The sequence below is a fragment of the Flavobacterium celericrescens genome (assembly GCF_011392075.1).
Taxonomy (GTDB): domain Bacteria; phylum Bacteroidota; class Bacteroidia; order Flavobacteriales; family Flavobacteriaceae; genus Flavobacterium; species Flavobacterium celericrescens.
In genome coordinates this window covers 173,014-230,684 of the sequence record NZ_JAAJBV010000005.1, presented here as the reverse complement: position 1 = coordinate 230,684, position 57,671 = coordinate 173,014, and the positions used below count along the sequence as shown (strand labels likewise).

At 31.8% G+C, this 57,671-nt stretch carries 50 protein-coding genes, 1 tRNA gene and 1 pseudogene (2 of these 52 only partly in view); 39 read left to right on the top strand and 13 right to left on the bottom strand.

Features of this window, described 5'->3' with window-relative positions; genetic code table 11:
* The 4 genes from G4L40_RS08845 to G4L40_RS08830 form a co-directional block, all read left to right on the top strand.
* Positions 1–198, top strand: partial view of a M42 family metallopeptidase gene (locus tag G4L40_RS08845; protein ID WP_166236841.1) — the final stretch only. 900 nt of this gene lie to the left of the window's left edge; only the last 198 of its 1,098 coding nucleotides appear in the window; the start codon falls outside the window, past its left edge; its stop codon occupies positions 196–198.
* A 225-nt stretch (positions 199–423) separates the two neighbouring features.
* Positions 424–1,743, top strand: coding sequence for a hypothetical protein (locus tag G4L40_RS08840; RefSeq protein ID WP_166236840.1), 1,320 nt, complete (start codon positions 424–426; stop codon positions 1,741–1,743).
* Positions 1,744–1,901: 158 nt separating this feature from the next.
* Positions 1,902–2,690, top strand: coding sequence for a hypothetical protein (locus tag G4L40_RS08835; RefSeq protein WP_166236839.1), 789 nt, complete (start codon positions 1,902–1,904; stop codon positions 2,688–2,690).
* Between the two features lie 291 nt (positions 2,691–2,981).
* The gene (locus G4L40_RS08830; protein WP_166236838.1) at positions 2,982–3,677 is read left to right on the top strand and encodes a hypothetical protein; all 696 of its coding nucleotides are present in this window, start codon (positions 2,982–2,984) and stop codon (positions 3,675–3,677) included.
* 40 nt (positions 3,678–3,717) lie between these two features.
* Here the strand turns inward: G4L40_RS08830 and G4L40_RS08825 are convergent, their stop codons facing one another.
* The 3 genes from G4L40_RS08825 to G4L40_RS08815 all read right to left on the bottom strand — a co-directional run bounded on the left by G4L40_RS08825 (position 3,718) and on the right by G4L40_RS08815 (position 7,427).
* Positions 3,718–4,668 carry a phosphoribosylaminoimidazolesuccinocarboxamide synthase gene (locus tag G4L40_RS08825; protein WP_166236837.1) on the bottom strand — a complete coding sequence of 317 codons (951 nt, stop codon included), beginning with the start codon at positions 4,666–4,668 and terminating at the stop codon, positions 3,718–3,720.
* Positions 4,669–4,801: 133 nt separating this feature from the next.
* Positions 4,802–6,214 (bottom strand): hypothetical protein, encoded by a 1,413-nt coding sequence (locus G4L40_RS08820; RefSeq protein ID WP_166236836.1) that lies wholly within the window; start codon positions 6,212–6,214, stop codon positions 4,802–4,804.
* Between the two features lie 259 nt (positions 6,215–6,473).
* Complete coding sequence (locus G4L40_RS08815; RefSeq protein ID WP_166236835.1) at positions 6,474–7,427, bottom strand: PhoH family protein; 954 nt, start codon at positions 7,425–7,427, stop codon at positions 6,474–6,476.
* Positions 7,428–7,533: 106 nt separating this feature from the next.
* Between G4L40_RS08815 and G4L40_RS08810 the strand changes: the two genes are divergently transcribed.
* From G4L40_RS08810 to dnaN, 5 genes are all read left to right on the top strand, one after another.
* Positions 7,534–8,364, top strand: a complete 831-nt coding sequence (locus tag G4L40_RS08810; RefSeq protein ID WP_166236834.1) for an SAM hydrolase/SAM-dependent halogenase family protein — start codon at positions 7,534–7,536, stop codon at positions 8,362–8,364.
* A gap of 4 nt (positions 8,365–8,368) precedes the next feature.
* On the top strand, positions 8,369–8,665 hold the full coding sequence (locus G4L40_RS08805; protein WP_166236833.1) for a putative quinol monooxygenase: 297 nt from the start codon (positions 8,369–8,371) through the stop codon (positions 8,663–8,665).
* A gap of 80 nt (positions 8,666–8,745) precedes the next feature.
* Positions 8,746–9,471, top strand: coding sequence for a gliding motility-associated ABC transporter permease subunit GldF (gene gldF / locus G4L40_RS08800; RefSeq protein WP_166236832.1), 726 nt, complete (start codon positions 8,746–8,748; stop codon positions 9,469–9,471).
* Complete coding sequence (gene gldG / locus G4L40_RS08795; RefSeq protein WP_166236831.1) at positions 9,471–11,153, top strand: gliding motility-associated ABC transporter substrate-binding protein GldG; 1,683 nt, start codon at positions 9,471–9,473, stop codon at positions 11,151–11,153. Before gldF ends, gldG begins: the two co-directional genes overlap by 1 nt.
* An 89-nt stretch (positions 11,154–11,242) precedes the next feature.
* Positions 11,243–12,361: a DNA polymerase III subunit beta gene (dnaN, locus tag G4L40_RS08790; protein WP_166236830.1), complete on the top strand. Its 1,119-nt coding sequence runs from the start codon at positions 11,243–11,245 to the stop codon at positions 12,359–12,361.
* A gap of 103 nt (positions 12,362–12,464) precedes the next feature.
* Here dnaN and G4L40_RS08785 read toward each other — a convergent pair whose 3' ends face one another.
* Positions 12,465–13,295 (bottom strand): universal stress protein, encoded by an 831-nt coding sequence (locus G4L40_RS08785; RefSeq protein ID WP_166236829.1) that lies wholly within the window; start codon positions 13,293–13,295, stop codon positions 12,465–12,467.
* Positions 13,296–13,681: 386 nt separating this feature from the next.
* Here G4L40_RS08785 and mnmE point away from each other — a divergent pair, with 386 nt between their 5' ends.
* The 8 genes from mnmE to G4L40_RS08745 all read left to right on the top strand — a co-directional run bounded on the left by mnmE (position 13,682) and on the right by G4L40_RS08745 (position 21,277).
* On the top strand, positions 13,682–15,094 hold the full coding sequence (gene mnmE, locus G4L40_RS08780; protein ID WP_166236828.1) for a tRNA uridine-5-carboxymethylaminomethyl(34) synthesis GTPase MnmE: 1,413 nt from the start codon (positions 13,682–13,684) through the stop codon (positions 15,092–15,094).
* A 148-nt stretch (positions 15,095–15,242) separates the two neighbouring features.
* A complete protein-coding gene (locus G4L40_RS08775; RefSeq protein ID WP_166236827.1) occupies positions 15,243–16,379 on the top strand; it encodes a tyrosine-type recombinase/integrase in 1,137 nt (378 codons plus the stop codon).
* An 85-nt stretch (positions 16,380–16,464) separates the two neighbouring features.
* Complete coding sequence (locus G4L40_RS08770) at positions 16,465–17,496, top strand: hypothetical protein (protein ID WP_166236826.1); 1,032 nt, start codon at positions 16,465–16,467, stop codon at positions 17,494–17,496.
* Between the two features lie 74 nt (positions 17,497–17,570).
* Positions 17,571–17,858 carry a helix-turn-helix transcriptional regulator gene (locus G4L40_RS08765; RefSeq protein ID WP_166236825.1) on the top strand — a complete coding sequence of 96 codons (288 nt, stop codon included), beginning with the start codon at positions 17,571–17,573 and terminating at the stop codon, positions 17,856–17,858.
* Positions 17,859–17,953: 95 nt separating this feature from the next.
* Complete coding sequence (locus G4L40_RS08760) at positions 17,954–19,147, top strand: VapE domain-containing protein (RefSeq protein WP_166236824.1); 1,194 nt, start codon at positions 17,954–17,956, stop codon at positions 19,145–19,147.
* A gap of 434 nt (positions 19,148–19,581) precedes the next feature.
* A complete protein-coding gene (locus tag G4L40_RS08755) occupies positions 19,582–20,370 on the top strand; it encodes a hypothetical protein (RefSeq protein ID WP_166236823.1) in 789 nt (262 codons plus the stop codon).
* A 15-nt stretch (positions 20,371–20,385) separates the two neighbouring features.
* Entirely contained in the window at positions 20,386–20,976 is a 591-nt protein-coding gene (locus G4L40_RS08750; RefSeq protein ID WP_166236822.1) for a ParA family protein, read from the top strand.
* A 76-nt stretch (positions 20,977–21,052) separates the two neighbouring features.
* Positions 21,053–21,277 (top strand): hypothetical protein, encoded by a 225-nt coding sequence (locus tag G4L40_RS08745; RefSeq protein WP_166236821.1) that lies wholly within the window; start codon positions 21,053–21,055, stop codon positions 21,275–21,277.
* 174 nt (positions 21,278–21,451) lie between these two features.
* Here G4L40_RS08745 and G4L40_RS08740 read toward each other — a convergent pair whose 3' ends face one another.
* The gene (locus tag G4L40_RS08740; RefSeq protein WP_166236820.1) at positions 21,452–21,967 is read right to left on the bottom strand and encodes a hypothetical protein; all 516 of its coding nucleotides are present in this window, start codon (positions 21,965–21,967) and stop codon (positions 21,452–21,454) included.
* Between the two features lie 474 nt (positions 21,968–22,441).
* On the opposite strand from G4L40_RS08740, the gene G4L40_RS08735 reads away from it, so the two are divergent.
* The 8 genes from G4L40_RS08735 (at position 22,442) to G4L40_RS08700 (ending at position 38,222) form a co-directional block, all read left to right on the top strand.
* Positions 22,442–25,663 (top strand): type ISP restriction/modification enzyme, encoded by a 3,222-nt coding sequence (locus tag G4L40_RS08735; RefSeq protein ID WP_166236819.1) that lies wholly within the window; start codon positions 22,442–22,444, stop codon positions 25,661–25,663.
* Positions 25,664–25,667: 4 nt separating this feature from the next.
* Complete coding sequence (locus G4L40_RS08730; protein WP_166236818.1) at positions 25,668–26,234, top strand: hypothetical protein; 567 nt, start codon at positions 25,668–25,670, stop codon at positions 26,232–26,234.
* Positions 26,235–26,418: 184 nt separating this feature from the next.
* Positions 26,419–29,592, top strand: coding sequence for a P-loop NTPase fold protein (locus G4L40_RS08725; protein WP_166236817.1), 3,174 nt, complete (start codon positions 26,419–26,421; stop codon positions 29,590–29,592).
* Positions 29,593–29,736: 144 nt separating this feature from the next.
* Complete coding sequence (locus G4L40_RS08720) at positions 29,737–31,776, top strand: ATP-dependent nuclease (protein WP_166236816.1); 2,040 nt, start codon at positions 29,737–29,739, stop codon at positions 31,774–31,776.
* A 3-nt stretch (positions 31,777–31,779) separates the two neighbouring features.
* Entirely contained in the window at positions 31,780–33,543 is a 1,764-nt protein-coding gene (locus tag G4L40_RS08715; protein WP_166236815.1) for a UvrD-helicase domain-containing protein, read from the top strand.
* Positions 33,544–33,591: 48 nt separating this feature from the next.
* Positions 33,592–35,364: a DUF262 domain-containing protein gene (locus G4L40_RS08710; protein ID WP_166236814.1), complete on the top strand. Its 1,773-nt coding sequence runs from the start codon at positions 33,592–33,594 to the stop codon at positions 35,362–35,364.
* Positions 35,365–35,436: 72 nt separating this feature from the next.
* Complete coding sequence (locus G4L40_RS08705) at positions 35,437–36,075, top strand: ribonuclease H1 domain-containing protein (protein WP_166236813.1); 639 nt, start codon at positions 35,437–35,439, stop codon at positions 36,073–36,075.
* A 5-nt stretch (positions 36,076–36,080) separates the two neighbouring features.
* On the top strand, positions 36,081–38,222 hold the full coding sequence (locus tag G4L40_RS08700) for a UvrD-helicase domain-containing protein (protein ID WP_166236812.1): 2,142 nt from the start codon (positions 36,081–36,083) through the stop codon (positions 38,220–38,222).
* Positions 38,223–38,304: 82 nt separating this feature from the next.
* Here G4L40_RS08700 and G4L40_RS08695 read toward each other — a convergent pair whose 3' ends face one another.
* Positions 38,305–38,604 (bottom strand): HipA N-terminal domain-containing protein, encoded by a 300-nt coding sequence (locus tag G4L40_RS08695; protein ID WP_166236811.1) that lies wholly within the window; start codon positions 38,602–38,604, stop codon positions 38,305–38,307.
* 246 nt (positions 38,605–38,850) lie between these two features.
* On the opposite strand from G4L40_RS08695, the gene G4L40_RS08690 reads away from it, so the two are divergent.
* The 7 genes and pseudogenes from G4L40_RS08690 (at position 38,851) to G4L40_RS08660 (ending at position 43,686) form a co-directional block, all read left to right on the top strand.
* Complete coding sequence (locus G4L40_RS08690; protein WP_235922625.1) at positions 38,851–39,087, top strand: helix-turn-helix transcriptional regulator; 237 nt, start codon at positions 38,851–38,853, stop codon at positions 39,085–39,087.
* 157 nt (positions 39,088–39,244) lie between these two features.
* Entirely contained in the window at positions 39,245–39,532 is a 288-nt protein-coding gene (locus tag G4L40_RS08685) for a DUF6922 domain-containing protein (RefSeq protein WP_394367767.1), read from the top strand.
* Entirely contained in the window at positions 39,529–40,299 is a 771-nt protein-coding gene (locus G4L40_RS08680) for a nucleotidyl transferase AbiEii/AbiGii toxin family protein (RefSeq protein WP_166236808.1), read from the top strand. The genes G4L40_RS08685 and G4L40_RS08680 overlap by 4 nt, the downstream gene beginning before the upstream one ends.
* A 1,054-nt stretch (positions 40,300–41,353) precedes the next feature.
* Complete coding sequence (locus G4L40_RS08675) at positions 41,354–41,737, top strand: HU family DNA-binding protein (protein ID WP_166236807.1); 384 nt, start codon at positions 41,354–41,356, stop codon at positions 41,735–41,737.
* A 704-nt stretch (positions 41,738–42,441) separates the two neighbouring features.
* Positions 42,442–42,582, top strand: a pseudogene (locus G4L40_RS08670) (DNA adenine methylase); the annotation flags it as partial.
* A 17-nt stretch (positions 42,583–42,599) separates the two neighbouring features.
* Positions 42,600–43,385 (top strand): DpnI domain-containing protein, encoded by a 786-nt coding sequence (locus G4L40_RS08665; protein ID WP_166236805.1) that lies wholly within the window; start codon positions 42,600–42,602, stop codon positions 43,383–43,385.
* A complete protein-coding gene (locus G4L40_RS08660; RefSeq protein ID WP_166236804.1) occupies positions 43,372–43,686 on the top strand; it encodes a DpnD/PcfM family protein in 315 nt (104 codons plus the stop codon). Before G4L40_RS08665 ends, G4L40_RS08660 begins: the two co-directional genes overlap by 14 nt.
* A gap of 107 nt (positions 43,687–43,793) precedes the next feature.
* Here the strand turns inward: G4L40_RS08660 and G4L40_RS08655 are convergent, their stop codons facing one another.
* Both G4L40_RS08655 and G4L40_RS08650 read right to left on the bottom strand, forming a co-directional pair.
* Positions 43,794–44,282, bottom strand: coding sequence for a hypothetical protein (locus tag G4L40_RS08655; RefSeq protein WP_166236803.1), 489 nt, complete (start codon positions 44,280–44,282; stop codon positions 43,794–43,796).
* 52 nt (positions 44,283–44,334) lie between these two features.
* A complete protein-coding gene (locus G4L40_RS08650) occupies positions 44,335–45,243 on the bottom strand; it encodes a hypothetical protein (RefSeq protein ID WP_166236802.1) in 909 nt (302 codons plus the stop codon).
* A gap of 161 nt (positions 45,244–45,404) precedes the next feature.
* Here G4L40_RS08650 and G4L40_RS08645 point away from each other — a divergent pair, with 161 nt between their 5' ends.
* A complete protein-coding gene (locus G4L40_RS08645) occupies positions 45,405–46,319 on the top strand; it encodes an SIMPL domain-containing protein (RefSeq protein ID WP_166236801.1) in 915 nt (304 codons plus the stop codon).
* 59 nt (positions 46,320–46,378) lie between these two features.
* Here the strand turns inward: G4L40_RS08645 and G4L40_RS08640 are convergent, their stop codons facing one another.
* The 5 genes from G4L40_RS08640 to G4L40_RS08620 form a co-directional block, all read right to left on the bottom strand.
* Positions 46,379–46,918: a hypothetical protein gene (locus G4L40_RS08640; RefSeq protein WP_166236800.1), complete on the bottom strand. Its 540-nt coding sequence runs from the start codon at positions 46,916–46,918 to the stop codon at positions 46,379–46,381.
* 111 nt (positions 46,919–47,029) lie between these two features.
* Positions 47,030–47,105 (bottom strand) — tRNA-His (locus G4L40_RS08635).
* A 98-nt stretch (positions 47,106–47,203) separates the two neighbouring features.
* On the bottom strand, positions 47,204–47,920 hold the full coding sequence (gene bshB1, locus G4L40_RS08630) for a bacillithiol biosynthesis deacetylase BshB1 (RefSeq protein ID WP_166236799.1): 717 nt from the start codon (positions 47,918–47,920) through the stop codon (positions 47,204–47,206).
* Positions 47,921–47,942: 22 nt separating this feature from the next.
* Entirely contained in the window at positions 47,943–48,977 is a 1,035-nt protein-coding gene (locus G4L40_RS08625; protein ID WP_166236798.1) for an isochorismate synthase, read from the bottom strand.
* On the bottom strand, positions 48,977–49,402 hold the full coding sequence (locus tag G4L40_RS08620; protein WP_166236797.1) for a hotdog fold thioesterase: 426 nt from the start codon (positions 49,400–49,402) through the stop codon (positions 48,977–48,979). Before G4L40_RS08620 ends, G4L40_RS08625 begins: the two co-directional genes overlap by 1 nt.
* A gap of 135 nt (positions 49,403–49,537) precedes the next feature.
* On the opposite strand from G4L40_RS08620, the gene G4L40_RS08615 reads away from it, so the two are divergent.
* The 6 genes from G4L40_RS08615 to G4L40_RS08590 all read left to right on the top strand — a co-directional run.
* On the top strand, positions 49,538–51,091 hold the full coding sequence (locus tag G4L40_RS08615) for a right-handed parallel beta-helix repeat-containing protein (RefSeq protein WP_166236796.1): 1,554 nt from the start codon (positions 49,538–49,540) through the stop codon (positions 51,089–51,091).
* 20 nt (positions 51,092–51,111) lie between these two features.
* A complete protein-coding gene (locus G4L40_RS08610) occupies positions 51,112–51,744 on the top strand; it encodes a DUF1579 domain-containing protein (protein WP_166236795.1) in 633 nt (210 codons plus the stop codon).
* 131 nt (positions 51,745–51,875) lie between these two features.
* On the top strand, positions 51,876–55,610 hold the full coding sequence (gene purL / locus G4L40_RS08605; protein WP_166236794.1) for a phosphoribosylformylglycinamidine synthase: 3,735 nt from the start codon (positions 51,876–51,878) through the stop codon (positions 55,608–55,610).
* 64 nt (positions 55,611–55,674) lie between these two features.
* Complete coding sequence (locus tag G4L40_RS08600) at positions 55,675–56,466, top strand: DUF3667 domain-containing protein (RefSeq protein WP_166236793.1); 792 nt, start codon at positions 55,675–55,677, stop codon at positions 56,464–56,466.
* Positions 56,467–56,468: 2 nt separating this feature from the next.
* The gene (locus G4L40_RS08595) at positions 56,469–57,335 is read left to right on the top strand and encodes a DMT family transporter (RefSeq protein WP_166236792.1); all 867 of its coding nucleotides are present in this window, start codon (positions 56,469–56,471) and stop codon (positions 57,333–57,335) included.
* 117 nt (positions 57,336–57,452) lie between these two features.
* Positions 57,453–57,671, top strand: partial view of an AMP-dependent synthetase/ligase gene (locus G4L40_RS08590; RefSeq protein ID WP_166236791.1) — the 5' end (the start) only. It continues 1,563 nt past the right edge of the window; only the first 219 of its 1,782 coding nucleotides appear in the window; it begins with the start codon at positions 57,453–57,455; its stop codon lies beyond the right edge, outside the window.

The window sequence follows — 57,671 nt, the reverse complement described above, 5'->3', positions numbered from 1 at the left end:
GTAACAGGAACCGATACGGATGCGTTTGCTTACAGCAATGGTGGTGTTGCCTCAGCTTTGATTTCGTTACCGTTGCGTTATATGCACACTACGGTAGAAATGGTACACAAAGAAGACGTAGAAAATGTAATTAAATTGATTTACGAAACGTTATTGAAAATTGAAAATAACGAAACGTTTAGTTATTTTAAGAAATAAAAAGCCAGTTCAAGCGAAGACGAGAACCGTTTTTTACACCTAAAACCTAAAATCCTCATTTGTTTGAGGATTTTTTTTGTGCAATACCCCAAAAATTTAACATTTGCTACAGAAAATCTACAGCAATTTATTGGTGGAGAATTTTTAAATTGCGATTTTGAAAATAGTAAGTTATTTATGATATTTACTAGTTGTGTGCAATTACTCAGCAACCATAAATTTAATATGGAATATACTAAAGTAAAAAATATAAGAGGCTATATAGATTTAGAACAATTTGGCCTAAATGTATTGCAAGAATCATTATCTAAGTTTTTATGTTGTAATGTTACAATATTTATAAATCCTTTAAGTGAACTAAAAAAATATAACATCGATATTCTTGCTAATCATAAGAGAGGATTTTATCCAATAGATGATGATAATGTAATCGTTTTAGGGAGAATATTAGAGGAAGATAAAATGATTTCCTCAATTGGTCTTAGAATATCCAAGACAGGAATAAAAAAATCGGCGAGATTTTTAACAATCCTAGAAGGTGCTATAACTCATACTTTGACCGAACAATACCAAGCAAGATTTAATCAATGTAAATTCAAATTAGGAGATGAACTTCTGCTTCATTTCATAGCAAATTACTTATCAAAAGGAGGCTACGATTATAGACATGTTAGACATCTAATAGATTATTTCAGTAAACTCCGAACAACCTCTTTTGAAGGAAACTATTTTAGTACAGGAGTTATAATGACTAAGGCACATTTTGACTATCAGATTGAAGGAAAAAGATTTGGAAAAACTTATGCTCTAAAAAATAATATTTCATTAGCAAATACTGTTGAAATTGACAGACGATTTTGGTACCTAGTAGATGGAAAAAAAACCTTTTTTATTAGTAATAAGTCTTTAGTTTTGACACAACTTTTTGTTGTAGATCATGAATATGAAAATGTAAATTATATAGATAGTCATGTGTTGGCAAGAAGTTTAAAAGGTGCTGACCTCTTATTCAAACTTGAAAATGAAAAACTATTTTCTATTATTAATTCTGATAATATCGAAATAAGTTACAGTGAAAACCATTGGAAATATAGAGATTTCAATTTTATTCGCTCAATTTTTGAACATCATTTTGAAGACAAAGACCTCATTGAAAGCTTTTTGTTTTTTGTAATTTACTGCTCAAAAAATTCAATTAGCTCTCTTATCTGGCTACCAATAAATATTGATAATATTGATGAAATGATTAAACCTACAACCAAGAATAAATTAATTAAAACGCCCATTTCCATAAAAGACAAATCGTTCACTAATCATATTATTCGCTATTTGTCTAGCGATGGAGCAACCATAATCGATAAAAAAGGATTTCTCCAATTTTTTGGTTGCATTGTAGATCTTGGAAAGATAAAAATTCATGGTGTAAAAGGAACTGGTGAAAGTGCTGCTGGAGCATTAGCTTATAATGGAATTTCAATAAAAATATCGCAAGACGGAAGCATAAAAATCTTTAACAAAGCTGATTCAAAACCAATCATTATATAGTAACTGCACACAACAGCGGTTTTGCAAGATTGCGAACTTTTTAGTGAAATCACGTTCTCGTTTCGCAAGAAATTTTATCTTAGTGGAAAATTTAGCGGTTACGAAGTTCGCAACCTCGCAAAGCCGCATCACGTTAGGCACAATTATACTCCAAAATTATGGTAAAAGACTTTTTAATCTCATTTTCAGACAATTTTAAAGAAAAAACAAAAAATCCATTTCTTGGAACTTACTTATTAGTTTGGATAATTAGAAATTGGGAATTAATTTATACTCTTTTTAATTTTGACAGTGATTGTAATTTAAATGATAAAAAAAAATTTATTTTTAATTACTACAAGAACAATGATTTCATAACAAATTTGCTCACGAATATTCTATGGGCTTTTGGTTTATTGATTTTAACCTACTTACTATTAAATTTGTCGAGATTTATTGTTAATCTTTCTGAGAAACAGTTAACTCCATGGATATACAAAATTACTGACTCTAAATCAATTGTACTTAAAACAGAATATGAAAGAATTAGAGCTGAAAGTGATGATTTACAAATAAGACTCGATAAAGAACGTGAATCAAAATCAAGATTAGAAGCTAGAATCAAAGGTCTAGAAGAAGAAATAATTGAAATAAGTAAAGCGAAGTTAGAAAATATTACTACTAATACTTCAGAAAAGAAAACGACCAGAAGTGTAAAAAAAGTTGATCCTGATTCAACAACAATATTGTTAGACAAATTAAACCAAAAAGAACTCTTACAAGAATTCTTGGATACTTGTACCAAAATAAACAAAGGAAATTCAATTCCAAATAATTACAAACACTCGGACTATTTTATAGAACTTGGTTTAATAAAGTTTCTTAGAAATGCAATTAATGATTCAAAAATATATTCAATAACTCAAGAGGGAGAAACTTTACTCAAAAAAATAAGATTAACAAAATAACTGTGCCTAACAGCCCCTGCTCCCGCGCGAATCCCTTCGCGTGGCAAAACAAAAAACAAAAAACCGTTCATCCACTCACACCCTATTCAACAGCCAATTTAGTATTGGCTGTTTTTTTTAACTTCTATTTTCCTACAATTGGCAAAGTCAACAGATTTTATGGTATTTCATCGATTTGTTTTTGTTACTCTGTTAAAAGTTCTAAAATTCGTGCTGTAAATAACCCCTACCTACCTGAATTTAACGCTAAGATTTTGTTTTAATCCATTCAAAAAAATCTTAATGTTAGTTATGAGAACAAGTTGTCTTTTTATTGTATTCTTCTTTTCAATTTTTTTACATGCGCAAGTAGGAATTGGAACTACCTCACCAACCGAAGAATTAGACGTTAACGGTGATTTAAGAGTAAGAGGCTTGTCCAATGGTTCAGGAATGACCACACCTGTTTCGGTTTTACCTGACGGAACGTTAGTTACCACTTTTACAAGTAACACAGCACCTGGCACAAAATTCGTAGGCTTTTTAGCTTCTGATATTGCACTTGACACTGATTTTGGCTTCAAAGATATTGTGTTATCAACAGAGCTTATTGATGTGTTGGGCGAATACAACAACACTACTGGAAGGTATTCTCCTATAGTTACGGGTTATTATAAAATTTCCATGGATTTTGATATTGGCGATTATTCTAGCGATACAGATGATTTGGATATTTTGATAGGTTTGTGGGATTTCACAGCAAATCAATGGGTGTTAAGAAGAACCTTCAAACACCGCGACAATAACAATTCGGGAATGACGGCTGGAAGAAATGAAAGTTATGGTATTTCAAATTATTTGCAATTGCAAGTGGGACATTCCTACGGCTTTAGAATTTTCTCCGATTATGCGTCATTTGTAACTAGAGATGCCAAATTAAAATTTCAAAATAGCGGCTCTACTGGAACATCATTATCCACAAGTTTTTCGGTAGAGAAAGTACTTTAATAAAAAAATCCCAAATGAATCATTTGGGATTTTATATATCTTATCTATTCTGTAAATAATTCAAAACGTTTTGCTCGATTCTTTCGTTGATGTTTGAAATATCCGCTTTTACGAATTTCTCTCCAATGATGTTTTCGAATAACTCAATGTAACGTTCTGAAACTGTTTCGATGTATTCGTCTGACATAAACGGAATTTGTTGGCCTTCTTTTCCTTGGAACCCGTTTTCAATTAACCAACGACGTACGAATTCTTTTGACAATTGTTTTTGCTCTTCGTTTTTGTCTTGTCTTTCTTGATACCCTTCAGCATAGAAATAACGCGAAGAATCAGGTGTGTGGATTTCATCGATTAATACGATTTGTCCGTCTTTTGTTTTCCCGAATTCGTATTTCGTATCTACTAAGATTAAACCGCGAGAGGCTGCAATTTCAGTTCCTCTTTGGTATAAGGCTCTAGTGTATTTTTCTAAAATTAGGTAATCTGCTTCGGTAACAATTCCGTTGGCTAAAATAGCTTCGCGCGAAATATCTTCGTCGTGAGAACCGTTATCCGCTTTAGTTGTTGGCGTGATGATTGGGGTTGGGAATTTATCGTTTTCTTTTAAGCCTTCTGGCATTTCCACACCGCAAAGGATTCTTCTTCCTGCAGCATATTCACGTGCTGCATGTCCTGATAAATAACCACGAATTACCATTTCTACTTTAAACGGCTCACATAAATGTCCTACCGCTACGTTTGGATCTGGTGTAGCTACTAACCAATTCGGAACAATATCAGCAGTTAATTCCATGAACTTCGTTGCAATTTGATTCAAGATTTGACCTTTGTAAGGAATTCCTTTAGGCAAAACCACATCAAATGCTGAAAGACGGTCGGTAGCGACCATCACTAATAAGTCATCGTTGATATTGTAAACTTCTCTAACTTTTCCACGGTACACCGATTTTTGACCTGGAAAATTGAAATGGGTAGTCGTAATTGTATTCATTATGTTGTGTTGTTGTTTGTGTGGTGCAAAAGTAATTTGTTATGAAGAGATAAACAAGAAAATTAGAAAATATAAAACCCATTGATTCAAACTAGTAATCAATGGGTTTTACGTTAAAAATGTTTTCATATTATTATTTTGGTGCAACTATATTTTTTTCATTGCTTTTGGTTGCTAATTGAGTTTCTTTTGCTGCCACAGGACCATAAGGCAAGCGAAGTCCTACGTGTTCTGATGTGATATTTCCTTGTGCATCTTTGTCGTCAGCACGGTTGGCAACAATGTGCCATGAGAATTTGGTGTTGCTTGTACCGCCAGCCAATTCTTTTACTTTGAAGCCATTTCTTGATTTTTCGGTAACAAAAACACCGTTGCAATCGCCTTCTAATTGGATAAACACTTTCAAAGGATGGTTGTCATCAATAAATAAAGCTTCTTTTAAAACCTCATCAATTGGAACATAAACTTCCCCATTGACTAATGCGGCAGTTCCGTAATCTTCAAATAAAATTTCTGGAGCTTCTGGCGAAAATAGTACGCGTGGTTTGTTTTCTTTGTCCATTATCATGGTAGAATTGGTTCCGTTTCCAATGATTTTATAATTGGTTCCACCGCCACCAGCAGCCGTTGCATTGTATTTTATTCCGACATAAGCATACGATTGACCAGCTCCAACACCGCCATTAAAATAACCGCCATACAAACTTCTACGATTGGCCAAAACACCATCAGGAGAAATATTATCGATTCCAGCTATTTTAGCAAAGGCACTTGAATTTAAAGTCGCAACGTTATTATCAGAATCTAGTCCAAAACCTCCTGCACAATTGGTATAATGTGCGGCATTATTAGGATTTCCAAACCCATTTGAGCCATAAACCCCAACAAAAGGTCCCGAACCTGCAACTCCAGCACCTGTACTTGGGAAAATACTTGCGCCTGGACCCGCACCACCTAAAATAGCTGTTCCACCATTATTAACATTGGTACCCCAAAAGGCATTACCTATATTGTCATTATTGGCACCATGAACGGCATCATTTCCAGCTCCAGTAGTTGAAACATAAAGTTTTGTAAATGCGTCACCTGCAGAATTGATGGCAACATTTCCATCTGAGCGAACAACAGCTCGTTGAAGATTATTTGTTCTAAGAATTAAATTTTGATTGTCTGTAGTTCCTAAGAAATTTGTAGCAGGATTGGTACCTGAATTTCCTAATAAAGACCAATCGCGTCCTCCAGTACCATCTAATGCAACCCATTGTGTTCCATCCCAGAAGTAAAAACCTGGAGATACATTTAGCGGAGCAACTCCACTTGTATTCATATTAAAAACCAGCGTTCCGTTTGCAAGAGCACCTCCTTGCGGATTTACAACAGGCAAAGCTACATTTCGAGCTGTTAGCGCTACTCTGGAAACTAAAACACCTTGTGTATTTGAATTAATGTCTAAAAAAGCTTGTGGGGTAACTGTGCCAATGCCCACCTGAGCGTTAATCGTATAGCAACATAGTAACGCTATTAGTGTTAAGTAATTTTTCTTCATAAAAAAGGGGAATTAGGTTCATTTTTAGTTTATTTAAGATTTAATATTTCAAATTTAACATTTATTTATATTTTTTATCGATATTGAAAACATTTTTTATCAAATATTATTTATTTTTTAATATTATTCATTTATTTAACATTTTAGTTAAATATAAACTAAAAACAAATAACTAAAAGACCCAACTTTTAAAGAATTGTTATAAAAACAAAAAAACAGCCTTAAATAGCTGTTTTTCAATTGTATAATTATTTTATTTCTAATCATTATTCTCAATACTCTTGTAAGCATCGATGATTTTCTTCACTAATCTGTGACGGACAATATCTTTATCATCTAAATAGATAATTCCCACGCCTTCTACATCTTTTAGAATTAGGATGGCTTCTTTTAATCCAGAAATTGTTCTTCGTGGCAAATCTACCTGCCCTGGGTCGCCTGTAATCATGAATTTGGCATTTTTTCCCATACGCGTTAAGAACATTTTCATTTGCGAATGGGTGGTATTTTGCGCTTCATCTAAAATTACAAAGGCATTATCTAACGTACGACCACGCATAAAAGCCAGCGGAGCAATTTGGATAATTCCTTTTAAAATATAATCTTCCAAAGTTTGTGGTGGCAACATATCGCGCAACGCATCATATAACGGTTGCATATATGGATCTAGCTTTTCTTTCATATCCCCTGGAAGAAAGCCTAAATTTTCTCCTGCTTCTACTGCTGGACGCGTTAAAATAATTCGTTTGACTTGTTTTTCTTTTAATGCTTTTACAGCCATAGCAACACCTGTATAGGTTTTTCCTGTTCCGGCGGGACCAATAGCAAATACCATGTCGTTTTTGTGAATGGTGTCTACTAGTTTTTGCTGGTTAGGCGTCATTGCTTTAATAAGCTTACCTCCTATTCCATGCACCAAGATTTTATCTCTATCGTGCATGTGGTGTACATCATGTTGATGACTTGTTTCAAGCACTCTTAGAATAACATTATCATCTATACTGTTGTATCTAGAAAAGTGATGCATCAATCTCCTGAAACGCGTTTCAAATTCATCCAAAATCTCTGCTTCACCAAAAGCTTTTAAAGTAGTGCCTCTAGCTACAATTTTTAATTTTGGATAATACTTTTTAATGGTCTCAAGATGAGTGTCTTGCGCACCCCAAAATTCTTTTGGAGCGATGTCGATTAATTCAATGACTCTTTCGTTCAAGGGCTTTCTTTTTTTAATTATTTTTGAAACGCTAAAATTATAGTAGCTTTGCAATCAAATTTAGTAAAAACTACTGTTGCTTTTCAAATAAGTTATAAACAAAAAAATGTCAATAATTACGCTAACAACCGATTTTGGACACAAAGACTACTTTGTAGGAGCTTTGAAAGGAAAAATTATATCGGAATTAAAAGAAGCTGTTATTGTTGATATTTCGCACGATATTGATCTATTCAACACATTAGAAGCTAGTTACTGCATTGAAGCGGCTTATTCTAATTTTCCAAAAGGTACCATTCATATTATAGGTGTTGACAGCGAAAGAGTTGCTGACACCCAACATATCGCCTTGCAATGGGATGATCATTTCTTTATTTGTGCCGATAACGGAATTTTGAATGCCTTACTACAGAAAAAAGTAGCACAAAAAATAGTTGCCATCAACATTCACGATAGGTTGCACAACAATGCTAGCGATATGGATGTTTTTGTAGCGGTTGCTTGCCATATTGCGCGCGGTGGTTTATTGAATGTCATTGGAAAAGAAATAACCGAGTTGAAAAACGTGAATGCTGCAAGCACAATTGTTTCGAATGATTTAACCACTTTAAAAGGACAAATTATTTATATTGACTCGTTTGGAAATTGTGTAACCAATATTTCGCAAAAACAATTTATTGATGTAGCCCGAAATAGAGCCTATGAAATTCAGGTGAAGAATAAAAAAATCACTAGAATACATAAAAACTATTCCGATTTTCCAATAGTAGAAAACAAGCAATTGAAAGATTTTGAAGGTGATTTTTTAGCGTTGTTCAACGAAAATGGTTTCCTTGAAATCGCAATTTATAAAAGCAATCCTAAAACCGTAGGTTCAGCCTCTACCCTATTAGGCTTGAAATTTAGAGACATGATTACTATCGAATTTAAAAATTAGAAAAATGTTTATAAGAATTGTAAAAATGCGCTTCCACGAAGATAAGATTGAAGCTTTTTTAAATAATTTTGAAGAAGTGAAACAGCATATTCGAAATTTTGAAGGCAATCAGTTTTTAGAATTGTATCAAGACAAGAACGACAACCGCATTTTCTTTACTTACAGCTATTGGGAAAACGAAGCTGCATTAGAAAAATATAGAAACTCTACACTATTTAACGAAGTTTGGAGTTATACTAAAACACTATTCAGCGACAAACCCGAAGCGTGGAGTGTAGACAGATTGGTTACATTAAATTAGAATTTAGAATTCAGAAATTAGAAGTTGGTGTTGAGAGTTAAAAAAACTTGAAACTTGAAACCTGAAACAAACAATAAAAAATGAAAGCATTATTATTACGAGAAATTAAATCCTTTTTTGGTTCGCCGATAGGTTATTTAGTTATCGCTATTTTTCTTTTACTCAACGGATTATTTCTTTGGGTTTTTGAAGGCGAATTCAATATATTAAACTCGGGTTTTGCCGATATGAGTCCGTTTTTCAAATTAGCGCCTTGGATTTTAATTTTCTTAATTCCAGCCGTAACCATGCGCAGTTTTTCGGATGAAAAAAAACAAGGAACGATTGAATTGTTGTTTACCAAACCGCTTTCCAATTGGGATATCGTCAACGGAAAATTCTTTGGTGCCTTTATTTTAATTGTTTTGGCTATTGTTCCTACTATAATTTATGTGTTAACGATTTCACATTTTGGAAACCCACAAGGCAATATTGACATGGGTAGTACTTTGGGTTCTTATTTTGGCTTATTGTTCTTAATTGCGGCTTACACAGCGATTGGAATTTTTACCTCAACCTTATCAGACAATCAAATTGTGGCTTTTATAATTGCTGTTTTTTGTTGTTTCTTTTTCTATTTTGGGTTTGATGGTTTGGGTTCATTCTTTGGAAGCTATAATTCAGTTTTTGCGAGTTTAGGGATGGATTTTCACTTTAAGAGTATGAGTCGCGGTGTGTTAGATACACGTGATATTATTTATTTCATAAGTGTAACATTTCTTTTTTTATCCGCAACGGTTTATCAACTTAAATCTTTGAAATGGTAATGGCAGCAAACAAATCAAAAGCTTTAAAGCAATTCGGAATTGTATTTTTAGCAGTTATCGTTATCAATTTAATCAGCAACTTCTTTTTCAAGCGTTTTGACTTAACGCAAGACAAACGTTATACTTTATCCGAAACGACTTTAAACATTATCAAAACAGTGGATAGTCCGTTGTATATTGATGTGTATTTAGAAGGGAATTTTCCGCCAGAGTTCAAGCGTTTGCAAAATGAAACCAAACAATTGTTAGAGGAATTTTCGGCCTATAATTCAAACATAGTTTTCCAATTCAAAAATCCAATTGAGAAGGAAGAAATGCGTGTGGAAGTTATGAAGCAATTCTATGAAAGAGGCATGCAACCGTTGAGCATCACTGTGGAAGACAAAGGAAAGCAATCGCAAGAAGTAGTATTCCCATGGGCGCAAGCGACTTATGGTGAAAAATTCTCCAAAGTAAGTTTGTTGAAAAACCTTATGGGCGCTTCTACTGAAGAAAAAGTAATCAGTTCGGTACAACATTTAGAATTTGGTTTTGCAGAAGCTATCAATAAAATCTCAAAAGACAAGCAAAAGAAAATTGCCGTTATCAAAGGAAATGGGGAATTGCATGATGCCTTTATCGCTGATTTTGTGAAGTCGGTTCGTGAGAGTTATTACATTGGTACATTTACGTTAGATTCTGTAGCCAAACAGCCTAATCAAAGTTTAGAAGCTTTAAAAAAATATGATTTAGCGATAATAGCAAAACCAACCGAGGCATTCACAGAAGCTGAAAAGCAAGTACTGGATCAATTTGTTATTAATGGCGGCAAAACACTTTGGTTAGTTGATGCGGTTTCGGCAGATATGGACAGCATGTACAACGAAACCGGTACTATTTTAGCACACCAACGCGAATTGAATTTAACCGATATGTTCTTCAAATATGGTATTCGTATGAATCCGTTATTGATTAAAGACGAGCAAGCAACACCTATCAAAATTGCTTCTGGAAATCAAGGAAGCGAAACCCAATTGCAAGAATATTTTTGGAAATTTTCGCCATTTATTTATCCTTCTTCTACTAATCCTATTGTTAAAAATATGGAAGGGATTAAGTATGAATTTGCTTCCCCGATTGAATTACTAAAAAACGACTTAAAGAAAACAGTACTTTTGAGTTCGTCTGAATATTCAAAACCAATAGGTACGCCTACACCAATTTCATTAGACATGGTAACCGAAGAAACCACACCTGAAGAATATGAAGGCAAAGGATTACTTCCTGTAGCTGTGTTGTTAGAAGGTAAATTCAAATCGGCTTATCAAAACAGAGTTTTGCCTTTTAGCGACAATACTTTTCAAGCGGTTGGTAAAGACAATAAAATGATTGTGATTTCTGATGGTGACGTTATTAAAAACCAATTGGATAAAGGAACGCCACTAGAATTAGGTTTTGACAAATGGACCAACCAACTCTATGGAAACAAAGAGTTTTTAATGAACTGTGTAAATTATCTTTTAGATGACAATGGACTTATTAACATCCGAAGTAAAGATGTTGATTTACCCTTATTAAACAAAGAAGAAGTTTATAAAAATTATACCCTAGCACAAATGGTAACTGTCGGATTACCAGTAGTTATTTTAGCTATCTTTGGTTTTTTATTTACATTCTTACGCAAAAGAAAATACAGTCGTTAGTTGTTAATAAAAATGTTTTTGCATTTGAGCAGAATTAGAATATATTTGTGAAATATAAAATCTAACTAACGATTTTAAAATACAAGATGATGAAGTTTATAGTATCGAGTTCGTATTTATTAAAACAATTACAAGTTTTAGGTAGTGTTATCAATAGTAGCAACACTTTGCCTATTCTTGACAATTTCCTTTTTGAATTAGACAATAATTTATTAAAAGTTTCGGCTTCTGATTTAGAAACCACCATGACAGCAACCTTAGAAATTGATTCTACAAGTCAAGGTAGTGTGGCTATTCCTGCAAAACTTTTGTTAGATATCTTAAAAACGTTCCCTGAACAACCGTTAACGTTCACAGTAGAAGATAATTCTACCGTAGAAATTAGCTCTAACTCGGGTAAATATGCCATTGCTTACGCTCCAGGAGAAGAATTCCCTAAAGCAGTTGTTTTAGACGATCCTTCAAAAACTTTAGTTCCTGCTGAAGTATTAGCAACAGCAGTAAGCAAAACAATCTTTGCTGCTGGAAACGATGATTTACGTCCTGTGATGAGTGGTGTGTTTTTCCAATTTTCACCAGAAGGTTTAATCTTTGTTGCAACAGATGCGCACAAATTAGTAAAATATGCACGCACTGATGTAAAAGCCTCTCAAGTAGCCGATTTTATTATGCCTAAAAAACCTTTAAACATTTTAAAAGGGATTTTAGCTGCATCAGACGCTGAAGTTTCAATCGAGTATAACGATTCTAATGCTACGTTCTCTTTTGAGAATTATGTATTGACTTGTCGTTTAATTGATGGGAAATATCCTAACTATGAAGCGGTTATTCCAAAAGAAAATCCAAACAAATTATTAATCAATAGAGTTCAGTTTTTAAACTCGGTGCGTCGTGTGGCTATCTTTGCTAACAAGACTACGCACCAAATCCGTTTAAAAATTGCTGGTACCGAATTGAATATTTCTGCAGAGGATATTGATTATTCAAACAAAGCAGACGAACGTTTGACTTGTGACTACCAAGGAGACGATATGCAAATTGGTTTCAACTCACGTTTCTTAAACGAAATGTTGAATAACTTATCAAGTGATGAAATCCAATTAGAAATGTCAATGCCAAACCGTGCTGGAATTTTAACTCCAGTAGATGGCTTAGACGATGGCGAAACAGTAACAATGCTTGTAATGCCTGTAATGTTAAGTAATTAAAAGCCGTATCAAATACAAGTTATTAAGGCTTTCAAAATAACTATACCAACCCTTAACTTAAAAACCACTTAGCTAATTTGCGAAAGTGGTTTTTTAATTTTTATTATTCATGCAATACTAGTACGGGTATTGCTGTACTATAGGACATTTTCTTGGCAAAACCTGTAGTAAACAAATCGGTAAAGAAGCTTTTTTTATACGTTAGCATTGCCAGAACATCTATATTTTGATTGTCAATGAAATCTAGAATTGTTTCTTCAATATCTTCACTTGGAATAATAAAAAACTGTACCGGTTCATTTATAAATTCATTTTTCCACTCGGTCATAGTGGCTTCTTTTACGTCTGAAGTGTTTGTTTTTACATATAGACATTTCACTTTTGCTTTTGTTTTTTTAGCAATCCCAATCACTTTCTTTAAAGCGTCTTTGTCTTTCTCTCTAAATCGGGTGGTAAAACCAATGGTTTCGATTTGGGCATAATTTGCGCCAAATGGTACACTTAATACGGGAACATTGATTGCTGCTAACACATCGCCAGTTTTAGACCCTAAGAAGAGTTCTTTCCAGCCTGTTGCGCCAGAAGTTCCCATGACTACAAAATCAATCGCATCTTCTGCAACGGCTTGTTTAATACAATCGATTACGTCGCCTTGGATTAATCGGTGTGATAGTTTGATGTTTTCCAAATTTCTTTCCGCTGCAATGGCTCTCAGTTTTGGAACTTCGTCTTTAAACATTCCATATTCTGAAAGAGTTACAGACTCAAAAACAGCTTCATAATTTTGAGGAAAAAACTGATTATCAAGTGTGGGTAGTTCAAATGAATGCAAAAGAATAATCTCTCCATTTACAATTTTAGCCAATTCTAAAGCATGCACAAATACACTATTTGCTGCTTCAGAAAAATCAGTTGGGAAAAGAATTTTTTTCATGACTATAACTATTAATTTAGTTCTATAAAGTTAACTCTTTAAAACCACAAAAAGAATGATAACTATCATATTTACAATAATTTAACACAGATTTATCACTTAGAAAGTATTTGATAATCCAAGTGTAAATTGAAGTCCTAAAAAGCGAGAAGATTCTTTGGAACACTGATTAAAGAAATTTAAGTAATCAGCATAAACTTTTATAGATAATTGCTGCTGTGACTTTGTGCAAAAATTAGCACGCGGATGAATCGGATTTGACTGATGTTCGCGGATTTTTATTTAAAAGAAAAACTTCTTGAGACTTTGTGCTACTAAAAAAAACTTCTAACTTCTAACTTCTAACTTCTGACTTTGATTTATCTTTGCAGGATTAAAATTAGAACATGATTCCACAAGAAACTATAGTTGCGTTGGCGACCCCGTCTGGAGCGGGTGCGATTGCTATTATTCGATTATCTGGTAAAGATGCTATTGCGATAGCGGCTGAAGTATTTCAATCGGTTTCTGGGAAGGATATTACGAAACAGAAGACACATACGATTCATTTGGGACATATTGTAGACCCTTCGACAAGCTCAGGACAGGTTGGCAAAGTATATGATCAAGTGTTGCTTTCTATTTTCAAAGGGCCGAATTCGTACACAGGTGAAAACGTGATTGAGATTTCGTGTCATGGTTCTACTTTTATTCAACAACAAATTATTCAATTATTGCTTCGTAGAGGCGCGAAAATGGCTCAGGCAGGTGAATTTACCTTACGCGCTTTTTTAAACGGGAAATTGGATTTATCGCAAGCAGAAGCGGTGGCTGACTTAATTGCTTCGGATAATGAAGCGAGTCACCAAATTGCGATGCAACAAATGCGTGGTGGTTTTAGTAATGAGATTGCTAAACTGCGTGAAGAGTTACTGAATTTTGCTTCTTTAATTGAATTGGAATTAGACTTTGCGGAAGAAGATGTGGAATTTGCTGATAGAACGCAATTTCATGAATTGTTAGAGCGCATTGAATTTGTTTTAAAACGTTTGATTGATTCGTTTGCGGTAGGAAATGTAATTAAAAACGGTATTCCAGTAGCCATTGTGGGCGAACCTAATGTTGGAAAATCGACGTTATTGAATGCGTTATTGAATGAAGAACGTGCGATTGTTTCTGACATTGCCGGCACTACGCGTGATACGATTGAAGATGAATTGGTCATTGATGGTATTGGTTTTCGATTTATTGATACGGCTGGGATTCGCGAGACGAAAGATGTGGTGGAGAGTATTGGGATTCAGAAGACGTTTGAGAAGATTGAGCAGGCGCAGGTGGTTTTATATTTAGTTGACAGTGTTCAGTGTTCAGAAAGCAGTTTGAACCGTTTAAAAATAGAAATTGAGAAAATTAAAAACAAATTTCCTTTAAAGCCTTTAGTTGTTGTGGCTAATAAATCTGATTTACTTTTGGCTGAACAAAAAAACAATATTCAAGCTACCATTGACAATATACTTTTCCTAAGTGCTAAACAGAAAGAAGGTATCGACGAACTTAAAAATACGTTGCTTTCTTTTGTGAATACGGGTGCTTTACGAAACAACGAAACTATTGTAACCAATACGCGTCATTATGATTCGTTATTGAAAGCTTTGGAAGAGGTTCAGAAGGTGAAATGGGGCTTGGACTCGGGGCTTTCTTCTGACTTGATGGCGATTGATATTCGCTCTGCCCTACACTACTTTGGGGAGATTACTGGGGAGGTTACGAATGATGAACTCTTGGGTAATATTTTTGCTAATTTCTGTATCGGGAAATAAAACCGCTTTCCTTTGATTTACTTTTTGTTCTTTTACTTGACTAGCAAGTATTTACAAGTCTTTCGACTTGTTTATGATTTACCTTATTAGTACATTTGTTTCATCTCATGTACACCTTCATACTAAAAAGGTGTAAAAATGTACACCTATGAAAATCACTTTAAAGAAGAAAAAACTTAAGAATGACAAGTACAGTCTTTACCTAGAATATTATAAAGGCTCACAATTAGATAAAGACGGTAAAAGAATTCACATAAGAGACTTTGAGTATTTAAAACTGTATCTTCATCAAAATCCACTTACTGCTGCTGAAAAGAAAGAAAACAAAGAAACTGAACTTTTAGCGGAGCAAATCCTATCTATTAGAAAAGCTGAATTCTTTCAGGGTAAGTTTGATATTAAAAATACTTCAAAATCAAAAAGACGTTTCCTGGATTTTTTTATTGAAAAAACTGAAGAGAAAAGTGATTCCCCTAAAAACTATGGAAACTGGACCGCTACATTTCTACATTTAAAAAGATGTATCAATCCTAATTTACTATTTGAAGAGATTGATGAAGAATTTGTGAAAATGGTTCGCAACTACTTTGACAAGGAAGCAAAAACTAAAAGTAATTTACCTCTTTCCCTTAATTCAAAATACTCCTATCTGAATAAATTTAAAGCATGTTTGAGAGCTGCTTTTGATGAAGGCTATCTATCTATCAATTATGCTTCAAAAATCAAATCTTTTGAGCAAGCTGAAAGTCAAAGAGAATATTTAACCTATCAAGAATTACAAGCTCTCGCTAGCACAAATTGTAAATACCAGGTACTTAAAAATGCTTTTATTTTTTCCTGTTTAACCGGATTGCGTTGGTCTGACATCAATACTTTAACCTGGAGTGAAGTTAGAGATGAAGACAATGGAATTAGTAGAATAAATTTTCGCCAAGAAAAAACAGATGGTGTTGAATATTTATACATCTCAAATCAGTCAAGAGAATTACTAGGTGAAAGACAACACCCTTCAGAAAGGGTTTTTAAAGGTTTAAAATATGGAGCGGTTTACAATAATGAGATTGTACGTTGGTGTAACAGAGCAGGTATTTCAAAACACATTACTTTCCACAGTGCCAGACATACTAATGCTGTGCTATTACTCGAAAATGGAGCTGATATTTATACAGTTTCAAAACGTCTTGGGCATCGGGAGATCCGAACTACAACGATTTACGCTAAAATTGTAGATAAAAAAATGAAAGAAGCAGCTAACTTAATTCCTATTATAAATCTCACCTTTTAATGTCATGATAAATAAATATTTTAAATACAATCGTAAATTACAAAAGTTGAGCGATTCACTTCTTTCTTTTGACAATTCAAGCAAAATGAAAAAAAAATTAATTAAAAAGATATCTAAATTAAATGAGTTTCAATTTATAATGCTTTTTAATGGATTTATTATTGAAAAAGGAATTGATGAAGTAACTGAGAATGAACTAATGTTATTTATTTTAACTGATAAAATCCATTATCCAAATAATCCTCATTCAGGAATAGATATTTATGAAAATAAATATCTTAGTAATGATGAATTAAAAGAAATTATAAACTCTGGAATTACATTAACACACGAAAGATTAAACTGCAAAAGTAAAATTGAAAAATTAGTTAAAAATCTATTTATTGTACCATACCAAATAGATAATTATAGTGATGAGACTCTTTTAGATGTTCAACTAAAAAAATATAGTGAAAATTCAATGGAATTCTTAAAAGAGTTCCCAAAAACTACTCAAATCACAAAACTTAATTATTTAAGAGACAAAATAATCGATACCTTTTTAGTTGAAATATCAATTTTAAGTGACTTCATTACAAAAAACATTAGCCTTAAAAATACTGAAACGAATAAAAAAAATCAACTTATTTTCATTTTAGAAGAAGTATTAAAACTTGAAGAAAAATTAATTGAATTAGATAAAGTTATCGTAAATAAAATAGATAGCTATAATATAAAAAAAGAGGGAAATTATTTTATTGATTCTGATACTGAATTATTAAAAAAACTTTACTCAGAATTAGAAAAAAATGATTTCATAGATATACACAAAACTTCTCAAGAAGAATTCATAGAAGTATTAAAATCTGATTGGGATGAACACAATTCTATAATACACATAAAAATGGATAGTATACAATTTGGCTATTTTATTGAACGCTTATTTGTAGAACTAAAAATTAAAATCCATATGTCAAGTATAGAATATGCTGGTAATATCATAACCAAAAACGGCAAAATAAATGCACGCTCAGCATCTTCTTCATATTCAAATTCCAAAAAAAAGGGAACATTACCCAAAAGACATAAAAATATAGAATCGATATTTGAAAAATTAAAAATGAATAAAAAAGATTAACATATTAATCTTTTAATTTTTTTCTATTTTCCTATACTGACATTTGCTCATATAAACTTAAAAAAAGTAAAAATATGGACGCAAATGAAGTAATTATCGAGAAGCTTAACAAGCTTGAAACATTATTAGTAAGTAGTGTAAAACAAATTTTAACTGTTGAAGATCTAATTAATTACACTGGGTTTTCAAGAAGTTATATTTACAAACTGGTTCATAAGAATATCCTACCCTATTCTAAACCAAATGGAAAAACTTTGTTCTTCCAAAAAAATGAGATTGATTCTTTTCTTTTACAAAACAAATCTGTTTCAAATGCTCAATTGACTCAAAAAGCATTTGATTATGTGGCAAAATCAAAATAAAAAAAAGCACAATTGAACTGCGAATTCACTTGTGCTTATGTTTTTTAATCTCTTTGTATATGTGCACTGCAAATATACAATAATTCCGTTATTGTATGAAAGATAAAGATAAAAAACTGTTGTATCAAACTGATACAGCATCAAATACGATATTTGATAGAATTATCAAATACATTAATACTAAATATAGAATCCGCTTCAATACTATTTCATTAGATTACGAAATAAATATTATTGGGGATGATTATTGGGAGCCTCTAAATTTATATTCTTTACTAATTGAATTAAATCGAAATAATATTGAAACTAACTACAATAAGTTAGAAACTCTTATAAAATCTAACTTAATTGAAAGATATGATCCGATTAAGGAATATTTTTTAGAACTGCCGAAGTGGAATAAAGATGTTGATTATATCAAAAAATTAGCTTCCTATGTAAAAACTGATGATGATGAAGCTTTTATCTATCATTTAAAAAAATGGTTTGCTAGAGCTGTAAAATGTGCTTTTGAAAAAGAAAAAATCAACAAACACTGTATCGTTCTAGCCAATGGTGATCAGCATGCCGGAAAATCTACTTATCTAAACAGTTTTATCCCAAAGAAACTTGAAAATTATATGGGTGTAAATATTGGAACTGATAAGGATTCCAGGATTAAAATGTGTAAAAACTTCTTAATCAATTTAGAAGAATTGTCTGTAATCGGAAAAGCTGAAGTTAACTACATAAAATCATTAATTAGTATGTTTTATATCAACGAGCGTTTACCATATGAAAGAAAAGCTGAAAATTTACCTCGTATTTGCTCATTTATTGGTTCAACAAATATGGTCGATTTTCTTACAGATGAAACGGGTTCTGTTCGATGGATAATTTTTGATGTCATTGGAAGAATTGACTTTAATTATTCTAAAGAAATTGATATGGATGATGTGTGGTCACAAGCTTATTATCTAGCCTATTATGACAATAGTTTTGAAGCAGAATTAACCCATCAAGATGTCATTGAAAATGAGTTGAGAAATGAAAAATATACCAATTACACCATCGAACAGGAAACAGTATTAAAATACTTCGAAAAGACAGATAATATCATCTATTTCAATACAGCAACAGAAATAATGACAAAACTAATCCCGTTGGGTTTGAAACTTAACCGAGAAAGAATTGGTAAGGCTTTAAGCGGTTTTAAATTCAGCAGAATAAAACATCCAAAAAAACAAGTTTATGGTTATTTAGCAAAACCTAAATTCAATATTAGTCCGGTTGAAATAATGAATAATTAAAATATTAGTTACCTAACTTACCTAGTTACCTAAACCCTTATATAATAGGACTTTTTAATAGGTAACTAAAGAAAAAAGAGTCTACCTATACTTACCTTAAAAACTCAGGTAACAAGGTAACCTTTAGGTAATATAAAAAAACTGCGTAAACAATTGAGTTTACTGGCTTAGGTAACTAGGTAGCCAAAATCGGCAAATAATTAGATAACGAAAATCAGAAATTGAACTTAAAGGAAATAAATGAGAAATTTTATTTTCTCTTTTTCCCTTAAGTTAACTTTTTTTGAAGTTGTCAGGAGTTAAAAATTAATTTAAAAAAATCAATCCGTCGAGTTAACCATACGGAGTAGTTATAGCCCACTATAACTAGAATAGAAAAAATTCTAGTTGTGGGCTCTCCCGAGGGGGTCTGCGACGCTTTAAATTCGTTAAATATGGAAAAATCCTCAATACATTTTGAAAACGTTAAACCTACTAGTCAGTCTCATAATTTAAGACAAAGAACTTTTGATTATGTTAGAAAGGATTTAACAAAATTCAATAAATCATATGGTAATATGAAACCACATCCAGAAGTGATTGAAGAATTAAAAAAAATAATAAAAGAGAAAACTGGAAGATCAGCTCAAGCAAAAGCTAAGTTTCTAATTGAAGGGGTTTTCCTTTTTAAAAAAGATCACACAAACGCCGAGTTAGTTGAAGTAGTTAATAATTTCGGAAAGAAATTTAATGTCAGTCTAAAAGAACTTCATATCCATAGAGATGAAGGACATTATGACAAAACCACTAATGAGTGGAAGCCAAACTATCATGCCCATTTAGTTGTGGAAAATATAAATCGAGAAACAGGAAAGTCTGTAAAATGGGACAAAGAAGATTTGTCAAGAATTCAAGACTATTTTGCTGAAGCATTAAACATGCAAAGAGGTATTAAATCCGATAGAAAGCATTTAGGAGCCTTAGAATACAAAGTCAAAAAAGAACAAGAGCAATTAGATAAAATACAAAATGAGAAATTAGCAGTACACAACAAAAGAACATTTGAAATACAAGGCAAAGTATTTACTGAATATTTTCTTAAAACATTAAATTCAGATGAACAAAAGAAATATTTAGAACATCTTAAAAAGCATCCATTAGGAGATGAATACTTTAAAATTTTAAATAAACAAGAACAAGAGCACGAAAAACAAAAATCTAAAACTCTTAAATACAAACGTTAACCAAGTAACCAAAATATGGCAAAAATAATCCTAATTACCCATCAAAAAGGAGGAGTTGGCAAAAGTACACTCACCTTTAACCTAGCACAAAACTTTTCCAGTAGTTCTAAAGTTGCTATTCTCGACTTTGACTTACAAGGTAGTTTGAGTCAATTGAAAGAAATTGTTACTGATTTCGATGTGATTCCATTTGTTGAAGAAATAAATAGTATTTCAAACTTAAACTATGATTTCATATTTATTGATACGCCACCTTATTTATCAAATCATTTATCAAAATTGATTCAAATTGCAGATTTAATCCTGGTCCCAACCAAAGCTGGAATTTTAGACATATTGGCTATTAAAAGTACATTGAAACTTATTGAACATGAACACAAATCAAATTCAACTCTCATCGTATTTAATATGATTAAACCAAACACGACATTAACGCAAGATATATTAATTAGTTTGGAAGAATATAATGTACCAATTGCTAAAACATACATCAGTGATTTAGTTGCTTTCACAAGGTCTGTAATTTTGAAAGGAGTTACAAATGACCGTAATGCAAAATTCCAATTAGATCAACTAACAAAAGAGGTTTTATTTTTGTTGTTATAATTCTATGAATATATAAATCTATAATTATATAAAACTATAATCATATAATTCTATAAATCTATAAATGTATATAAATATGAAATCAGATAATATAAATGACCTAATAAACAAGGTTAAGTCTAATAATGAACAAAGTAAAATTCAAAAAATTGTACCTGTTTCTATTAAAGAAATTGAAGAAATACAATTTTCATTCTATATTGAAAAAGAGTTATACAAAAAATTGAAATTGAAATCGATTAATGAAGAAATGAGTATGAAAGAAATCATGAATGAAGCTCTTAGAAAATTCATTTGTTAACTAATCTCGGAATTTAGAAGAAAAGAAAAACAAATCTTACACCATCAAAAACAAAAAAAGACTTGATTAACTCAAGTCTTTTTTCTGTCTGATCTCACTTTTTGGTCGGTTTCACCTAAGTTACTCTCTCCGCCAAGACTATACCCAGCTCCAGTGAAACAAATTTAATGAAATTTAATTTTCCAAAAAATATTTTTCCATATTATTTGAAAGCAATTGAGTAGAAATTTTCATGTACTCAGATTTATTAATCATTCCAGGTTTATTGAAATCAAATAAAATCAATCTATCTAACATGACTCTAAAATAAGCTAGAACTGAATCTGTGATTAAACCATTATTTTTATATTCCATTAAGTCTTCACAAATTTTAATTTTTATACCCCCTTCAGTTTGTTTTTTATCTTTATTGGTAAGCATATAAATTACAAATAAGGATTGATTATAAGTTTCATTGGCACTTAAAATATCAATTAAATTAATTCGCTCCATTACATTTAATTGGAACAAAAATTCAATTGAAATCTTACGAAAAAAAGTATCTTTTTCAATGCCATCGTCCATATTTAAGAGATTGATAAATTCATCTGAAGTGCATGAATCAATTAAAAGTTCAGGAGTTGTTTTAGCTCCAAATAAAACCATATTTAAAAATACGGTTCTAACATCAAGTAAAGTTGAGTTTTCCATAAGCATAAAAAAATGCGTGAGACATTAGCCAACCGAAATAGAGGTACTAGGAGACCCAACAAACAGAGGACTACGCCCACGCAAGTATTATGCACGGGCGTAAGCCTATTAATTCATTGGTTTGTTTAGAAGATTCCTAGTTTTCTATTCCCAAGATTAATAGCTTACGCGATTAAATATATTTTCTGATGTAAAAATAGAAATTCTAATCCAATTCTTTTTAGTCTTTTCTCTTTCTTTTTTCTAATGTCAAAAAAAGAAAATAAAGGCAAACAAAAGCAACTACCTAGCGGAAACAATTTTTACCATTTCATTTACGGTTTTCCTCATTTATTTTGTTTTCCCTTTGTTTACCTTTGTTTCCAATGGTACCCCCGTAAAAATACCTGGTTTGAAAATCAGGTATTTTTACGGGTTGTAAATACCCTTTTTTTTCCTTATGTTTGAAAAAGTCAGAATTTAATTACTAGTCTAATGACACTTACCCAATATATCGATAAAATTAACACGCTTTACAAAACGGGAAATGCCCGTGAACATTCGTATCGAGGTGATTTACAAAATCTTTTAATGTATTTATTACCAGATATTTTGGTAACTAACGAGCCCGCTCGTGTTAATTGTGGTGCTCCTGATTATGTATTAACTCGTAAAGATGTTCCAGTAGGATATATAGAGGCAAAAGATGTAACTCAAGACTTGAATGATAAAAAGTTAAAAGAACAATTTGATCGATACAAAGCGGGATTATCAAATTTGATTTTTACCGATTATATGGATTTCCATTTTTATAAAGATGGCGAATTCACTACTAAAATTGCTATTGCTTCCATTGAAAATGGTGTCATTGTTGCCAAACCTGAAAACTTTGAGCAGTTTACTAATCTTATTCAAAACTTTGCTGTTACGGTAAGTCAAACGATTAAGTCGCCTACAAAATTGGCACAAATGATGGCAGGAAAAGCTCGTTTGATGGCTGATGTAATTGAAAAATCGTTAAACAATGACGACCAAGATGGCAATCGTTCTCAATTAAAGTCTCAAATGTTAGCATTTCAAAGCATGCTAATTCATGATATTGACAACAAAGCTTTCTCTGATATATACGCTCAAACTATTGCTTACGGAATGTTTGCAGCTCGTTATCATGACCCTACGTTGCCAACTTTTTCAAGAGAAGAAGCTGCGACTTTGATTCCAAAAAGTAATCCGTTTTTACGCAAGTTATTTCAAGATATTGCAGGCTATGATTTAGATAACCGATTGGTTTGGATTGTAGACGAATTGGTAAACATTTTCTTGGCTTCAGATGTTGCCTTGATTATGAAAAACTTTGGTAAAAGCACCAAACAGGAAGACCCTGTTGTACACTTTTATGAAACGTTTTTGGGTGAATACAATCCTGCATTACGAAAAGCACGAGGTGTTTGGTATACACCACAACCAGTTGTAAACTTCATTGTACGTGCTGTAGATGATATTTTAAAAACCGAGTTTGGCTTAAAAGAAGGTTTAGCAGATACCAGTAAAATAAAAGTAAAAAAGACGATTCCTAAATTTGATGAACGTTCTAAAACAAAATCAAAAGTTATTGGAGAACAAACGACTGAACAAGAAATACACAAAGTGCAAATCTTAGACCCAGCTACTGGAACTGGAACATTTTTGGCTGAAGTAGTTAAACACATTTATAAAAAATTTGAAGGTCAACAAGGTATATGGAGTAAGTATGTGACAAAGGATTTAATACCTCGCTTAAATGGTTTTGAGTTGTTAATGGCGAGTTATGCTATGGCACATTTGAAAATGGATATGCTATTAACCGAAACAGGTTATAAATCTACCGACGACCAACGTTTTAAAATATTTTTGACCAACAGTTTAGAAGAAGCCCATCCTGATACGCAAACCCTTTTTAGTAGTTGGTTAAGTGATGAAGCCGACCAAGCCAACGCTATTAAACGTGAAGCTCCAGTAATGGTGGTTATGGGAAATCCTCCATATAGCGGTGAAAGTGCTAATAAAGGTGAATGGATTATGAACCTCATGGAAGATTATAAAAAAGAACCAGGAGGTAAAGAAAAATTAAAAGAACGAAATCCAAAATGGATAAATGATGACTATGTGAAGTTTATGCGTTTTGGGCAACATTTTATAGATAAAAACGGAAGTGGAATTTTAGCATTCATAAATCCTCATGGCTTTTTAGATAATCCAACATTTAGAGGAATGCGTTGGAATTTATTGAAAACGTATGATAAAATTTATACTATAGATTTACATGGCAACAGTAAGAAAAAAGAAACTGCACCCGATGGTTCTATTGACCAAAATGTATTTGACATTATGCAAGGTGTCTCAATCAATTTATTTGTAAAAACAGGAAAGAAAAAAGAAAATGACTTGGCAGATGTTTTTCATTATGATTTATTTGGAAAAAGAGAATTGAAATATGATTTTTTATCAAAAAATTCTATAAAAACAATTGAATATAAAAAATTACCGAATGTTTCTCCTAATTATTTTTTTCAAGATAAAGATTTTGGTGTACAAGGTGTTTATGATGGTGGAATAAGTATAGACAAGTTATTTCAAACTAATTCTGTAGGAGTAGTAACTGCAAGAGAAGATATCACAATTACTTTTGACAAAAGTTATCTAGAAAATATAATTCATGATTTTAAAAATCTTGAAGCCGAAACTATAAGAAAAAAATATAATATTTCTGAAGACACGAGAGATTGGAAAGTTTCATTTGCAATTGAAGATTTAAAAAAGAATGAGGGAAGTTTTGTTAAAATAGCTTGTAAACCATTTGATTTAAGAACAACTTTTTATACTGGAACAACAAAAGGTTTTTATTCTTATCCGAGAAAAGAAGTAATGAGAAATTTTATCAATAAAGATAATATTGGATTAGTTGTTTCAAAACAAGCTTCTCAAGGATTCAAACATGTTTTTTTAACAAATACTATTTGTAATCTAAATTTAACCGGAACTGCTGGTAAGTTTGGTGCTGGTTATACATTCCCACTCTATCTCTACCGAGAATCCACAACCCAACAAAGTTTATTAAACGAAACAACACGCACACCTAATCTCAACATGGAAATAGTAAGCGAGATAGCTAAAGGTTTAGGTTTACAGTTTGTTCTTGAAAAAGAAGAAGGCAATGTATGCATGGCTAACAACTCCGAAGTTCGAGATGAATTTAGAACCACGTTTGCACCAATAGATATTTTAGACTATATCTATGCTGTTTTACATAGTCCAAATTACAGAGAAAAATATAAAGAGTTTTTAAAAATTGATTTTCCACGAGTGCCCTATCCAAAAGACAGAGCAACATTTTGTAATTTGGTAGAACTAGGTAGTGAGTTAAGACAAATTCATTTATTGGAAAGCGACGTTGTAGAAAAGTACATTACAAAATATCCTGAAGATGGCGATAATGTTGTTACAAAGCCAATTTACAAAGAAGGTAACGTTTATATCAACTCAACACAATACTTCGCCAATGTTCCAGAAGTTGCATGGAACTTCTACATTGGTGGCTACCAACCAGCTCAAAAATGGCTTAAAGACCGCAAAGATCGTGAATTAAGCTATGAGGATATTCTGCATTATCAAAAAATAATTGTAGCGTTAAGTGAGACGGATAGGATTATGAATGGGATTGATAAAATTGAAATATAAAAATATGAATATAGTTCAAAATCAAGCAAAAGAGTTTTTAGAATATTCATTATTTGAAGGCTATTCATATAAAACTTTTGTAGATAAAGTGAGAAGCCAAATTTATGATTATAGAAAAGTAAGTCATAAAATTATTTTTATTGAAACATTACTTGTTAGTATAAAAGTTGAATATGACAATCACTACAAAGTTTGTTCAGATAAAGAAAATTGTTCGCAAAATAAGTTTTATGAAAATACACTTTTCTTCTTACAAGAGGACTTAGAAGATTTAGAAGAAAGAATTAGTCCAGAAGATTTTACTTCATTTGAAAAGAAGGGTATAAATGAAAACTTAGAAAAAATTCTCAACGAATTAAATCAAATTAAATTAGGGCAAGAATTAACTTATGAAGACTTATCCAAAGAGTTTGAAGATTTAAAAGATTTGTATTTTTTAAATAAAAAGCATTGGTCACAAATTTTCACAGGAAAGCTAACTGAAATGGTTGCAAGTGGAGTTATTAGTGAAGCTTACAGTAAAAAAATTATTGATTTGATTAGTGAGAACTATGATAAATTGTTGAGTTAATAACATAAATTAGAATAATTATACAACAAATAATGCCAATATTAATTTCATGGTGTATGAGTTTTATGAGTTAAGTGAGGAGTAAATAGGGATTATTGAAAATAGCTAAGAAAAGATGAATAAAAAGATTTGAAGTTTTGTTGTTTAAAAAATACGACGATGATTTAGAATATAAGAAGAAATTATGAAAGAAATAGAATATCCAAAATTTTTACCAAACACTCCAATTGGAGCAGACCTATTTGAAGGTAAATCTCAAGATAAAATTGCTGAAGTTATTAGTGAAGTAATAACAAATAATAATTTTCAAGTTGTAGGTATTGATGGTGCTTGGGGAACTGGCAAAAGTAATTTGGTTGAAATTATTAAGACAAAACTTAATAATCATAATTTCTTCATGTATGATGTTTGGGGGCATCAAGAAGACGATCAACGTAAAGCAATATTAGTTGAACTAACAGAATTTATTTCGTGTGAAAAGAGAAATTTAGTTGCTAATAAAAGTAAATGGGAAGAGAAATTAAAAAAATTATTATCAAAAGAAAAAGAGGTTACAACAATTAATCGACCTTATTTAAGTGTTGGCTTTATATTTTCTTTATTTTCAATAGTTTATATTCCAACAGTGAATGTGTTTAAGGATTCTATGGTGGATTTTTTTGGAATTGAAAAAATATTATGGAAACTTTTACTTGTAGCATTTCCAATATTCATTGTTTTAGGCATCTATGTTTATAATTTTTTTAGTTGTTGGTGTTATTATAAAAATGGCTTTTTAGATTCTTTTAAACTAGCTTCTCAAAAAACATTTCAAGTCTACACCAACAAACAAGAAGAAGAAACAAAAATTGAAACAATTTCTGAAAACGAACCTTCAGTAAGAGACTTTAGAAATTGGTTAAAAGAAATTGACTCAGATTTAAAAGATAAAAAAGTAATATTAGTATTTGATAATTTTGATAGACTACCAAAGAAGCATATTTTAAGCATTTGGTCTTCAATACATATCTTTTTTGCTGAAGAAAAATATAAAAACATTAAAGTAATAATACCTTTTGACAGACTACACATCAAGAATGCATTTAAAGAATTAAATTCTGATAATTCAGATACTGATTATGCAAACGATTATATAAATAAAACATTTGACCTTGTTTATAGGGTTTCACAGCCTATTTTATCTGATTGGAAAGACTTTTTTAAAACCAAATGGCTTGATGCATTTGGTGAAGTAGACGAAGAAGAATACTTAAAAGTTCTTCAAATTTATGAAACATTTAGAGAAAAAATAACTCCCCGTGAGATAATAGTCTGTATAAATGAAATAGTGTCAATAAAATTACTTGATGACTCCATTCCTGATAGATACATAGCGATTTTTGTTTTAAATAAAGATGAAATTTTAGAATCACCTTTAAAAGCAATAAGTATTGCTAAGTTTTTAAAAGGGCTAGATTACTTGTATATGGAAGATGAAGATTTTCAAAAACACATCACTGCACTTGCTTATCAAATTAAGCCAGACAATGCACTTGAAGTTGTATATACAAAACAATTAAAAGATTGTATCATTAATTCTAAAAACGATATTTTTAAAGAGATCTCAAAGACAATGATTTTTGATAAAATTATAGATTCTGTTATACATGAATTAAGTAATAATAATAACCTGATTTTAGTTTTAGATAAAATTGAAGAAGATGCTAAAATCTCAAAAATTCATTTAAAAAGTATATGGAATGGTATCTATCTCAAAATGGTTAACTCATTTCATGACGGGTTTGATATTGTTGAATATCAGAAGACATTAATTAAAAATATCGAAAAAGAGAAAGCAGAAGTCTTTATTTCAAAAATCCTTGATAAACTTTTGAATCATGATAATTTCGCTTCAGATAAGTTTTCAAAAATGATTGACGAGTTACAGGATTACATAGTAAATCAAAATATTGAAATTAATGTTTTTGATATACTAAATGAAAAGCCTGTTAAAAAAATTGACGCATTATCTTTTATCAATTTTGTTAAGCAAAAAGAAGATAAATATCCGGATTATAAATTATCAACTGACGAGAGTAAACTAAACGAGTACTTGATTAATTTAGATGCTGAAGAATTGAGAGCTACTGAATATTTGAAAATAATAAATCAAGATTTTGTTTTAAATGATTTTCAAAAAGAAGTGAGAAACAAAATTGAACAGTATAAAAACGACTCAGATTCAGTTGCATTTTTAGTGAATACCTTAAAATATATTTCAGACAAACCACTCGAATTAGTTTTTGGTGATGATGAAATTTATTCTTTATTTTCTCAAACTAAAAGTAGTAATCCTTTCTATTACGATATAATTTGTTTGCGTTTAGCAAGATCTAATGAATACAATAATTCATATGTTAGTTATTTTCAAAATGTTTTAGATGATAATAGCGAAGCTTTAGCTAAAGAGATAGCAGAACGCATTGAATTTTATATAGATTTTGATGATTTCTTAATTAATGGTAAACATTTTTTAAATTCATTACTTTATAAAAATGTAGCTAATCATTTGGTAGGTAATCTATCTGAAAATAACAATAGATATATACTAAAAAGTTTATTGATACATTTTGAAGATATCTCTGATTATTTAGAAATTGAACCTAGCAGTTTAATTTTAAAGCTTAATACGTTTAATTTAAAAAAATTAAAACCTGAAGATGTTTTAGAGTTTCCAATTTACTTATTTGAACAGATTACAACACATGATAATGAGCTAAAAAAATACCTATATGATTTGTCTAATAATTATTTTGATGAACTTTCTTCTGAAGGATGGATTCAATTACTAAGTGATTTTGAAAATAAAAATTATGCTTTACTCAAGAAAATAAATTATAAAAACTGGAATAGTAATTCGCTAGAAGCATTCAAATCTGTTTTATCTGAGAATATAATAAACAATGTTTTTCAAAACCGTGTTGAGTGGGAATTTATTCTGGATAGTTTCAAAGGGTCTGGTATTAGTATAGTTAATACTCTTAAAGATATTAGGGATGTTTTATACGATAATCCGTCATACACATCAAGTGAGATCTTTAAACTATTATTTAATCCTTTCATTGAGTATTCAATTATACATGATAAGCCTAAAGAAGCATTTAGAACGTTTTTTAAAGTTCAATTTTTAAATGACATTTCGATTTTAAAATTATTGATTGATAATTCTGAAAAAATCAAAGAATTGTTAAATATGTCTGAGAGTTCAACAACTGCTGACTTCAAGCATGCAATTAGAGATAAAAAAGAAGAGAACGATAATATTAAAATTTTAGCAAGTAAATTAGATATTAGATCTTTAAAAAAAACAAATGAATAGACAATTCTTATACCAATACATCAGCTTTAGAGCGTGAGCTAGATTTTATGGCTTATTAGTTGAATGGATTGAGAGAGAAGGAGAATGAGATTTTTGAAAATAGTTAATAAATCTGAAATGTAAAAGTTAAACCACCATAAGAGTATGAAAATAAAAACAATAGAAATAAAAAATTTTAGATTACTTAAAGATGTATCACTATCTCTAGAAGATAACACAACTGTAATTGTGGGAAGAAACAATTCAGGAAAAACATCTTTAACTGAAATTTTCCGTCGTTTAACCACTGATAAAATACCATCTTTTTCTCTCCATGACTTTAGTATTCCTGCTGTAGCTAGTTTCACAAATGCACTTAACAAAAAACTTAGCGGTTTTGATGATAATAAAATTCGCGAGGAACTACCGGTAATTGAAATAAAAATAACGATAGAGTATCCTAAAGGAGCTGACGATTTAGGTGTCCTAGGAGATTTTATAATTGATCTTGACCCAGATACAAATACTGTAGCAATCATTATTCAATATTTACTAAAAGATGGGAAAATAAATGCACTTTTTGATGGTATAGTAGATACAGGCCCAGAAAACATTAATCTACTACATAAATTATTAAAAGAGAGAATTCCAAATCTATATGAAACACGTATTATTTCGATAGATCCAAATGATCATGAAAATGCAATCTTAATGGACTTTTCAAGATTTAAACTGCTGTTAGGTTCTGGTTTTATAAATGCTCAACGAGGCCTCGATGATGTGACCCATGCTGAGAAAGATGTGTTGGGTAAGGTTTTGGCAAAGTTATTTAAAACTTCCACATCTAAAACAGCTCCAGCTGAAATGCAAGTTCAATCAGATGCTTTAAAAAAAGTTGTAAGTGGTATACAAGAAACAATTGATACGGACTTTAAAACCCAATTGGATCGTTTAATACCTGCTTTAGGTTTGTTTGGTTATCCTGGTCTATCAGATCCAAATTTAACAACAGAGACAACTATAGATATCTCTAATATTTTAGAAAGTCATACAAAAATAAGGTATGCACAAGGAAATAATCTCTTTTTACCTGAAACATATAATGGGTTAGGCTCAAGAAATTTGATTTATATATTATTTCAGCTTTTTGAATTTTTTCGAGAATATCAAAGTAGGCAAATTTCAAATAGTTTAGATATTATTTTTATCGAAGAGCCAGAAGCACACTTGCATCCTCAAATGCAACAAATATTTATTCGAAAATTAGATGAGATTGTAATAGAATTCTCTAAAACTTTAAATGGTGGAGTTCCTTGGCCTGTACAGTTTGTAGTAACAACGCATTCAACACATATTGCCAATGAAGCTCCGTTTGAATCAATTCGTTATTTTTTAACCTCTACAGGTATTCAACGAAAAACAACAATAAAAGATTTAAGAAAAGAATTTACCAATCCCGCAATTAGAGTTGATAAAGAATTTTTACATAAATATTTAACGCTAACGAAATGCGATCTGTATTTTGCAGATAAAGCTATACTTATTGAAGGTCCTGTTGAAAGAATATTGATGCCTCTACTTATTACAAAAAGTGATAATGCTGATTTATCAAAGCCTCCGTTAGCGACACAATATGTTACAACAATCGAAGTTGGTGGTGCTTATGCACACCATTTTTATAAATTTTTAGATTTTCTAGAACTAAAAAGTTTGGTAATAACAGACTTAGATTCTGTATACCAAGCTCCTGGCAGTACAGCTTATAGTGCTTGCTTAGCCCATGAGGGTACTCATACAACAAATACAGGAATTAAGAACTGGTTTGATCCTAGTTACCAAGGGTATTATCCACTTGAATCCTGTAAAGCTAAAACAACAGAGGAAAAAATTGTAGGATCAAGAAGAATTACTTATCAAATCCCTGAAAATGGCACGATAGCAATTGGTAGAAGTTTTGAAGAAGCACTAATATTGGCAAATTGTAGAAAGTTTGGTGTAACTGGTGATACAGTTCCTTTGAGAGAGCAAAGCTCCAAAGACTTGGCTCCTGATAACAAAGAAAAAACAACCTTTGCTTTAAAATATGCATTGGAAGATAACAATTGGCAAGCACCAGCATATATTGTAGAGGGTCTTCAATGGTTGGCCACAAATCCGATAACAACTGCTACGGAATTAGTTGTAGTTAATGAACCAGGAGAATAAAATATGAGTATAGAAGTAAATATTAGTCCCGCGGAAAAAGCATCGATTGAATGCATAGAAAAGGTGTATAAAGCAATTGATGAGCGAAAAAACTTTCTTGTTGAAGCAGGTGCTGGTGCAGGAAAAACATATACATTGGTTAAGGCACTAAAGTATTTAATTAATAAAAATGCAGATACGTATTTAAAAGCAAATAAAAGAATAGCTTGTATAACATATACTAACGTAGCCAGAGACGAAATTCGTTCGAGAACAGATAACCACCCAGTAATATTTGCAGATACTATTCACGCATTTGCTTGGGGAGTAATACAAGACTTTCAGAACGCATTACGTGAGAAAATAGCAGGTTTAAGTGAAAAATGGCAGGCTCGTATTGATGAGGCTGGAGGTCTCAATAATCAACAAGTTATATACAACCTTGGATACCCCAAAATTACAAATGAAGAAATTTTTCTTCATCATGATGATGTTATTAAACTTCTGACATTATTTTTGAATGACCTGAAGTTTAAAAGAATTTTGACAAGTAAATTTCCAATTATTTTAATTGATGAATATCAAGATACCAATAAAGATTTAGCAGATGCTTTAGTGTCTAATTTCATAGAGTCGGAAAGCGGTCCTATAATAGGTTTTTTTGGAGACCATTGGCAGAAAATATATGGTAGTACTTCCTGTGGTTTAATAGAAGCGAGTTCAAATAAATTGGAAGTTATCGGTAAACAAGCAAACTTTCGTTCAGAAAAAAATATTGTAGATGCACTCAATAAAATGAGACCTGAATTAAAACAGTTTGAATATAACCCAGATTCCGTTGGTGATATTATCGTATTTCATTCTAATAATTGGGTTGGCGAAAGAAGAACAGATGGTCATTCTGCGGGTGATCTTCCTGCTGAAGTAGCGCATGATTTTTTAGAGTGGACTAAAAACACATTGAATAAACAAGAGTGGAATATTTCTCCGGAGAACACGAAGATACTGATGCTTACAAACAATGTATTAGCCTCTGAACAAAACTACCAAAATGTTTTCACCACATTTAGTGATACGGACGATTTTCTGAAAAAAAATGATCCCTACATCAGTTTCTTGGCAGATGTGGTTGAAGTTGGGGCAACTTCTTTCGAGAAAAAAAAATACGGGGAAATGATTGAAGCATTTAAGATGAATACTCCTCGAATTAGAAAACACACTGACAAAAAGATTTGGTTTGAAGACATGACTTCCTTAATTAATCTACAAAAAAATGGCACAGTTGGTGAAGTTATAGATTTACTCAAAATCACTAATAAACCAAGATTATCAAATAAAGTAGCTGAACGAGAGCAACGATTTGCTGAATTATCGACACTAAATCAGGATAGTATAAGTGAGGAGGATAAAAAGTTTTTCAGTAAAATAAGTAAAATTCGTTCAATACCTTATACAGAAATTAAAAATGTTGTTAAATACATTGATGATAAAACTCTATATTCTACAAAACACGGTGTTAAAGGGGCGCAATTTGAAAATGTTATTGTTGTTCTTGGTCGTGGATGGAATCATTACAACTGGAATCAACTTTTAGAATGGATTCACATTGGTGTACCAAAAGGAAAGCAAGATACTTTTGAACGTAACAGAAATTTATTTTATGTAGCATGCTCAAGACCTCAGAAGAGATTATGTTTGCTATTCACCCAAGGATTATCAGAAAACGCAATTCTAGGAGTGCAGTCATTGTTTGGCGATGTAATTTTTCCAGCTACACCCAAATATTAATAGTTTTCGTAAAAATAATTTTAAAAAAAATATACAAATTAAATAACTATGGAAGATATTTTCAAGCCCCAGAGCTTAACCATTGGAGAATTATTTGGTAATAAAGATGCATTATATCAAATACCCCGATACCAACGTCCATACTCTTGGGGAGATGATCAACTTGAAAAATTATGGGACGATTTAATTGAAGCACAAATTACTGGAGAGCCTAATTATTTTTTGGGGTCAGTAATAACTGCAAAACCTGAAGAAACATCCAATTATTTGGATGTAGTAGATGGTCAACAAAGATTAACAACTCTATTAATTTTATTATGTGTTTGTAGAGATTTATATCCCAATCTAAATAATAATATACTTGATATAGACCCTTTTGCTGTGGATGCAAAAATGGTAAAATCTTCAATACGTTTTAATGATCGCTTTGAACGATTAAGACTACGAACACATTCTAATCATGAAAGTGACTTCCAAGAGTTGGTATTACAAGATGGTAAGGCCATTTTAAACAAGAAACCTTACAAAAAAGAATTAAGAGTAGAAGTAGCACCAAAATTCAAATTCATGAATACTTCTTTGTTTTTTAAAGAAAAACTAAATGAGTTAGGCGAGGAAAAATCTGGTGAGTTTATAAACTATTTATTTAATAAAGTAAAAATTATTCGAATTGATTGCCAATCCGTAAGTTTTGCCATTAAATTATTTCAGGTACTTAATGATAGAGGGCTTGATTTATCTAATGCTGATTTAATTAAAAGTTTCCTCATTGGTAAAATTCATAAAATATATGAAGGCGATAATGAATTAAAAAAACAAAAAGAAGATCAATTTATGGATGATTGGAAAATTTGTGAAAATATCGCAATAGATACTTATGAAAATATGAATAATCTTTTTGTAATGTATGAATACTCATTACTAGCTAAAAATCCTGAAAAATCCTTATATGATGAATTAAAGAGACTTTTTGAAGAAAAAGATCCTAATAATGTTATTAGTAATTTTAAAAAATTTGTTACTCATTACAAGAATGATGTCTACTATAGAGAGGATGCATTAATGTATAGTTTCTTTTATATCAGGTGGACAATGTATTGGAAAAGTATAGTATTGACAGCTTTGCATACGGAATATCCAGAATATGAAAGTTTTTTAAAAGTTTTTAAACGCTATTACTATATTAATTGGATTGCAGGAAATACATTAACAAAGATTAAACAAACCTCATTTAATATTATCGGTTGGATAAGGGACAAAAAGCCTTTAATCTTCATTCAAGAAGAGTTAGAAAAAGGATTAAAAAATGATACTATAAAAAGAGCTATTGAAAATCTTAATGGAGACATTTATTATGAGCCTTGGTGTAAACCACTATTGTTTTTATTAGAATATAAGCAGCAAGATAGTCCTAATTATCTTTCTATGGACAATAGAAATATTCATATAGAACATATCTTGCCAAGAGCATATGAAAAGAATATAGATTGGGAATATTTTAAGGGTGTAGATGGAATTGATACATGGGTTAACACTGGCGGAAACTTAACTTTATTGAGTGGTTCCAAAAATATTGTAGCTAGTAACAATAGCTTTGATAAAAAAATAATTGCCTATGACGGTACTGGATATCATGAAGGTAATGATGATAAAGTAACTTCATTCAATATAACTCAGAAAATTGTTAATGATTATAATTCTAATAAATTTGAAAAATCATGGAATTCAGATTCGATAAATGATAGATGGGTTTGGTTTTGTAATCAAGTAGAAAGTGAACTAGAAATTGATTTAACTGAAATCAAAGAAGTTTTATTATAAGTTTTAAACTCAGCTATTTCTAAAAAGAAAGTTGATGGCTCAAAAGATTAAGGATTATTATTTTTCATTGTAATGGCAAAGAAGCCCAAATTTTATGTCGTTTGGAAAGGAAGAGAAACAGGTGTTTTTTCTTCATGGGAAGACTGTAAAGCGCAAACTAATGGTTTTGATGGTGCAGTTTTTAAATCGTTTGAATCTAAAGCCTTGGCAGAACAAGCTTTTCATGATTCAAGTTCACACTACATAGGAAAAAATAAAAAAGTAGTGAGCTCACTTTCAAAAGAAGCCTTAGCGCTTATAGGTGAACCTATTGAAGATGCTATTGCTGTTGACGGAGCTTGGAATACAAATACAGGTGTAGTTGAATATCAAGGAGTTTATCTAAAAACATATGAAGTATTATTTCATGTTGGTCCTTTAGATGATGGTACTAACAATATTGTTGAATTTTTAGCTATAGTACATGCATTAGCATTATCAAAACAATGGCATTGGAAAATTCCTATTTACTCAGACAGTAGAATAGCATTAGGCTGGGTAAATGAAAAAAAAGCAAGAACGAATCATCCACCAAGTGAGAAAAACAAAAAACTATTTGAATTGATAGCAAGAGCTGAAAAATGGTTGGAAAATAACACCTATGAAAACGAATTATTAAAATGGGAAACCAAAGCATGGGGTGAAAATCCTGCTGATTTTGGTAGAAAATAAATTTTATGTTAGACAATAACAACATATTAGATGGTTTAAACGACAAACAACAAGAAGCTGTAGTTAGTGATAACAAGCGTCTTTTAGTTTTGGCCGGTGCAGGTTCAGGAAAAACAAAAACCTTATTGCAAAAAATCATTTATTTAATCGAAGAAAAGAAAGTACATCCATCAAGTATTTTAGCAATTACATTTACTAAAAATGCTACTAATGAAATGATGGATCGTCTAATTGTAGCTGCTGATACAACGGGTTTATATGAGCGTATTATTTTTAGTAAAGTATTAACTAAGAAAGAAAAAGACGCCGAACGTAGAAATTGGCAGCGTAAATACAAATGGATTGAAGGATTAACGGTTCGTACTTTTCATAGTTTTTGTTATAGTGTCTTGCGTTCAGATGGAGTAAAAGAATTTGATAATAAATTTAAGATTATAGGTGATGAAAAATCAACAGACATTGAAGATATTTCTAACAGAATAGCTGATGAAACTGTTTTTGAAGTATTCCACAAAATCTTCATTGAAAAATGTGATGATAATGCTTTCTTGTTAAAAACAAAGCGTTATGTTTTGGATTATTTAGTTGATAAAATTCATATTTCAAAAGAATACGAGAATACTAAAGTTACCGATGGCAAGTTTTACACCACTTTGAATGGTACAAAAGTAAAGTCTAAATCCGAACAATACATTGCAGATTGGCTTTACAGACATAGTATTTCTTTTGAATATGAACCTTTGCTAAATGTAAAAGACTTTGATTTTCATCCTGATTTTTATATTCCAGATGCTAATTTGTATCTAGAGCACGTTAGTGATTTGAGTTATCCAATGGAAGCTAAAGAAAAACAGTTTGCCAAAGGAAATATTTTGTATGCCAAAACTTTTGAAAAAGACACTCAAGATTCAGCTGTATTCAATCACACCTTAGATAAAATTGTAAAAAGTAGATTACCATACGATTTTCATGAAAAGAAACAATTGAGCTTTTTAGAAGAGTTCAAAGGATATTTTGAAGAAGTAAAAGACTTTGTTCGTCAAATCATTCGAATTTGTGATATGATAAAAGTAGAGAATATCTCTCTTGATGAAGTAATTAAAAGAGCTTCAGAAGATAAACATGAACGTATCAGAGTGTTTTATGAATTAGCGATTCCAATTATTTCAGAATATATAGCTTACACCACCAATAAATCATATCTTGACTTTAATGACTTAATATCTAAGACAACTTCTTTATTTACAAACCATGAAGATGTAAGACAGCGTTATCTAGATAAATTTCAATATGTATTAGTTGATGAATTTCAAGATGTAAATAATTTACAAGTTGAACTTATAAGATTACTTATAAAGCCAGAAACTCAATTATTTTGTGTTGGTGATGATTGGCAAAGTATTTACGGTTTTAGAGGATCCAATGTAGAATATATTATCAATTTTGAAAAGTATTTCTCAAATGCACAAGTAATTAAACTCAATCAAAACTATAGAAGTGAGAGAAATATTGTAGAAGCAAGTAATGAAGTTATTAAATACAACAAACACAAAATTGATAAAGACATTGCAGCTGTAAAAGATTCTCAGCAAAAAATCATTATTCAAAAAGGGAATAATTTAGATGATAATATAAGATATTGTATTGAAAAAGTACAAGAGCTATTAGAAGATGGATATGCTAAAGATGATATTTTATTCTTATACAGAAGGAATAATATGTTTTCAAGCTACCGAAATGAGTTCAAACAAAACAAATTCTTTGTTAATGGTAAAACAATTCATGCTTCAAAAGGACTTGAAGCAAAGGTAGTTTTCATTATTGGCCTTACAGAAGGAAAAGGAGGTTTTCCAGATGTTTGGCTCGAAGATAGACTATTTCAAATTATTAAAAAGGCTGATTACAATTTGCTTTTAGAAGAAGAAAGAAGGTTGTTTTATGTAGCTATTACGAGAGCAAAAGACAAATTATATTTAGTTACAGAAAAAGGAAATGAATCAAGTTTTTTGAATGAAATTCCGGATGAATATACTTCAAAAAGTAATCAATTAGGAAAAATAAATCATAGACAAAATGAATGTGTAAAATGTCATGCTCCCATGAAAGAAGATTGGATTGTTTGTCCAAAGTGTGGTAATAAAAAATGACACTTATAATTACCTCTATTTAAAATAATAAAATGATGTGGTGAATAAGTTATTTATTCACCGCATTTTATTTAGAATCCATCTACTCAACCGTCACAGCACCTACTAAATTACCTCCAACTGCTACTAATTGAGAGAAATAATCATCAGGGTTAATATTTGTATTTTTCAATAAGCCCTCTAACATGAATCCTTCAGGAAGTAACCCATCAAAAAAAGGCGGAAATGAATTATAACAATACTTTCTTTGACTTGTGGGCATCGTTAGTGAAACTGAATCTCCTTTGTAGTTATCATCATATTCAAAATAATATTCAGTTGAAGAAATTTCAGTTAACACTCCTGCTCTATTGTTGTGAACATAAACAATTGCTTTTCTCATAATTACTTTTTTCTCAAAAATAATGAAATTATGCGGTGAATAATTTACCATTTCATTTTAAAAAAGACTCTAGACAACTTTTAAACTTACTTTTTTACAAGTAAAATTACATAAACCCAATATTAAACTTGCAAAAATGATTGTTATTTAAAACAAAAAGGGGAATTTTGTGTATAATAACATTCATTTTATATGAACACTAAAAAGCAAGTTATTTTTCCTAAGTACAATTTACTTCTTGAAAAAATGGGTGAAAATATAAAATTGGCTCGCAAAAGAAGAAAATTAACTACAGTACAAGTTGCTGAGCGTGCTAATATTTCTCGTTCGACATTATACTTAATCGAATCTGGGAATCCTAGTGTAGCAATGGGTGGTTACTTTAATGTTTTGAGAGTATTAGGCCTTCAAGATGATTTTTTAAAGTTAGCTGATGATGACACTTTAGGTAGAAAACTTCAAGATATTGAACTTTTAAAGTAAAAAAACAATATTTCGTACAATGAAAACCTGAATCTATCAAGTTAAATATCTAATTTTAAATATTTTATTTGGTATACTTTTTGAAATTCCAAATTCGTAGTTTACTAGAAAATAAGAAGAAATCGTTTATTTAGAATAATTTTCATAACTTTGTATTGTGAAACAAACAGTTAACATAGCAACCATCTTTCCTAAACATTTATTTTGGGACATGGATTATAGTAAGTTAAATCCTGCTAAGGATAAAGATATTATAATCCCAAGAGCTATGTATGCCACAACTCCTGCAACTTTTGAAAAGGATATTCAAAAATTAGAAAGCCTTTATTCAAAAAAAGATATTATTAAATATCTTAAAAGCACTAAAGAACGTATTACTAATACGGTATGTGAAATGGTAGCTGAAAGATATAATGTAGAAGCATTTTATCGTTTCAAAATATGAGTGCAGTCTCTGCCGAATTAATCCAAATTATCAAAGAACTTCAAAGCTTAACTAGTTTAGAAGGTTTTTCTTTAGCTGGAGGAACTAATTTAGCTTTACGCTATAATCATAGAGTTTCTATTGATATTGATTTAATAGTCCCTAAAATTATTGGTAAAAATGGTTATGAAGCCATAATAAGTGAAGTAGAAAGTTATTATGGAAAGGATAACACAACTATTCAGCTTATTAATGAAGAATTTGGAGATCAATTTCTTTTTTTAAGAGTTTTTATCACAAAAGGTGATTTAACTGTCAAAGTAGAATTTCTTCAAAATATGATTACACTATCTGAAACAGAAATTCATGAGGATATTAGAGTGGTTTCTAAATTAGATATTGGATTGTTCAAATTAATGAGTGCTTCAAATAGATTGGCCAAAAAAGATATTTACGATTTAGCTTATATCACAGAAGAAATATCAATTATTGAATTATATAATAATCTAAAGGATAAAAAAGAGAGATATTGCGAACCAATCCACAGAACTATCTTCGATTTAGATGATGAAGTTAGTCCCATTGATAACCCTGAATTACTTTTAGAATTTGATTCAGTTGCATCAAATTCCAATTCAAGACCATTTCACTCACACGACAGAATTGATTTAGTAGAAGGAAGCAAATCTTGGATTTTAGCAAGAACGGAATGGAGAAGCAACGTACGTAAGCTTTTTAATCATTTAGAAAAAGACTTTCCTAGTCCAAAAGGAATTGATATTAGATAAAGAATAAAATATTTTTTTTATGTTTTTTTCCTTTAATAATTAATTTTTGTAACACCCCGAGTACACCTCCACCCTCTTTAACCCTTATGAATAAAGAGAAAAAAGATATTGTATTGGGAAATAATTTTAAGTTTTATTGGCACGCGGGTGGAACGGATTTGCTGCGCAAACGCTGATGTGGCGGATTTTTGATGTGGATGGTGGTGAGGCATTGCTCTTGAATTGGTAGGCGGATGATGTGGGTTTGCTTATGCAAAGTACTGATGTTGGCGGATTTTTTGAAACACGGATTGGAGAAATTTTAGTAATTTTTAAAATCTTAAATGGTTGTAAATCTTGAGAAATTTCTTGACGGGATGGTTAATTTTTAGCACGCGGATGGAACGGATTTGCTGCGCAAAGTGCTGATGTGGCGGATTTTTGATGTGGATGGTGGTGAGGCATTGCACTTGAATTGGTAGGCGGGTGGAACGGGTTTGCTGGCGCAAAGTGCTGATTTTTGTTTCAGGTTACGGGTTGTGGGTTGCGGGTTTTTGGAACACGGATTGGAGAAATTTTGGTAATTTTTAAAATCTTAAAGGGTTGTAAATCTTGAGAAATTTCTTGACGGGATGGTTATATTGTGGGTAGTCGTAGGTTAGTGGAAAAATAGTACTACATTTTTTTTATTTTCTTTCAATACTTTATAAAGCACTTGTCTATACTTATGTAAGACTTATATGGTTTTTAATAAAAAAAAGAATGCAGAAAAGTTGAAAAAAGACTAACAATACTTATACTACAAAGCAATGGTGACTATCTTGATTTTCAGGTGCTTATAATCAAAAAAGAATGTTATTCTATTTTACAACTTATTGATTTTCAAATCATTAAAAACACATCCTAATTTACTGACAAACATCATCTTTGTTAAAAAAAGACCCTAATTGTGAATAAGTTTGCCTTTCTTTTTTCCTTTTAAATGATAAACTTTGTAAACGTCGGTTAGGCATGAAATCCGAAGCTAGTGCACTATGACAAAATTTATTTTATTCACTTTTAACACTAAAAAAAGATGAGTGTGAAGTACAAAGTTCTTCCAAGAAAGAACCCTCAGGACCTATTAGCGCCTGAAAAATTTTATGCCGCTGCCATTGCAGATGGGGAAACTGATTTAGACAAATTAGCGGAGCAAATTTCGTATCAATGTACGGTAACCGAATCCGATTGCTATGCCGTATTGTTGTCGTTAGAACGCAACATTATTAGCGAATTAGAGCAAGGCAGAATTGTCAAATTAGGACGTTTAGGTAATTTTCAAATTGGGGTAAGCTCTGAAGGTAGAGATACGGCTGAAGAAGTAACTTCAGGTGCGATTACCAAAACTAGAATTTTATTCCGTCCTGGAAAAAGATTGCGTTCATTATTGAATGACTTGTCATTCAGAAAAGCGAGCTAGAACCCCGATTTTTGAGCGTAATTGTGTAATAAGACCTCGAGTATTCCAGTGCTCGGGGTCTTTTTTTTGTTATAATTATAACAATTTCATGCGGACGAAATGTTTGCCTCGTCCTGACGAAACATTTTCTTCGTCCTGATGTTTTGTTTCTTTGATGCGGACAAACCTAAAAATTATATCTTGGAATTATTTTTTCAAAAAATGCAATTGAAATTCTTTTTTTGGCTCTTTTGAAAAAAAATACAACGACTTTTTCCACCTTTTATCGATTATTTTTTACCAAAAAGACATAAAAAAAGCTCAAAAAAACTGGCTAGAACCCCGATTTTTGAGCGTAATTTTGTAATAAGACCTCGAGTAGTTCCAGCTACTCTAACGAAATTATAGTGTAAATATAGTACTATATTTTATTTCACAAGCACGTTCTTTAAAAATTTAACATTGAAAAAGACAACCTTTTTGTTCCCCTTTTTTAATTATTTTTTTAGTATGACTTTTACATACAATTTTAGCTTTTACGCGTTTTTAATTTTAACACTTTGGTTTACGGATTCCCGTAAAATTCATAAAATCCCTTTGTTTACTTTAGCTCCCGAAGTTTGTATACATTTTTACTTGGTTTGAAAAACAGGTATTTTTACGGGTTGTTTCCCACCTTTTTTTTTCTTATGTTTGGGGGAATAGAATTAAGCAAATAAAATTATATGCAAGCAAAACCATTTTTAAAATGGGCTGGAGGCAAAACCCAGTTAATCACCGATATAGAAAAAGCGTTACCCAAAGAGTTCATTTCGCAAAAGTTTACCTATGTGGAGCCTTTTGTGGGGAGTGGAGCAGTTTTGTTTAATATAAACAAATAAATATGAATCTTCAATTTGATATTAAATTAGCTAATAATTACACGAGTAATTCTCAAATTGCAAGAGTCCTAACCGAAAGTTGGGTTAAAAATAATAGCTATTGTCCTTGTTGTGGTAATATTGTATTATCTGAGTTTGAAAATAATAAACCTGTAGCGGATTTTTACTGTAATGAATGTTTAGAACAATATGAATTAAAGAGTAAGGATGGCAATAAAGTAGGAAATAAAATTATTGATGGTGCTTATTCAACAATGATTGACAGAATAAACTCAGATGATAATCCAAATTTTTTCTTTTTAAACTACGACAAAAAAAAACTTCTTGTCAATAATTTTCTAATTATTCCAAAGCACTTTTTTGTAACTGAAATTATTGAGAAAAGAAAACCTTTGAGTGAAACTGCAAAAAGAGCTGGTTGGATTGGTTGTAATATTGATATTTCAAAAGTTCCTGAAAGCGGAAGAATTTTCTTGGTTAAAAATTCAGAAATAATTTCAAAAGAGTCTGTTCAACAAAAATGGATGAGCACAGAATTTTTAAAATCAAAAAATAAAGAAACTAGAGGATGGATTTTAGATATTATGAATTGTATAGATTCCATTAATACTGAAAAGTTCACATTAGAAGATGTTTATAAATTTGAAGAAAAACTCAAGTTAAAATATCCTAACAATAATTTTATTAAGGACAAAATAAGACAGCAGTTACAATTATTGCGTGACAAAGGAATTATTGAATTTTCTAGTCGTGGTAATTATAAAAAAATATCATATGGAAACATTTAAAATTGAAATTCAAGAATTCTTAGCTAGAGTTATCGAAGTAGAGGCTAATAACATTCAAGAAGCTTTTTCAAAAGTAAATAAGCAATATAAAAAAGAGGAAATTGTATTAGATTATAATGATTTTGTAGATGTCAACTTTATTGATATTAATAGCCAAAGTAAAGACGAAGAAATAAATATGTTAATAAAAGATATCCTTGAATATCTTTATGTTGACGAGCAAAAACATTTTGAAGAATCAAAAAATCCTAAGGACCATATTTTTACAAAACTTGAAAGATTAAAATTTCTAATTGATTAATTAGAATTGTATTTAGTTAATGAGCCAAAAACAGAATACTCTTTAGATTTAGAATTATAACTATAATTTATAAATCCTCATCATAGCAACATCTCTATTGTACAACCTTAGAATGTAATTTCTCCTAAGAATAGCGTCCAGATTTCTTTTTTGGTGGTGCCAAAGGTTTTGGTGGTGGGTTTGAACAGCACTCTTTGGAAGCAAATTTGTTCGGTTTGCGTTTCTTTTTGGTGGATGGTTAATTGGTATTTGGTGGTCCAATAATCGGCTGCCACAATAGAGTTTTCAAAGTTGGAAAGCGTAAAACTGTAGTCTTGGTTTTCAATTTTTGCCAGTAAATCGGTTAAATTAATCGTGGTGGGTGTGGTTGTTGTAACGTCTAATACCTTTGCGTTTTTGTCTTCAAACAATGAAAACAAGGTTGTTTTAACTTCTGCTTTGAGGTCTTCGGCGGTAGTGGTACTGGATACTAAATTTAGGTAATAATAATAATCTTCTACTTTTAAGGTGGCGCTTTCTTGGTAAGCTTTGATGGAAGCTATGGTGAAGTTTGCCTTAATTGCCGTTGCAGCAGGAAGGTTTGCATTTTGTCCCATGAGGCAAAACGAAGTTAATAGTGTGCTAATGATAAAAAAAGACCTCAACATATTATTCCTGGATTATGCGTATGAAATTGATTTTATTGTCTTTATTGCTTTGTATGTCTACCACTTTCATCTTTTTGATTGCCTTGCTAGGAATAATCAAACGTTCTGAAAATTCTTGTTTGTTAAAATATTCGGCTCCTAAATTGTCTTTTAACAGCACCATTACTTCAAGCTCATCGGCTAGTATCATTTGCAACTGCTCTTTTCGGGTTTGCCAATCTTTGATGTCTGACTTCATGAAGCCTTTCAACATCATGGGATAATCGTCGGGTTGCAACACTATCGGCGTGTTTGTTTCTTTGTGTACTACAATGGTTTTGTCTTTGTAATACGGGCTTTTTAAAACTATTGTAGCACTGTCTTTTTCTGATGGCAGCTGCAACTTGGAATCAACAATGGTTACTGGTGTTTCTACTTGGTTTTCTACTACAACCGCTTTTATTTCTTCGCTGTCAATTGGTGCGTTTGTAAAAGCATTTTTTACTTCAATGGTTTGTGTTGTCTTTGAAAACTTTACCACATAAACCACTATTGCTGCTCCTAGTATGACTGCCCCTCCTATCCAAAACCTCCTTTTTTTAGTATTGGTCTTGGCAATTGGTGTTGCGGTTATTTCTATTGCTTTGTGCTTAAAAACATACTCATCCCAACCAGAATACCCTACTAATTGCGACAAAATATCTAACATGTCTTTTCGAGGCAATTTCTCGTTGGTTTCAGGTTTTAAGTGGGTATAAATCCACTTTTCGCTCACCGTTTGCTTTACCCCTGTTTCAATTAACTGAATCAGGTTTTGAATGTCTTGTGAACTGAATGTTTTCCAATTGCCTTCAAAGTAAGGATAGTGCTTCTGATAGGTCAAAAGCACCTCTTGTTTCAGGTGGTGGAATAATTCTATTGGTTGCCTCATTAATTCAGTTTCAAAAGTAGTTTTTTAGTTGGTTTTATTTACTGTAAAACCACTGTAAAAGTAGCGAAAAATCTTTACAGTGAAAGGAAAGTTGTTTTGCTATCTCAAATTTTAGATAAGCTTGTAGTATTGCCCCATATTCATTTAAAAAAACAAAACATATGAAAACAAGTGTAGTACCCATTAAATTGATTCTTGGGTTAGTATTCCTTACTCTTTCGAATCTTTCAGCACAAATTAGCGGCAATCAGGTGTATGGTAACTCCAATTACAATGCCCACAACTACAATGCTGAAGCCTTACCTAACAATAGTGTAGTTGCTATTAACGATAATGTATTGACTGTATCTGTAAAAATTTTATGCAACAAAAAAGCGGATGGTTTTGTAATGACGCTTGGCTTGAATGAAGAAGATGCAACCGTGGCTGGGTGTAGTAAAAAAATAAATGCACGGATTGCGGGTTTCATCGAAAAAATTAAGTCGGAAGGCGTAAAGAAAGAAAACGTGTATATTGATTTTATTTCGCAGACCAAAATTTATGATTTTGAAGTGAATGGTGTCAATTCTGAACAGGTTGAGAAAGGCTTTGAAATTAAAAAGAACATCATCATTACGACCTCAAACGTAACTAGTTTGGAAAAAATAATTGCATTGGCAGCTGCATTTGAGATTCATGACGTGATTAAAGTGGACTATTTTAACAATGATACCGAATCGATTCACACTTCGCTTTTTGAGGAAGCGTTGGTTTTAGCTGAGGCGAAAAAAGTAAGGTATCTGAAAGCTTTTGGAAAGCGAATCGTAGGTACGCCCACGGCTACAGAAGAGTTTGCTACCGTTTTTCCAAAAACACAATACAAAATGTATCAAGCTTTTGAATCGGCTGAACTAGAAGTGAATAACTACAATCGTACGCCGTATTTAAAGAAAATTGCCCGAAAAAATAAGACTTTCTATTATGATGGTCTTTCGAGTGCTGGTTTTGACAAAGTCATTCATCCGAATCAAACCGAAGTGGGTATGCAATATGTAATGACCATTACAATGCATTATAAAATTGATACTTCTATTTAAAGGTAAGTTTATTCCATAAAAAAAGCCCTGAAAATTCAGGGCTTTTTTAAGCTTATTTTTTATTCAAGAAATTTTACATTAAACAAGCCTAATTTATATTCAACATTTAGAGTATCTCCATTTTTAAATTTATATAAAGAAGGATATTTCTTTAAAATTCTCAATGAATCAATTTTATTCAAATGTTCAGGTGAAGTTATAAATTCATTTTTGTTTTCATAAATATGAAATACTTTATTTGAACTATCTGTAACAACATGGTAGCCTTTTGTGTGATTTTCTAAATTGATTTTTGAGTTTAAAAATAAAAGAAAATCATCCGTTATACTCTTGAATAAAAATCCAAATAACGCAACTACAAGTAACATTGTAAAGGTGTATCCTACAGAAATAATCTTTTTTCTGTATCCATAAATAAGAAAAGAAATAAGTAAAACAGAAAGGAATAGAAGTGAATATTTCCATGATATTTCCTTAAAATTACGAATATCTATATCAAAATATTTTTCCTTTATATAGGGCCTCAGTATAAATATATGAGTACAAAATATTGCAATTAAAACTATATATGCAACAATTCTATTTTTTGAAATTTTCATTTGTTTTTTATATCTCTTTCAAAAATAATAAATGGTTTTTAATAAAAATACAGAAATAGAGAAATAATTCCATAAAAAAAGCCCTGAAAATTCAGGGCTTTCTAATTTAAAGGGTGAAAGACGGGTCTCGAACCCGCGACCTTCGGAACCACAATCCGACGCTCTAACCAACTGAGCTACAATCACCATTTGTTTTGTACAAAAGAACCTTAATTCTTTTGCGAGTGCAAATATAGGTGTTTCCTACAATCTTGCAAAGATTTTTTTTACTTTTTTACTACAATTTTATTTCAAATCTGCTAAGCTATTGACAGCCACATATCTCTCGGTAGTAAAACCTTCGGCATACTCCACTCCTACTAGTCTTCCCAAGTCTTGCGCACGGTATTTTATACTGTCTAAAAAGTTCTTAGAAGCTATGGGTGTTACAGGTTCTTTAGAGTTTGGGTCATAAAATTGAGATCCATACGCTTGTACTGATTCCATTTTGGCAACCATAAAACCCGAAACATCTACCACAAAATCAGGCTCAATAGTTTGCCACTGGATGTAATGATACACCACTTTTGGTCGCCAAGCCTGTTGTTTTTCTCCGTTTAATTCGGTTTCAATTTTTACCAATCCTGATAAAAAGCAAGCGTCGCTTACTAGTTTGCTGCCTTTTCCGTGGTCGATGTGTCTGTCGGTAATGGCATTGCACAATACAATTTCTGGACGGTATTTGCGGATCATTTGAATTACTTTCAATTGGTGCGCTTCATCGTTTTTGAAAAACCCATCGCGCATGTCCAAGTTTTCTCGTATTGAAACCCCTAAGATTTCAGAAGCTTTAGCCGATTCTGCATTACGAATTTCAACCGAACCGCGTGTACCTAATTCGCCACGGGTTAAATCGATAATCCCGACTTTCTTTCCAAGGCTAACTTCTTTGGCGATTGTGCCGCTACAACCTAATTCTACATCGTCTGGATGTGCTCCAAAAGCTAATATATCTAATTTCATTTTCAGTTTATAAGTTTATTGTTTAAAAGGTTTTTGAAACTAAAACATTTCGCATGGTCATGGATTTATTTTCTGTTTCAATGTATTCTTTTTCTGGATTGCTGTCTTTTGTGATGCCACAACCTACATAAATGGTTACAACGTCATTATCAATCTCTAAACAGCGTAAATTTACAAATAAATCAGTTTGCTTGTCATTATTGTATTCCCCTAAAAAACCTGCGTAATATTTTCGGTTATAGCCTTCGTTTTTTAGGATAAAATCGATAGCATTTTCTTTAGGCAAACCACAAACCGCAGGTGTTGGATGTAACGTTTTTATCAAATCGATAGCTTGAAAATCAGCTGTTAATTCTCCAGAAATAAACGATTTTAAATGGACTAAATTTCCAGCTTTAACAGTATTCGCATCGGTAACAATCAGTTGATTTACTTTATTTTTTATATTGGCTACTATATAATCGGTTACAAATTGTTGTTCTTCGATTTCTTTGGATTCCCAAATTACCTTTTCAGCAAACAATTGCGTTCCAGCCAAAGCCACCGTTTCGAACTGATTCTGGTTGATTTTCACCAATTGCTCTGGGGTAGCTCCCATCCATAGCCCTACTTTGGGATGAAAAAACAAATAGCGAAAAGCGGTAGGATATGTTGCTATTATGTTTTCAAACGAAGCTACAATAGCGATTTGTTCTTTTAAAACAATCTTTCGGGATAAGACCACTTTGTCAAATTCCCCGCTTTGGATTGCTGCAACTCCATTGGCAACTAAATTTTCAAAACTTTGTTTTTGGTTGTTTTCAGCCGTAAAACTTTCAGCTGTTTTTTTGATTTGGTTTTCAAAATTGCCTTGCAAAAACAGATTGCCTTCAAACGGAATTACGACTTGTTTTCCTTCTTGAAAGGGTATAAATACAAATCCGGCTTGATGGGTAAACTCAACCCATTCCTCGTTTTGTTGTAGGAGTAAATTCCAAACAGATTCATTTGGTTTTACATAGCAAACAAAAGGTTTTTGCTCTAATAAAAGTGTACTTATTTCTTTAAAAACTTGCATTATTGTCTTCTTGATAAGACCATATTAGTTAATTTGCAAAGTGAAATTAGCTTTCCTTCTTCGTCTACAATTCTAATTTCCCATAAGTGCAAACTTGCGCCTTTGTGAATGATTTTTGCTGTTGCCGTTACCATTCCTTCGCGTTTGCTTTTTAGGTGATTGGCTGAAATTTCGATACCGCGCACTTCTTGTTTTTCTGGATTTACAAACATTAACGAAGCGGCACTTCCAACACTTTCTGCTAGCGCTACAGAAGCCCCACCGTGTAATAATCCCATTGGTTGGTGTACTCTTGGGTTTACAGGCATGGTTGCGGTTAAGAAATCTTCACCCGCATCGGTGTAAACAATATCTAAGGTATTCATTAAAGTGTTTTTACTCCAATCGTTGCACAATTGCAGCATTTTTTCTCTATCAAACATCATAACTTTATTTTTTGTAAAATTAAGCATTCCGAACAGAATATTTCAACTGATTTAACGTTTTAGTAAGTATTTTAAACACATTTTGTTTTTATAGATTTAAAATTAATAATTACTTTTACAAAAAATCAACTATACATGCGTCGTTATATACTTTTATTATTAATAGGATTTGCCGTTTCATTAACTTCGTGCCGAAACGATTTTGATTTTGAATCGAGTACGGGAGGCTTGCGTTTTTCTAAAGACACGGTTTATTTGGACACTGTTTTTACCAATATTGGTTCGAGTACCTACACCCTAAAAGTGTATAACAAGAGTGATAAAAACATTTCGATTCCCAAAGTACAATTGGCAAAAGGAGCAGCATCTAAATACCGCATGATGGTAGATGGTATGCCTGGAAAAGTATTTGATAATGTGGAGTTATTGGCAAAAGACAGCATGTTTATTTTTATTGAAGTGACCGCTGATGTAGCCGATGCCAATCCGACCGATTTTTTATATACCGATCAAATTTTGTTTGGCGAAGGGCCAAATACGCAAAAAGTTGAATTAGTCACCTTAATTCAAGATGCCTACTTTATTTTTCCGCAACGCACCCAGAATCCTGATGAAACTTATACTTATGAATCGCTCAATTTGGGATTAGATGACGAAGGAAATCCGATAACGATTAGAGGGCAATATTTGGACGAAGCAGACCCAATTAATGGCAATGAACTCCATTTTAACAATACCAAACCCTATGTCATATATGGTTATGCGGCAGTTCCTAGTACCAAAACACTAGTGATTGACCCAGGTGCAAGGGTGCACTTTCATGCCGAATCAGGATTGATTGTTGCGAATAATGCTTCGATTCATGTGAATGGAGCTCCTTCCGCCACAGCAGCCTTAGAAAACGAAGTGATTTTTGAAAGCGACCGATTGGAACCAGATTTTGCTGAAGTTCCAGGACAATGGGGAACGCTTTGGCTCACGCAAGGCAGCACAGATAATCAAATTAAAAATCTAACGATAAAAAATGCTACGGTTGGAATTTTAGTCTCTGGAAATGATGGCACTGGTACTCCAACATTAGACCTTGAAAATACTCAGATTTATAATTGTTCAAATGTGGGTATTCTAGCTCGTACTGGAAACATTGAAGGTAGAAATGTAGTCATTAATAATTGTGGCGAAGCTTCGTTTGCTGGAAGTTTTGGTGGCAGTTATGAGTTTGTGCATTGCACGTTTGCTAATTATTGGGCTGTTCCTAATCAAACAGGAATTGTTTTAGATGATTATGATGGTACAGCTTTGTATGCCTTAACCAAAGCCAACTTCAAGAACTGTATTATTCATACCTCTAGTAATTTGGGCATTAGCTTGCAAAAAGAAGGAAGCGTATTCAATTATAATTTTGACCACTGCTTGATTAAGTTTGCCGATTTTAGTAATCAGTTTACCAATAATCCTTTGTATGCTTTTTCAAATGCGTCATTATTTGATACTTGTATCATTGCAACTAATTCAACGGTGAATAAACCTGATTTTAAAGATGCTACAAAAAATCAATTGATCATAGGCGAAGATTCAGCAGCAAAAGGAATGGCTGATGCTTCCTATTCAACTTTTAATGATATTTTAAACAATCCAAGAACTGGTGCTACTGATATTGGTGCTTACAATTGGATTACTTTTGACTAACCAATTTAAACTATACAATTATGAAAAATCTCTCTTTATCGCTATTCATTATTGGTTTAACATTCGTTTCTTGTAAAAAAGAAGAAGCGCAAAAACCAGATGAAACAACCACTAAAGAAGAAGTTGCTGCAACAACAAAACCAGATTCTGCTGCAGTCGCTAAAGCATGGATGGATTATGCAACACCATCAAAAGCGCATGAAATGTTAGCTAAAGACAACGGTACTTGGGATGCCGAACTAACTTTTTGGTCACCAGACAATCCACAAGAAATGAAATCTACTGCTACCGTAACTTATAAAATGATTATGGGCGGAAGATATCAAGAAGGAACTTATTCAGGTGATATGTTTGGAATGCCGTTTGAGGGAAAAGGAACGGTTGCTTTTGATAATGCTACTGAAGAATTTATATCTACTTGGATAGACAACATGGGAACAGGAATGATGGTAAATCGTGGAAAATATGATGAAGCGACAAAAACATCTACTTTTCATGGCGAAATGGTGGATCCAGTGACTAAAAAAGCTAAAAAAGTAAAAGAAGTTATTACCTATATTGACGACAACAATCAAAAAATGGAAATGTTTGATATTCTAGAAGATGGCAAAGAATTCAAGTCGATGCAAGTAGTTTCGAAACGTAAAATGTAGTTTTCAACAAAAAAGAAAAAAGCTGTTCAAAAAAGAACGGCTTTTTTTGTTTTTAAACCTTTATAAAACTTTGAACTTCTAACTTTTTAGAATAAATTTGCAACTTCAACAACAACACAAATAACTACACAATGATTCATTTCTTCGGAAACCAATCCAACACGGTTTTTGCGGTTCAAACGCAAAACGAGATTTCATCAGAAGACATCAACAAATTAAATTGGCTTTTTGGCAACGCCCATAAAATAGAAAAATCCGTATTGTCGGATTTTTTTGTTGGACCACGTGCCGCTATGATTACGCCTTGGAGTACCAATGCAGTTGAGATTACTCAAAATATGGGAATTTCTGGCATCATTCGTATTGAGGAATTTGAAAAAGTAGCTGCCGATTTTAACGATTTCGACCCAATGCTTTCGCAAAAGTATTCGGAATTAAATCAAGACATTTATACTATTAATATCCAACCAGAACCCATTTTGGATATTGAAGATATAGACGCTTACAATAAATCAGAAGGTTTAGCACTAAGTCCGGAAGAAGTGGACTATTTGAATAATCTTTCAACGAAATTAGGAAGAAAGTTAACTGATTCTGAAATTTTTGCTTTCTCACAAGCGAATTCAGAGCACTGCCGTCACAAAATTTTCAACGGAACCTTTGTGATTGATGGTGAAGAAAAACCAACTTCTTTATTCAAATTAATCAAGAAAACTTCGGAAACAAATCCAAACGATATTGTTTCGGCATATAAAGATAACGTAGCTTTTGTAAAAGGTCCGAAAGTAACACAATTCGCACCAAAAAGCGCTGACAAACCTGATTTTTACCAAGAAAAGGAATTTGATTCAGTACTTTCCTTAAAAGCAGAAACACACAACTTCCCTACAACAGTTGAGCCATTCAACGGAGCTGCAACGGGTTCAGGAGGAGAAATTCGTGACCGTTTAGCTGGTGGACAAGGTTCATTACCATTAGCAGGAACTGCTGTTTATATGACTTCTTATTCTCGTTTAGAAAATGAACGTCCTTGGGAAAACGGAATGACTGAAAGACCTTGGTTATACCAAACTCCAATGGATATTTTGATTAAAGCCTCAAACGGAGCTTCAGATTTTGGGAATAAATTTGGACAACCTTTAATTACGGGTTCTATTTTAACTTTCGAACATGAAGAAGCTTCGAGTGCCTCAGCTTCCAAAAGTAGAAAGTTAGGTTACGACAAAGTCATCATGCAAGCCGGTGGAATTGGTTATGGAAAATTAGACCAAGCGATTAAAAAGAAACCTACGGCAGGCGATAAAATCGTTATTTTAGGTGGAGAAAATTATAGAATTGGAATGGGTGGTGCTGCGGTATCTTCTGCAGATACAGGAGCTTTTGGTTCAGGAATTGAATTAAATGCTATCCAACGTTCGAATCCAGAGATGCAAAAACGTGCAGCCAACGCGATTCGTGGTTTGGTAGAAAGCGATAATAATCCGATTGTTTCAATTCACGATCATGGAGCAGGCGGACATTTGAATTGTCTTTCTGAATTAGTAGAAGAGACTGGAGGTTTGATCGATTTAGATAAATTACCTGTTGGAGACCCTACCCTTTCTGCAAAAGAAATCATCGGAAACGAATCGCAAGAAAGAATGGGATTGGTTATTGGTGAAAAAGATATCGAAACATTACAAAGAATTGCAGACAGAGAACGTTCTCCAATGTATCAAGTAGGTGATGTTACAAACGACCATAGATTTACATTCGAATCAAAATCGACTGGTGTAAAACCAATGGATTATGCTTTGGAAGATTTCTTCGGAAGTTCGCCAAAAACAATTATGACGGATAAAACCGTTGCAACAAATTACTCAGATTTAGCATATTCTAAAGAAAATATAGCAAGCTACTTAAGTCAGGTTTTACAACTAGAAGCAGTAGCTTGTAAAGATTGGTTAACTAATAAAGTGGACCGTTGTGTAGGCGGACGCGTGGCAAAACAACAATGTGTTGGTCCATTACAATTACCTTTAAACAATGTTGGAGTTATGGCATTGGATTTCAAAGGAAAAGAAGGAATTGCGACTTCGATTGGGCACTCGCCTATTTCGGCGTTGGTAAATCCTGTTGCGGGTTCAAGAACGGCTATTGCTGAAGCTTTATCGAATATCGTTTGGGCACCTTTAAAAGACGGTTTACAATCGGTTTCGTTATCAGCCAACTGGATGTGGGCTTGTAAAAATGAAGGAGAAGACGCTCGTTTATATGAGGCAGTAAAAGGTTGTTCCGATTTTGCTATAGAATTAGGAATCAATATTCCAACTGGAAAAGATTCGCTTTCAATGAAACAAAAATATCCAAATGATGAAGTAATTGCGCCAGGAACGGTTATTATTTCAGCTGCTGGAAATTGTTCGAACATTACGAAAGTAGTAGAACCCGTTTTACAAAGAAATGGCGGAAACATTTATTACATCAACTTATCGCAAGATTCGTTTAAATTAGGTGGAAGTTCGTTTGCTCAAGTGTTGAATAAAATTGGAAACGATGTTCCAACGATTCAAAATTCGGAATTCTTCAAAAAAGCATTCAACGTTTTACAAGATTTAATCAAAGACAGAAAAATTAAAGCAGGACACGATATTGGAAGTGGTGGTTTAATCACAACTTTATTAGAAATGTGTTTTAGCCCCCTAACCCCCGAAGGGGGAATTCCTCACTTTGAGGAAACTGGGATGGCATTAAATTTTGATTGTTTTAAAGAAAAAGATTTAGTTAAAATATTGTTTTCAGAAAACATTGGAATTGTTGTACAACCAGCTAATAATGAAGAATTTGAAAAACAATTAACCGAAAATCAAGTTGAATTTTTTAATTTAGGAACAGTTACGACTAACGGAAAATTAGAAATTATTTCTGAAACTTCAGTATTAAATTTAGATGTAGCTTCTCTTCGTGATACTTGGTTTAAAACATCATTCTTATTAGATTCAAAACAAGCTAAAAACGGAATGGCGCAAGCACGTTTTGACAATTATAAAAACCAAAAATTACAGTTCACATTCCCAACGCATTTTGATGGAACCCTTCGACAAGCTCAGGCTGACATTGCTCCTGTTGGTTCAAGACCAAAAGCAGCAATCATTCGTGAAAAAGGAAGTAATTCTGAACGTGAAATGGCAAATGCTATGTACTTAGCAGGTTTTGATGTAAAAGATGTTCACATGACCGATTTAATTTCGGGAAGAGAAACATTAGAAGACATTCAATTCATTGGAGCAGTTGGAGGATTTTCGAATTCGGATGTTTTAGGTTCGGCTAAAGGTTGGGCTGGAGCATTTTTATACAACGAAAAAGCGAATACCGCATTGAAAAACTTCTTCAAAAGAGAAGACACACTTTCTGTTGGAATTTGTAATGGTTGTCAGTTATTAATGGAATTAGAATTGATTAATCCAGAACACGAAGTTCATGGAAAAATGCATCATAATACTTCTAATAAGCACGAGAGTGGCTTTACTTCGGTAACGGTTCAGAAAAATAACTCAGTGATGTTATCCACGTTAGAAGGAACCACTTTAGGCGTATGGATTTCGCATGGAGAAGGAAAATTCAAATTACCTTATTCTGAAGAAAAATATAACATTGTAGCAAAATATGCTTACGAAGGATATCCAGCAAATCCAAATGGTTCTGATTTCAACACAGCTATGATGTGTGATACCACTGGAAGACATTTAGTTATGATGCCACACATTGAGCGTTCGACTTTCCCTTGGAACTGGGCACATTATCCAGAAAGAGGACAGAAAGATGAAGTTTCGCCATGGTTAGAAGCATTTGTAAATGCTAGAAAATGGATTGAGCATAAGAAATAATATCAAAAATCAGCTTTTAATAAGCTGATTTTTTTTGTAATATTGTGATTCAAACATTTATAAAATGAGCCAAACCTCTACATGCCTTAATTGCAATAATCAAGTGAGTGGAAACTTTTGTAATAATTGTGGTCAAAAAACTGACATACACCGTATTACCTTCAAACATTTTATCGCACATGATGTGCTGCATGGTTTGTTTCATGTAGAAAAAGGAATGCTTTTTACCGCCAAAGAATCGCTTACTCGACCAGGGAAAGCCGCTTTGGACTATATAGAAGGCAAAAGAATTCGTTATTATAATGTTTTTTATTTTATTCTACTTCTAATTGGTTTGAATCTTTTTTTATCGAACTATTATGATAAATTATCTGAAATTTATATTGGACAAACTTTTGCAGAAGAGAGTAATGTTACGGGGAAAAAGTTTGAGCATTTTTTTACAGATTATGCCAAAATTTTGATTTTTAGTTTTGTTCCCTTATTTGCAGTAAATAGTTTTTTACTTTTTAGAAAGCGAAGATTAAATTTTAGCGAGCATTTCATTATAGCTGGCATTACTTTTTTAGGAATCCTTTTAATTATTACAGCTGATTCAATTGTTTCCCTTTTAGATTTTACAAAATACTTTGATTCAGTATCTGGTTATTTTAGTTTTTTCACTTCGTTTGCAGTGTTATTTTTTCCTATTTTTAGTTATTATCAAACGTTTAAAGATTACTATAAGAAAATGTATTTTTCGATGCGAATGCTTGTATTTACGCTATTGATAATCTTTGAACTTGTCGTATTTATGCTATTGATATATGGCTATGTAAGCGATTGGAATTTTGGACCTTTATCTTATAGAGCTTAATTATGTGGTATGTAATTTTAAGCGTAATCTGTAGTGTTTCCGTTGGAATATTGCTCAAAATAGCCAAGCGTTATCAATTAAATATTTTCCAAATTATCAGTTGGAATTATAGTGTGGCCTTATCGTTTACCTACTTTTTATTTAATCCTCAAATTAAAGAAAGTAGTGGCTCGCTTCCTTTGGAGTTATTGATTAGTCTTTCTATTTTATTGCCTATTGTGTTTCTTTTTCAAAACACTTCAATAAAGCATACTGGAATTGTTAAAACAGATATTGCCCAACGGTTATCGCTTTTTATCCCTATAATTGCTTCCTATTTTATTTTTCAGGAGCACTTCAATTCTTATAAGATTGTTGGCTTAATTATAGGTTTTTCTGCTATATTTTTCACGTTATTTAAAAAATCTGAAATTAAAAATTCGCCTTCAAAATTATTGTATCCTATATTGGTTTTACTTGGTTTTGGAATTATTGATACATTGTTTAAAAAAGTTGCCACTTCGAGTAATGTTCCGTTTACAACCACCTTGTTTTTTATTTTTTGTGGTGCTTTTGTAGTTTCTCTTTTAATATTAATCTATAAAGTATTGTTTCAAAAAGAGCCAATCAAATTTAAAAACTGCTTTTGGGGCATTGGATTAGGTATCTTAAATTTTGGAAACATTTTATTTTATTTAAAAGCTCATAAAGCGTTGTCTGAAAATCCATCTACTGTTTTTGCGGGAATGAATATGGGAGTTATTGTATTAGGAAGCTTAGCCGGAATACTCTTATTTAAAGAAAAAATGACCAAAAGGAACTATTTTGGGATTGTTTTGGCTATAATTTCAATTATTTGCATTACCCTTTCTCAATTGAAACAAATTTAGTAGGCTTGCATAGTAATTTATTATTCTTAAAAAATTAAACTAAAGATTATCAATTGTTTAAAAAATTGCACAATTAGTTTTATTTTTATAATTTGCAACAAATATTAATTGTGAATTATGAACAATATTACACGCTTATTCGATTTTCCTTATCACCAATTAGAAAAATATAACTTACCTGATGCATTAGTTACTAAATATGGTGACCAATGGGTAAAAACCTCTACTAAAGAATATCTTGATAAAGCAAATGCCATTTCAAGAGGGTTACTTCGTTTAGGTGTTCAAAAAAATGATAAAATCGCAATCATTTCATCAAATAATAGAACAGAATGG

Excerpts from the sequence above, each read along its gene's own strand:
- G4L40_RS08785 (WP_166236829.1), bottom strand. The coding sequence starts at position 13,295 with ATGAAAAAAATTCTTTTCCCAACTGATTTTTCTGAAGCAGCAAATAGT.
- G4L40_RS08650 (WP_166236802.1), bottom strand. The coding sequence starts at position 45,243 with ATGAGGCAACCAATAGAATTATTCCACCACCTGAAACAAGAGGTGCTT.
- bshB1 (WP_166236799.1), bottom strand. The coding sequence starts at position 47,920 with ATGAAATTAGATATATTAGCTTTTGGAGCACATCCAGACGATGTAGAA.
- G4L40_RS08710 (WP_166236814.1), top strand. The coding sequence starts at position 33,592 with ATGGAAGATATTTTCAAGCCCCAGAGCTTAACCATTGGAGAATTATTT.
- G4L40_RS08735 (WP_166236819.1), top strand. The coding sequence starts at position 22,442 with ATGACACTTACCCAATATATCGATAAAATTAACACGCTTTACAAAACG.
- G4L40_RS08615 (WP_166236796.1), top strand. The coding sequence starts at position 49,538 with ATGCGTCGTTATATACTTTTATTATTAATAGGATTTGCCGTTTCATTA.
- G4L40_RS08725 (WP_166236817.1), top strand. The coding sequence starts at position 26,419 with ATGAAAGAAATAGAATATCCAAAATTTTTACCAAACACTCCAATTGGA.
- G4L40_RS08600 (WP_166236793.1), top strand. The coding sequence starts at position 55,675 with ATGAGCCAAACCTCTACATGCCTTAATTGCAATAATCAAGTGAGTGGA.
- G4L40_RS08760 (WP_166236824.1), top strand. The coding sequence starts at position 17,954 with ATGAAAGATAAAGATAAAAAACTGTTGTATCAAACTGATACAGCATCA.
- G4L40_RS08665 (WP_166236805.1), top strand. The coding sequence starts at position 42,600 with ATGAATCTTCAATTTGATATTAAATTAGCTAATAATTACACGAGTAAT.
- G4L40_RS08810 (WP_166236834.1), top strand. The coding sequence starts at position 7,534 with ATGTCAATAATTACGCTAACAACCGATTTTGGACACAAAGACTACTTT.
- G4L40_RS08655 (WP_166236803.1), bottom strand. The coding sequence starts at position 44,282 with ATGGGACAAAATGCAAACCTTCCTGCTGCAACGGCAATTAAGGCAAAC.
- G4L40_RS08835 (WP_166236839.1), top strand. The coding sequence starts at position 1,902 with ATGGTAAAAGACTTTTTAATCTCATTTTCAGACAATTTTAAAGAAAAA.
- G4L40_RS08820 (WP_166236836.1), bottom strand. The coding sequence starts at position 6,214 with ATGAAGAAAAATTACTTAACACTAATAGCGTTACTATGTTGCTATACG.
- purL (WP_166236794.1), top strand. The coding sequence starts at position 51,876 with ATGATTCATTTCTTCGGAAACCAATCCAACACGGTTTTTGCGGTTCAA.
- G4L40_RS08730 (WP_166236818.1), top strand. The coding sequence starts at position 25,668 with ATGAATATAGTTCAAAATCAAGCAAAAGAGTTTTTAGAATATTCATTA.
- G4L40_RS08755 (WP_166236823.1), top strand. The coding sequence starts at position 19,582 with ATGGAAAAATCCTCAATACATTTTGAAAACGTTAAACCTACTAGTCAG.
- G4L40_RS08610 (WP_166236795.1), top strand. The coding sequence starts at position 51,112 with ATGAAAAATCTCTCTTTATCGCTATTCATTATTGGTTTAACATTCGTT.
- G4L40_RS08695 (WP_166236811.1), bottom strand. The coding sequence starts at position 38,604 with ATGAGAAAAGCAATTGTTTATGTTCACAACAATAGAGCAGGAGTGTTA.
- G4L40_RS08775 (WP_166236827.1), top strand. The coding sequence starts at position 15,243 with ATGAAAATCACTTTAAAGAAGAAAAAACTTAAGAATGACAAGTACAGT.
- G4L40_RS08770 (WP_166236826.1), top strand. The coding sequence starts at position 16,465 with ATGAAAAAAAAATTAATTAAAAAGATATCTAAATTAAATGAGTTTCAA.
- gldG (WP_166236831.1), top strand. The coding sequence starts at position 9,471 with ATGGCAGCAAACAAATCAAAAGCTTTAAAGCAATTCGGAATTGTATTT.
- G4L40_RS08620 (WP_166236797.1), bottom strand. The coding sequence starts at position 49,402 with ATGATGTTTGATAGAGAAAAAATGCTGCAATTGTGCAACGATTGGAGT.
- G4L40_RS08625 (WP_166236798.1), bottom strand. The coding sequence starts at position 48,977 with ATGCAAGTTTTTAAAGAAATAAGTACACTTTTATTAGAGCAAAAACCT.
- G4L40_RS08765 (WP_166236825.1), top strand. The coding sequence starts at position 17,571 with ATGGACGCAAATGAAGTAATTATCGAGAAGCTTAACAAGCTTGAAACA.
- G4L40_RS08595 (WP_166236792.1), top strand. The coding sequence starts at position 56,469 with ATGTGGTATGTAATTTTAAGCGTAATCTGTAGTGTTTCCGTTGGAATA.
- G4L40_RS08825 (WP_166236837.1), bottom strand. The coding sequence starts at position 4,668 with ATGAATACAATTACGACTACCCATTTCAATTTTCCAGGTCAAAAATCG.
- dnaN (WP_166236830.1), top strand. The coding sequence starts at position 11,243 with ATGAAGTTTATAGTATCGAGTTCGTATTTATTAAAACAATTACAAGTT.
- mnmE (WP_166236828.1), top strand. The coding sequence starts at position 13,682 with ATGATTCCACAAGAAACTATAGTTGCGTTGGCGACCCCGTCTGGAGCG.
- G4L40_RS08660 (WP_166236804.1), top strand. The coding sequence starts at position 43,372 with ATGGAAACATTTAAAATTGAAATTCAAGAATTCTTAGCTAGAGTTATC.
- G4L40_RS08640 (WP_166236800.1), bottom strand. The coding sequence starts at position 46,918 with ATGAAAATTTCAAAAAATAGAATTGTTGCATATATAGTTTTAATTGCA.
- G4L40_RS08720 (WP_166236816.1), top strand. The coding sequence starts at position 29,737 with ATGAAAATAAAAACAATAGAAATAAAAAATTTTAGATTACTTAAAGAT.
- G4L40_RS08740 (WP_166236820.1), bottom strand. The coding sequence starts at position 21,967 with ATGGAAAACTCAACTTTACTTGATGTTAGAACCGTATTTTTAAATATG.
- G4L40_RS08690 (WP_235922625.1), top strand. The coding sequence starts at position 38,851 with ATGGGTGAAAATATAAAATTGGCTCGCAAAAGAAGAAAATTAACTACA.
- G4L40_RS08705 (WP_166236813.1), top strand. The coding sequence starts at position 35,437 with ATGGCAAAGAAGCCCAAATTTTATGTCGTTTGGAAAGGAAGAGAAACA.
- G4L40_RS08830 (WP_166236838.1), top strand. The coding sequence starts at position 2,982 with ATGAGAACAAGTTGTCTTTTTATTGTATTCTTCTTTTCAATTTTTTTA.
- G4L40_RS08805 (WP_166236833.1), top strand. The coding sequence starts at position 8,369 with ATGTTTATAAGAATTGTAAAAATGCGCTTCCACGAAGATAAGATTGAA.
- G4L40_RS08675 (WP_166236807.1), top strand. The coding sequence starts at position 41,354 with ATGAGTGTGAAGTACAAAGTTCTTCCAAGAAAGAACCCTCAGGACCTA.
- G4L40_RS08745 (WP_166236821.1), top strand. The coding sequence starts at position 21,053 with ATGAAATCAGATAATATAAATGACCTAATAAACAAGGTTAAGTCTAAT.
- G4L40_RS08840 (WP_166236840.1), top strand. The coding sequence starts at position 424 with ATGGAATATACTAAAGTAAAAAATATAAGAGGCTATATAGATTTAGAA.
- G4L40_RS08715 (WP_166236815.1), top strand. The coding sequence starts at position 31,780 with ATGAGTATAGAAGTAAATATTAGTCCCGCGGAAAAAGCATCGATTGAA.
- G4L40_RS08750 (WP_166236822.1), top strand. The coding sequence starts at position 20,386 with ATGGCAAAAATAATCCTAATTACCCATCAAAAAGGAGGAGTTGGCAAA.
- G4L40_RS08700 (WP_166236812.1), top strand. The coding sequence starts at position 36,081 with ATGTTAGACAATAACAACATATTAGATGGTTTAAACGACAAACAACAA.
- gldF (WP_166236832.1), top strand. The coding sequence starts at position 8,746 with ATGAAAGCATTATTATTACGAGAAATTAAATCCTTTTTTGGTTCGCCG.
- G4L40_RS08680 (WP_166236808.1), top strand. The coding sequence starts at position 39,529 with ATGAGTGCAGTCTCTGCCGAATTAATCCAAATTATCAAAGAACTTCAA.
- G4L40_RS08645 (WP_166236801.1), top strand. The coding sequence starts at position 45,405 with ATGAAAACAAGTGTAGTACCCATTAAATTGATTCTTGGGTTAGTATTC.